The sequence below is a fragment of the Parabacteroides sp. AD58 genome (assembly GCF_023744375.2).
In the GTDB taxonomy this organism is placed as follows: Bacteria; Bacteroidota; Bacteroidia; order Bacteroidales; family Tannerellaceae; genus Parabacteroides; species Parabacteroides absconsus.
Genome location: NZ_CP146284.1, coordinates 2419066 through 2476736, shown reverse-complemented (window position 1 = coordinate 2476736; position 57671 = coordinate 2419066). Strand labels below are relative to the sequence as shown.

The following is a 57671-nucleotide window of genomic DNA, read 5'->3' as shown; positions in this document are numbered from 1 at the left end:
GAATATTATCCATTAATTAGTCGGGAAGAATATCGTACGGCTTTTATGAAAGATGCCGTCAGCAATCTGTTTTCGAATTCCTATAAAGAACTGGTCTCTTTCTTTGCGAAAGAAGAAAAGATTTCTGCGGATGATTTGCGGGATATTATCGAGAAAATCGAAACAGGGAAGGAGTAGCCTATGTTCTCGGTTGATTATCTGATACAGGTGAATGGGGCTCTTGCCCTCTTCTACGGGATTTACCGGTGGATGTTTGCGAAGGATACTTTCTTCCATACCCGTCGTTTTCTCTTGTGGAGTTTCTGGCTGGTGGCGATTTCATTTCCTTTCTGGGATGAATGGCTGTGGATACATGAGCCGGCTCAGGTGATGCGTAATGTATTACCTGTGGACGATTGGGTAACTTTGCCAAATGTTTTGGTGGTTGCAGATCATCCGGCAGCGACTCATGGGCATTTCTCTTGGTGGATGGCATATGGATTGGTGGCATTGCTGCTTTTACTACGCTTCTTTCTTCGAATTGGAAGTCTTGTTTACTTATATATTTGTACAGATCATCAGGCGGTAGGTGGTTTTACAATTTGCCACTTAAAATCGCCCGGTGGACCATTCTCTTTCTTCCGTTGGATTTTCGTTTATCCGCCGTCGCATTCCGAAAGTGAATGGCGGGAAATTCTTATACACGAGCAGACGCATGCGCGTCAATGGCATTCGTTGGATATTCTGTTTGCCGAATGTATGACGTGTTTGCTTTGGTTTAATCCGTTTGTCTGGCTTCTTCAGAAAGAAATACGTGATAACCTGGAATATCTGGCCGACGATTCGGTTCTACACGCCGGATGCGACCGCAAATGTTATCAGTATCATCTGTTGGGGCTTTCTACTTCTCCTCAGGCTGCAGCTCATTTATATAGTAATTTTAATGTATCATCTCTAAAAAACAGAATTCGTATGATGAACAAACAACCTTCAAAAAGAATAGAGCAAGTGAAGCTTCTTGTGTGGCTTCCTTTGATCGCCCTGCTGCTGACGTTCAGTAATTGTAATACACCGTCGGCTAAGCAGACTGATGGAAATGGAACTGTAAAGGTTTCGGCTGTGGTGGTGGATGATGTGGCGCCTATTGTGGGTGCAGCAGTGGTGATTAAAAACACAACTTCGGGATCCATTACTGATTTGGATGGAGAATTTGCTCTGGAAGCTCCGGCTGATGGCACTTTGAGAATTTCGATGCCAGGATTTCAACCCAAGGAGATCGCCGTGAAAGATGTAAAAGACGGTATGAAAATTCGCTTGGAAATAGATCCGAATGGCATGAAAGCTGATGATGCGCAGAGTCAACTTAGTGTGGAAAAGGCGAATGATGATGTGGTAGAAGGACAAATCTTCACGGTTGTAGAAGAACAGCCTTCGTTTCCGGGCGGGGTATCCGCTTTGTTCAAGTATCTGGCTGCTGAAGTCAAATATCCGGTGATTGCCCAGGAAAATGGCATTCAGGGACGTGTTGTGACTAGCTTTGTGGTGGATAAAGAGGGAAATATCAAGCAGGTGAAGGTGGAACGAGGTGTTGATCCGGCTTTGGATGCGGAAGCTCTTCGTGTAGTGAAGGCTATGCCGAAATGGATTCCCGGCAAACAGAAAGGAAAAGCTGTTGCTGTGCGTTACATTCTTCCGGTTCAGTTTAGGTTGCAATAATATGATATGTGTTTTCAGCGCCTCGCGCTGGCGTTTTTGTAGAGTTACAAAAGTCTCCGCGTGAGGCGCTGGTGTTTTTGCAGAGTTACAAAAGTCTCCGCGCGGGCCGCTGGCGTTTTTGCAGAGCTACAAAAGTCTCCGCGTGAGGCGCTGGTGTTTTTGTAGAGTTACAAAAGTCTCCGCGCGGGCCGCTGGACTTTTTGTAGCCCTACAGAAGTCTTACGCCGCCGGTTTCTTAGGCATGAACTTCTTTGTCAGCCATCTTCTGACGGGCTCGTCGTAGCACTTCAGACACAGATAAGCCAGCAGAATACTGCCGATATAAACCATCAAGGCCGTGGGCCATACTTCGCCGAAGGTATAAAGTTTGTTGTCAATCAGCCAGGCATAGAATAAGTACATAAGCGGATAATGCACGGCATAGAGCGGGAACGAAATATCTCCCAGGAATTTGCAGATCTGCGTAGATCGCTTGTCGGTCGTTTTGCCCGAAGCACCAATCCATACCAGAATTGGGAAGATGAAGAGGATACAAACAGCCTCGAACAATCCGTTCAGACTGATCGGTCCGTTGTTTTCGATGTAAGGCACACAGAAGAGAAGGAGCAGGACAACCGAACAGATCCAGAATGCGCCTCGTATCTGCATCGGTCGGAAGTCGCGTGATAGCAGCATTCCCATCGTGAAGGGGAAAAGCATCCGCAGCGATCCGCCCAAGAAGTTCACACTGTCGAGCGTCCAGCCCACACCGATCATGCCGTAGCCTGAGACATCGAACAAGGCAAACCACGCCAGGAAGACACCCAACATGCCGACGAGTACGGCCAGTGCCTTCTTGGATAACCGATGAATGAATAACGCGTATAATATATTTCCGATGTATTCGAAGAATAGCGACCAACTGGGACCGTTGAGCGGAAACATCTCTCCGTTGCCACGTACTTCATAACGCACACCCGGAACCGCTGGTATGAAGAACATGGCGCAAAGCAAAGCCAACATCACCATCGAGGTCGCTATCTTCGTTCCATCCCATTGTACACTTCCTTGAATGCAGAACGTGACGGCACCAATAACGGCTCCCATGACGATCATCGGGTGCAGGCGGATCAAGCGGCGTTTGAAGAAATTCCCGAGAGACATGGTTTTTCCCAGGCGGTCGTCGTAGGCATAGCCGATAACAAAACCGGAAAGGATAAAGAAGAAATCGACCGCTAAATACCCGTGGTTAATGGTCGTGATCAGTGTTCCTCCGGCAGCAAACGAGAGACCTTCGAAGATGTGATAGAATACAACAAGCAGAGCAGCTACGCCTCGCAGCCCATCCAGCAATTCATAATGGGGCTTCGTATCCGCAAAGGCGGCCGCAGAAATTCTAGTTTCTGACATGGACGATTATGTTTGGTTTATATGTAAGGCAAATGTATGATCTATTTTTGGAGAAAAGTTTGTCCTATGTCAAAATCGTTGGCCGGCTTTATCCATTTGCCCGCAGCCGGCTGAGCGTCGAAAGTGTAATACCCAGATAAGAAGCAATAAATCCAAGATTGACGCGCTGGCAGACATCCGGAAACTGTTCCTTGAATGCTTCATACCGCTCTTTTGCCGGAAGCGTAAGGCGTTCCTTGTGGCTGCGGTGCAGACGCCGGTATTCATTCTGATGTATGATTCTTCCCCAGTTGCATAATTCGATATTCGTCTCAAAAAGATGAATCAGGTCAGTCAGTAAGATACGGTAAGCCACGACTTCTTCGAGGGTTTCAACGAATTCCTCACTCACTTTCTGGTAATAGAGTTCGTCCATGCTGAATACGATGCTTCCTTCGCCCGCAAATGATGTGGTAATCTCTTCTCCGTCGACCAGCCAGAAAGAACGGGTCATTCCTTCCTCAATGAAATAAGCATATTTGCAGAATATATTTTCTCTTACCAATAGATATCTTTTTGGAAAATGGCATAACGTCAGACAAGCCTCCAGCGCTTGAATGGAAGCATCAGAAACAGGATAAGCCGAGCGGATGCTTTGGATAATGTTTTTCATAATGTTTCTTCCCGCCAATCAGATGTTCATTTCAACTAACATACAAAGTTAAAAAAATAAATCAAGAGGCTATTCTTTCGGTTCTCACTATTTATTCTTTAATCCACGCCGTGGATTACTTAGTTCTCAGTGTGGATTACTTAGTTCACGCCGTAGATTAAGTAGTTCACGTCGTGAACTAAAGAAATGTTAGGCAGAATATATTTTTTAGATAGGCAGGAATTCTATTTTGGCCTATGGATATTTAGGTAAAATAATACGCTAAGGGACCTTGTTTTATTATATGGATGAATTATATTTGTAGAAATCTGTGAGAAAGTTTGTTGCCGGTAATAATTAATAACAGTGGTATATGAGAATCATATCTTTTTTGAAGCTATATGTAATGGCCTTATTACTGTGGGGCTATAACGGTGAAAGCAAAGCTCAGGTTTTGCCTCAAAGTAAATCATCGGCTATAATAGGAGGAAACGATGGACCTACTGCTATTTATATAGGAGATCGGCCAGATTTTCTTTTGAGGGAAGGCTTAGATATGGTTAGAAACATGTGTACTTTGGCAAATGATACAAACTATATTAAGTACAGTACCAACAATCCAGGTATTATCCGTTTAATAAAAGATATAGGTTCAGGTAATTATCAAACAAATTATCATGTATTTGAAATAGATCATCTTCAAGGCTTTTTAAAACCAATTATGGATTTAAACGCTCATCTTGGCAAAGCTGTCTATGAGAGATTTTATAAAAGCATACCTATGCAGATAAATTCTTCTGCTGGTTCGACAACTGTTGCGGCCACGTCCTTGCTCGTTTGGGATGATGTTTCTCATTATGATAAACTAGAGCAACCTTGCCTCTATCTTTATTGTTTTGAGAATGATATTAACTGTATGGTGTTGTTCTTCCCTAAAAAAGAATATATAGTGCAAACTTATGGAACATTTATTGTTCATCACCGATTTTCTGATCTGAAAACTTCAGATGATGTGAAGGCGGCTCTTAAAGAGGTGTTGCATGTTTCTGATATAAACATAAAAGTGATACAATAAAATCTATGTCAATTGTGTTGCAGAAGTGAAACTACTCTTCAACAATCCATTTCTCGATGCCTCTTATTTCCTGTCTGTAAGTGAGCGTAACAAGGTAATAGAAATTTGGTGAAACCTTCTTCTACTTCCTTATTAGGAAATCCCAAGTAATAAACTTGAAATTCCTTATCATATCCTTTAATGGTTAAATAACCGCTTTGGTACAGAATGGGTATAGGATTAGAATACATGGTGTCTATTCCTCCAAGTGAATCGGCAGAGGTCATTTCTTCGGTCAACCGATGCAAATCATATTCGCTATGTTTAAGGAGTTCAACCAGAAAAGTTGGTGTTCCGGTCTCGAACCAGTAACTACCGAACTTCATCTTTGCAAATGTATTCAGCAGGCTGAATGGGTTATATATATCATCGCCGTATTCCACGAAATGATATCCATCATACATTTCTTTGAGGTAAGCCTTTGTTTCTTCTTCGGTCATGCCATTCTTTTGCCCAAGTTCTACGATGTCATCCTTGAAGTTGCTGAGAAGCTCTTTTTCAGTGATACCGCATATATTGGCAAATCGATTGTCTATGGAAATATCCATCAGGTTATTTAGATCACTGAATACACTGACTTTGCTGAATTTGGTTACTCCAGTAAGCAGGGCAAACTGGATATACTTATCGCAACTCTTCATTACACTGTAAAAAGCTTTCAGTGTATTGCGGTAGTCGTTCAACAACGGTTCGTTCCCAATGGCCTGAAGCATGGGTTTATCATATTCATCAATGAGGATCACTACGGGTCGATTCCATTTCTCGGCTGCACGTTGAATTACTCCTTGGAAACGCAGGGACAGATTGGTTTCACTGGGGCGGCTTCCGTAAAGGCTTTCCCAAATGCACAACGCATTATTCAGTATGCTGTATAAACTTTCAGGCGTATCATACTTTTGGGCATTCAGATCCAAATGTAAAATAGGGTATTCTATCCATTCCTTTTCCAGTTGTTCTATGGCGAGTCCTTCAAATAACTCTTTCTTCCCTTGGAAATAAGCTTCTAAGGTAGATATGAGCAGACTTTTCCCAAATCGTCTGGGACGACTTAAGAAGTAATATTGACCGGACTTTATCAGCTGATAAATCAGATCCGTTTTGTCGATGTAGCAATAATTCCCATTGCGTATCTTTTCAAAGTTTTGTATGCCTACCGGATAGTTCCTTTTCATATCGCCTCAAACTTAAGTTACAATGAATTGTACATGCTTTTACAAATGTAACGAATTTTATTTCTTATACAAAGAATATATGTAATCTTCAGTTCTTTAAAATAATCCTGTCTTTATGTATCAGTCGTTGGGAATAAAGAAATAGTAGATCTGAAATTTACCCGGTATTTTTTGTAGTTTTGGAGTAAAAATAGGAAGTATGAGGCAGTTTTGTTTAGTTTTCATTCTGTTTTGTGGCGTTACTTTGGGATGGGCTGGTGATGATCGTCGCCAGAAAATAATTTTGGATACCGATATGGTAGAGCTTTTTGACGATGGCATCGCCATGATGATGTTAGCAAAAGCTCCAGATATAGAATTATTGGGAGTTACTGTGGTGGCAGGCAATACCTGGGTTTCTGAAGGGACCGCTTACGCTATCCGTCAGTTAGAAGCGATTGGCGTAACAAATGTACCAGTGTTACAAGGAGTTCGTTTGCCATTGGCCCCTAACCGGAAGGAGAGTATAAAGGAAGAAATTCGATTATTTGGTTATGGAGAAGGGTATTTAGGGTCATTTGCTTATGAAGAGCCTGCCTCTTGGAAAGATGTTTATGTTTCCCGCTATAAGCAAGAACCTACTATTGAGCCAGCCGACATGCATGCAGTCAATTTTATGATAGAACAGGTAAAACGATATCCTCATGAGGTAACAATATTGGCTATTGGCCCTTGTTGTAATTTATCGATGGCTATCAGGATGGCTCCCGAGATTATTCCGCTTATCAAGCGGGTTGTTTATATGGGAGGAGCTTTTACAGTGCCGGGAAATACGACTCCAGCTGCCGAATTTAACTGGTGGTATGATCCGGAAGCTGCACAAATCGCCTTGCGTGCGCCTTTTAAGGAACAGATAGTAGTAGGATTAGATGTCTGTGACCGAATTGAACTGCGTAAGGAACGTTATGACCGGATTATTGGACTGTTGAAAAATGATAAGCTTCATTCCATGTCGTATGATAATTTTCTGCAAGCGACATTTCAGGAACGTCCGGATACAGTATGGCATATTTGGGATATTGTAGCTGCCGCATTGTGTATGGATTCTTCCATTCTTAAGCGGGAGATGATATGTCATGTGGATATCAATACGCAGCAAGGACTTTCTTACGGACAGTCTTTGGCCTTTCCATATAATCCGCCCGTTGGTACACAGTCTGTACGGATTGTAATGGAAGTGGATGAGGGACGATTGTGGCGGTTGATTGAAAAATACTGCCGTTTGTTCTGAGTTATGTAGTGAAGAAGTGTTTCTGCTCTTTTCTATATAAAGAGCAAAGGGCAGAACCTTATTATAGGTAAACCTGTCAACCTATGAAAAGAAAAAGGACAAACTCTAAATGATTCGAATTTGTCCTTTTTAGTACCCAGACCCGGTACAAGCCATAGAAATCATAGGAAAATAAAAGAATTTATCTTCCTTATTATCAACTATTTGAATATTTCCTATTTTCTCTATTTTTGCCATATTTTGCCCATTTTCCGTTATTCAGTACACTTTTAGTACACTTTGAAATATCATTTTCTTTTGTACCTTTGCAATATTGGAAAACAAAAGAAAATCAACTATTTAGCGTAATCACCCGGTTATGGTACCTAAATCGGGATAAAACCTCTAAACAATGGCAAAGTTAGAAAATAAAACGAAAGAAAACCCCAAGTTAGAGCAAAATAAGCTCTCGGATGGTAGAATCAGCCTTTACTTAGAGTATTATTTAGGTAGAGAGGAAAAGCCCGTATTAGATGAAAACGGCAATCAAGTGTACTATGATAGTGGAAAGATGCAAGGTAAGCCCAAGTTTGCAGTAAAGCATAACAGGCGAAAAGAAAACCTTAGTCTGTATCTGATAGATAAGCCCCGTACCCCTGCGGAACGCCAGCAGAACAAAGAAACATTGGAGCTTGCCACAAAGATACGTGCGGAGCGTGAGCAGGAATTTAAAGAAAGTATGTTGGGCTATCGGTTGAAAAAAGATAGAACGGTCAATTTCTTAGACTATTTCCAAGCCTATATCAACAGTTATACCAAGAAAGATATTCGCATGGTACAAATTGCGCTTAGCCGTTTTAAGGACTTCTTAAAAGAGCAATACCCCATGAATGAGTTTAGTATCAAACCGGAACTTATCACCAAAGAAATGATGGAGCAGTTTGTAGCCTATTTGCAATCCCGAAGTGTGGGTGAAGGTGCTAAAAGCATTTACCAGCGTTTCAAGAAAGTTATTCGATATGCGATTGACCACGATGTAATGTTGAAAGACCCATGTAAAAGTGTTACCTGTAAAGTGGATAGCCAAATGCTTCGAAAAGATGTTCTTTCTCCCGAAGAAATACAAAAGTTGGCGGCTTGCCATTATGACAACGAGAACCCGAATGTCAGACGGGCTTTTATCTTCTGTTTATACAGTGGTTTGCGTTTCTGTGATGTAAAAGACCTTACCTATAAGAATGTGGATTACGCTAATCGGTTATTGAAATTTGAACAAAGCAAGACAAAGGGACATTCTGCCAGTAGTGGTGTGGTTATTCCCCTGAATGATGGTCTATTGTCTATCATTGGTGAAGCCCCGGCAGATAAAAACTGTTTGATATTCGATTTACCTACTTACGAAAGTTGCTGTAAATCAGTAAAGCGTTGGGTAAAGAGAGCCGGGATAGACAAACATATAAGCTGGCATTGTGCCCGGCATTCGTTTGCCGTGAACATTCTGAACAATGGGGCAAATATCAAAACCGTAGCCAGCCTTTTAGGGCATAGCGGATTGAAGCATACGGAGAAGTACACCCGTGCGGTGGATAAATTGAAAGAGGAAGCAATAAACAGCTTGCCCGAACTAAAGTTTTAACCATAAAAGACTTATCTTTGTAACTATGAACTTTGAAGCATTAGTAAAACATATCAGCACGATACAGAACACGTTGCAGGCACAAGCCGCACATGCTGTAAACCTTGCCCTTACTTCCCGTAACTGGCTTATGGGTTGCTATATTGTAGAATTTGAGCAGAACGGAGAAGACCGTGCCGCCTACGGTGAACAACTGTTGAAGAAGCTGGAACAACGACTGAAAACAAAAGGTCTGAATGAACGTAGATTCAGGGAATTTAGACGGTTGTACCTTGTTTATCCACAACTAAAAGAACCTGTTACACAATACATTGCATCACAAATTCAAATTCGGCAGTCATTGACCGCCGAATTCACTGAACCAATTCGGCGGTTGGTGACCGCCGAATCTGAAAATGGAGTTTGGAAACTATCAACAGAATACCCACAAACCGAAACATGGATGATTCCGGCTGATAGATTATTCAATAGATTATCTTCCACCCATTTAAACACTATATCGGGAATTGAGAACCCGGTAAAACGTGCTTTCTATGAAATGGAAACCATTCGTGGCTGCTGGTCTGTAAAGGAGTTGGAGCGACAAATCGCATCTTTATATTACGAACGTAGCGGACTATCCAAAAACAAAGAAGCCCTCTCCGCTTTAGTCCAGCAACAAGCAACCTTATTACAACCTAAAGATGTTATCAACACCCCTGTTACTTTGGAGTTCTTAGAGTTGAATGAACGTGCATTGGTGACAGAAACTGATTTGGAACAAGCCATTCTTGACAACCTGCAACACTTCCTGTTAGAAATGGGACATGGCTTCTGTTTTGAAGCCCGGCAAAAACGTATCTTGATAGACGAGGATTATTTCTTTGCCGACCTTGTGTTCTATCACCGCATTTTGAAATGCCATGTTATTGTAGAATTGAAGATAGATAAGTTCCGCCATGAGTACGCTTCGCAACTAAATATGTATCTGAACTATTTTAAAGCGGAAGTGATGCAGCCGGATGATAACCCACCTATCGGCATTTTGCTCTGCACCGAAAAGGGAGATACCTTGGTTAAGTATGCCACTGCCGGGTTAGACCCAAATATTTTTGTGCAAAAGTATAGGATAGAACTTCCAACAGAAGAAGAAATAAAAGTATTCATTTCTTCCTCAAACTATGAGAGTTACAAACTTTAAAATTGGCGAAAAGAAAAAAGATTGTTTCTTCTTTCGCCAGCACATATATTTTGCAGGCTACAAAAGTTAGTTTGGTACGTTTTGGATATATATACAAAAGCACAAACTAAACTCACAATAAAGTAGATTAAAAAAAAGAGAAGATGTTTTGATAAAGTCAGGAATCTATTTTCCCTTTTTAAGAGAACAACTCACGAGGTTATTCTATATTTTAATTGCAATTAGTTTATAGTATGGAAGATTTTAACTCACAATATGCCAACCATTCGAAATTAGAACAGCTAAAGCAGTTCATTTTGGAACATGGTACTTATATCGAACTCAAAAAGGGTGAACAATTCACTATTCAAGGCAAAGTGAATCATCGGGGAGCTTATATCGAACACGGCTTATTGAGATATACTCGTGTGGATGAAAAAGGGAATATACATATAGTAGGATATACTTTCTCCGGAGAGTTTACAGGAAGTTTATGCACACTTATAGAGCCTAATCAACCGTCATTAGTAACAATTGAAGCCGTTTGCGATACAAAGATTTGTTATATACCCTATTTAAAAGTAGAGGAATTCTTTGCCACAAATGTAGAAACCATGCAAGTAAAATGTACTCTTATTGAACAATCATACTTATTAATGTATCATAGATTAATAGATATGTACTGCAAGACTACGGCAGAACTGTATCTTGACTTATTGAATAGATGCCCCGATATTCAAGAGTACATTACGTTAAAGGAGATTGCCTCTTTCTTGCAAGTCACACCGGAAACAATCAGTCGCATACGCCGTGGACTGAATAAATAGCTTACGACAATGAAAGATTTTAATTCATACCTCGACAATTTAGACTATTCCCTCGTAAAAGATTTATTTCATGAAAAAGGGAAGCAACGTATATACCACAAAAAAGATTTCTTTATTCGTCAGAATGAAATATCACGTTTTGCCGAATGGGTAGAAAACGGTACATTCCAATATACATATATTGATGGAGAGGGTGAAGAACACATTGTTGGATACGCTTTCACCAACGAGTTTGTATGTGACTATTCTTCTTTAATGAGAAGTGGCTTATCGTTAGTAAATATTCAAGCCATAACAGAGTGTTCTGTATATGAAATATCCCGTCATGACATTATTGAATATTGGGAAACGGATATGAAAACTCAACGATTCGGAAGGCATGTGGCAGAGAGTCTATTTGAAATGGTATATGAACGATTACTTGATTCATATTGTACGCCTGAAATACGATACAGGAACTTGATGGAACGTTGTCCTAACTTGAAAGAAGTAGTTCCTTTGAAAAGCATCGCTTCATTCTTAGGGGTTACACCGGAAACCATTAGCCGCATACGCCGCAAGTTAGAGATATAACTCACCTTTTAACAATTGTTATATTGGGGTCTTGATAATTGTCAAGACCTTTTTCCTCCACCTTTCATTACTTTGCACACATTGATTAAAAACTATTAGTATGATACGGAAATTAATGAAAGAAGAATATAAAAATGCTATAAACTTATCCTATCAAGTATGTATAGAGTGTGGCATTAACGATTTTACGGAAGAAGGGATTGAAACCTTTAAAAGTTTCGTGTATGACACATCGTTGATGAATACGCTTGACATATATGGGGCTTTTGACAATCATTTATTGATAGGAATAATCGGTGTACATCGGGAAAGGCAACATATATCCCTCTTCTTTGTCTTGCCACACTATCATCGGCAAGGAATAGGAAAATCGTTATTTGACTATATGATGAGCAATTGTAATTTTACTTATATAACAGTTAATTCTTCAACCTATGCAGAAACTTTTTATACATCTTTAGGCTTCAAAAAAGTGGGTAAAAAAGAGATTAATAAAGGTATTGTTAGTATCCCTATGAAGAGAAATATATAATTATTGTCAATCACTTAAAATAGAGATAAGATGAAAAAGAAAATTACTTTATGTATGGTGCTTTCCACATTCATTATTTGCGCCATGTTATGTCTGACAAATTGTAGTAACGATGATGCCCCTACTTCTGTCTTCACCCCCGAAGCCCTGAAGCAAACTACTTGGCAAGCGCAAATGACCGTGTACAATATCGAAGATGAGATAGACTACACAAAACAATCCATTCTTCAGTTTACTAACGAATCAGAAGGCATTTATACAAGGACGAACGAAGAAGACGGATATATGTGGAACACAGATTTTACTTATCAAGTAAATGGAAAAATCATCACGTTCGACAACATAGCAGGTCCGTGGACAGTGATGGAATACACAGGAACACATCTCGTAATGGAAGCCTATAATCCCAATAAGATGGTGTGGACGTTGGAGAAGATGTATTAACCTAAAAATAGCGGATATGAAGATTTCAACAATTCTCTTTTTCTGCCTACTAATGACAGCTTGTATGCAGACAAAATCCTTTCACCGGACAAACGGCTGGTACTACGTAACATCACAGACTACAGACAGCCTTTCACAAACACCTTTCCTTACTGTTATGGATTTCGATTCTTTACGTTTGGAAACTGATGCTTTTGGACACTCGGTCATTACCGGTGTCTTCCTCCAAGATAAATTGCCTATATGGAGAGAAGCCACAACAAAGAGTGTAGGAAAGTACATCGCTTTCGTTTTCAATGACACGGTGATAACTGCTCCTCAGGTTAATAGCCCCATAGAAAGCGGATGTTTCCAAATTTCCAATCCGCATGGATATGATTTGGAACGTATCTTTAGGGAACTACAAAAAGAAATTGATATATCAAGGTTTGGAAATTAAATGTTAACTGGAAAATGGGAACATTAGGTTGCATAAATGATATGCTACAACGGGACAAAGAGAACCGTGAGCTTCGCAAGTTGAATAGAGACAGGATGAAAGAACATCACAAATATCTTGTAGGCAAAGGTAAAAATGCTGATTTATCCAATGTTTCCATTGAAAAGATAGAAGAAATCCGTAAAAAAACCATAGAAAAGGAGCAATCAGACCAAATATATATGTTTAGGATATATATATTTCTTACAATATGCCTTTTAGTGCTATTTTTATTGGGATTACTTTGCTATAAACTATTTTTCTAAATTCCCCCAAAACAACAACTTGCGGATTACAATATTATGAATTGAAATAAGCCTTTTCCTAAGTCTCGCTAAGGCTTATTTTTTATATGAATACATACATGAATCTAATTTTAGAACAGCGATTTTTCCGCTTATTGTCGGAATATTCACAACGTAAAGTTTCTGCATCGGAGTTTACAGAAGCTATTGAGGAATTGGCTACGCATGTAGCCGATTTTGGTATCAACGAACAGGATTACAGTATTTTACTTCGCTATTTTTCCTTTGGTTTACACCGTCTTAAATCGTATCGTGTACGGTTTGAGCAAGAAAAAAATGCCCTATTTGCATTTAATTGATGAAGCGATAGGACTTTTGAACACTGAAATACGCCTTATTGAATGGCGCATCAAATACCCGGAACAACTACAGCAACGCATCAATAAACAGCCCCTTTCCCCTCTCTACCTCGCCGACAAAACAACCCTTATCAATATCATGGAAGTGGTAAGCGGCTTATTCCTCTCCAAAGACATCGTTTATCAGAACGGTAAACCTGCCTATTTAGTGGACTTATCCAAAGGTTTTGAATGGTTGTTTAACATTAAGATAAGCGACTGCCACCAAAAACATGAGGACGTGATAAAACGGAAGCCGGGCAAACTCACCGAATTTCTTAATGGACTGGCAAACCTAATCAAAAATGAACATGATAAGAAAGGATATAGATAATCAGCAACTTATGATTTATTTATAGGGGACTCCATTAGTTCTCCTGTAATTTCTTTGTATCCGTTTTTAGAACTTTGCTTCATCAATCGATTGACAAACAAAATGTATAATCTGAAAAATGAAGCAATTATGTATATAGACAATGACGAATTTGGTGGATGGATGCAGAAGCTGTATGCCAAACTGGAAGAACTCTGCAAAGATGTACGGGTACTACGCAATGCAGACAGGGTACTGCCCGAAGATGATAACCTATTGGATAATCAAGACTTGTGCCTGCTGTTCAAAGTAAGCATCAAAACCCTGCAACGCTACCGGGCTATCGGTGCGTTGCCATACTTCACTATCAGCGGAAAAGTGTATTACAAGGCTTCCGATGTCCGGGAGTTCATCAAGGAAAGGTTCAGCGTCACCACGCTACGCCAGTTCGAGAAAGAACACTGTACGAAGAAAAAGAAGTGAATCTGAAAAGCCGGAACGGTGAATGTGCTTCATCCATCCCGGCTTTCCCCGTTTATGGCTTACCCAGCTTATCAGCTTCTTTCTTTAGCTGTTCGGCTTGCTCGTTCAACAGCCTTGCACGTTCCAGTGCTTCCGCCTGCTTTTGGATGCGGTATTCAAAATCCATCACTGAATCGGTCAGACTTCGGATAAAGCCGTTATCCCGTTGCCATTTGAACTTGTTTTCCAGTATATCAAAAGTTTCCCCGTCTGCCTGTCCTTGCATCAGCAAATAGCGGTATTTCATATCGTTGTCCTGTAACTGCTGCATACGTTCAGCCAAACGGATATTCAAGAATATGGAAACGGAACAGATAACCAGCACTGCCGAAAAAAGGAACAATCCCGGACGAATCCAAGAAGCGACCTTGTTGCAAATCCGTTGATAGAGCGGTAAGGGTATAGCTTCCTCTTTATCCGTCTTGCAAGAGCCCAAAGCATCAAGCATTACCTTGAAACAACGGTAGGTTTCCAATACTATTTTCTTGGTGTCCTCGATATGTTTCTGCTGACCTTGCATCCTATTCCTTATCTCGTCAAGCTGGCTTCGGATAGCCTGCAAATCCTTTTCGGGAACAGCCGGGTTACTGTGCAATTCCGACAATGCCTGTTCGATTGCGTTCAGTCTTTCAAGAGTTTCCTCCCGACTGGCTGGCGTTACCTGTGCTTCCTGCTTCTCTTTCAATTCAGTAACCATTGAGAGAAGCCCCTCTAAAATCAAATTTTTCTCCATGTGTTTACAAATTAAGTTGTTTTTTCTTTTTCTTCTTCTTTCTTAAATTCAAGTTTGGTTCTTCATCCGCAGGGGGTGATGAAGCGGTGAACAGACCGAGTGAGCCAGTTATCAACGGACTGTCAGTCTTTCCCTGTGTCGGCAATGGCTCCCGAACGGGTGTAAAAGCTGTCTGCCGTTGATTTCCGACCGTATTCAGTCCTGCATCCCCGAAACATTTATCCAGTTTGGAGAAACTAAAATTGCGGTCTATCTCCGAACCCTTGAACGTGTATTCGCCTTTGGAAAAGGAAACGCCCTGTATCTCGCCCGTCTGCCCCTTGTACTTGAACCGGACAGTAATACCCTTTTCCGCTAACCGCTCCTGTAACTGCCGCCAGTTCTTGAACTTCCCGATTTCGTTCTTTACAGCCGTGTAAATCTCGTATTTCGACTTGTCCGGCTCTTTCAAGCGGTGCTGCTTTACCTGTTCTTTTCCACCAGCAAAATAAAGCCCGTGTTTGGTTTTCAGCTTCTTGCATACCTGCTCGTTACGGTACATATCGTTCCTGTCCGAAATGGTCTTGCCGTTGTTGTCTATGCGGTTGAACACGATATGCACATGTGGGTGTTCCCGGTCTTGATGGCGCACGATGATATACTGCGTATCGGTGATTTTCATTTCACGCATATACTCCTGCGCAAGCTGTACCATCTTCTCGTCTGTCAATTTGGGTGCATCCACTGCCGAATAACTTAACGCAATATGTCCGACAGGCTTCTTCAAATCGGGATTCATCCCGGTCTGCATACAGAAGCTGCGGATTATATCGCCCCGGCTTTCAGTCAGAACCCCGTCCGCATGAAGCAAAACCGCCTGCTCCTTACCAAGCACATAGTTCACACAGCCCTTAAACCCGCTTCCCTTTTTTATTTTTCCAATCATCCGACAACTGATTTATAATTTCGACAATCCTGTTTTTGAGTTTCACCAGTTCCACCGCCACCAGTGCGAAACCTCCGGCATTCGCTCGGTGCGCCAGTTGGTTGATGTTGTTGGCTTCCCCTGCCAGCTTGCGGATGGTGTCCGCATCCTGCCTATTCAGCCGGGGTATGACCTCTGCCGAAACAACCGCCTGCCGGACATACTCACTGACACGCAACCCGGCTTCCCCGGCTCGCTTCCTGATGGCATAATACTGCAACTCGGTCAGCTTCGTGCTGACTACCCGTTGCTGCTTCTCTATCCGTTTCTTTGCCGGACGTCCCCCCGGCTTATCCTTTATATTCGTCATAGGTTTTTACATTTGAATGGTATCTTAAAAATTGCGACCAACGGGAGAAATTTTCTTTGCTGTCAAGCAAAGCAAGGTAGTTTCGGTTTACCGAAACATAACCTTGCTCTCCAAATTAAACCGCCTGTCGCTGGTAATCCTGCCGGACTAAATGCCCCTGCCCCTTTTCTGTCTTGGGGCGGCACGTTGTCCGGTTTCCTGCTTTATCTCCTGCGCTTGGCTGGTGCTGTTCTTCTGTTCCTGCTTCCTGCCGCACAGGTAATCGTTCAAGTCCGAATACCCCCTGTAATTGCCCGAGAAGTCACGCACACGGTAGGAGTATTCCAATTCGATAGCCCGTGTCGCTTCATATCCTGCCTTGTCATTGTCAAGCATACAGTGGATGCGTTCATACGGGTACAGCACGTCAATAGCTTTCGGCACATTGACAGTAGAGTTGAGTATGACATAATCCTGCCTGTCAAGGTCGGGCATGGTCGGGCAGTTCTTCATCCGGAGCGTGAGGAAAGAAAGATAGTCCATAAAACCCTCGAATACCAAACACTTCTCTCTCGGCTCTCCCTGCTGCCGTATATGGGTGATGTCTTTCGGGGCGATGCAGCCTTTGAAAAAGGAATTGCGAACCTCGTAACCTCCTGCTATGTTCGGGAAACCGATAGCAAAGAACGGTCTGCCGTTATTGGTAAAATGGAGTTCCTTACATTCTCTTTTTGCCAGTTCGATATTGATACCCCGTCCCTCCAAGTAACGGAGCAATGCCGGATGGGTCAAGTCACGGACTTCCAAATGTTGGAAACTCGGTTCTGTCCTACGCTGGGGAAAAGAAAAACTGACCGGGCGGACGTGCGGTGTCTGTTCCGCTATCCGGTTTAACAGGTATGGCAGGCTGTCGGAGCAATAGAGTTCCTTTGCCAGTGCGATGATGTTGCCGCCCTTGCCTGCGCCAAAGTCATACCAAAGGTTGCGGTCAGTGTTCACCTTGAAAGACGGTTCGTGTTCCTCCCTTAACGGTGATTTGTACCATAAGCCGTTACCCTGCTGCTTGACAGGAGAGTAACCTAAACTATGCAGATAGTCTGCGATGGGTATTTGTTTCACATCTTCGATGTTCATAACATTTTCTTTTTTGGGGATTAAAAAATAGTTGAAAAGTGCGCCAGTCCTGTTTAGTCCGTTATATATATACCCGTACCATACTAAACCTGCCTGTTCCGATACAGGGAAATAGTAAGTCCGTTCCTCTTATATATACACCCGGACTAAACCAAACTGACTTTTAATAATGGAAATCGGGATTATAGCGGTAGCCCTTGCCCTCTTTCACAATCATGCGCTTGTTCACAAGGAACTTGTTCAAATCCACATGGATATTGCGTCCACGCTTGTAGCCGATACTTGCATAACCCTGTTTCAAGGTCTTTAGGACATTCTCGTAACCATATATGACCTGTTTGCCAAAACCGTTTTCCAAAGCTGTCCTGTGCTGTTGCTCCGTCAGTTCTGCCAGTGGAAAGCCCCTGTCTTGGCTGGGTTGCTTGAATACATAACCGTCCACGGCTTCGGGCAATGCGCTGTCGTTGATACGGAATGCGAACGGGTCAAACTCCCGGTCACGTATGTGCATCGCCTTTACCTCGCTTATGTTGCCGTCCTGCGTACTTTTGGTAATTTGCAGGACGGTTTCAGCCTTATTGTTCAGTTCCGTACCGATATGCCCCCTTGTGTTGTCATCCCCCTTGTTCAAATGCAGTACGGTATGGATATGCAGGTTATATCCGCTTGACCAGCGCATCAAGAGGTTGATTAGGTCAGTCGATTCGCTGGGGCTGTTGATGTCATACATCAAGTCACGGATTCCGTCAATGATGAGCAACCCCACATCGGGCATATTTTCAAGCATATAACCGATAATCTGTTTCCGCTTATCGGGTGTCTGCTCCCTTAGCACGATGAAAACAAAATCGTCCCTGTCCTTGTCGGTAGGCAGTCCGGCAAGCCGCAAAATACGCTCCATGACCTTGTGGCAATGGTATTTGCTCTGCTCGGTATCTACATAGAGGATTTTCCGTTTGTTCGGTGGCAGGTATGCCGAATACTTCAATACCTCGTCATTCTTCAACGCTGCCGCAACGATAGCGGAAATGTTGAATGTCTTTTTGCTCTTGGCTTTACCCGTGGATGCACTGAAATTACCCAACGTGCCAATGGTAGAGCCGTTCACCCAGAGTATTTCGGGCGGCACTTCGTAAGTGTCCGTCACCTTTAGATGAATGGTTTTCCAAAGGGCTGCGAAATCCTCTTTCTGCATGGTGATGTCCTGCCCGGCTTCTGTCGCTTTTCTATTTTCCATAGCCGTTATTTCTTTAGAGGACGGTTAAGGATATACTTCTGCGCTTCCTGCTCTATCTGCGCCTGCGTCTTGACCGGGTTCTGACGCAACCATGCTTCCAACTCCGCTTTCTCAAAATAAAGCATTTTGCCCTGCGGCTTGTAATGGGGTATCAAGTTACCCGAAGTCAGCTTGTACAGGTAACTTTTAGAAAGGTTCAAGAACTTGCTCGCTTCATCGAAGCTAAGCACGTTCTTTGAAAGGAACAACATCTTTTCGAGTTCGGAAACTCTTAACTCTAAATTTTTTTCCATATTGTTTAGGAATTTAGGTGAAACAATATGAAGGTGCGCACCCTCGTTTTTTTGTTAACGGGGGCAAAGTTAAGAGCTTGAAAATGAAGTCTAATTGACCTTTGTTTGAGCGTTCAATCTATGCTCAACCTTTTTGCAGTTGTTTGATGTATTTGTCTATGATTTCATATCCTTTCGGATAGATGTTTTTCGCTTGGTCTGTCGCACTCGACAGGTCAGTACGTGTAAGCGGTTCACCTTTTATCTTCTTCAATATCAGTTTATTGTTTGCTATGACAGACTGCCATTCATAAACGATGTAATTATAACAGCTAAGTTGCATCATAAGATAGGCTAACAGACGGGTATTATTAACTTTCAATACCCCATTCAGTTTGCAGTTGAAAAAATCGGTAAGTATTTTGGCACTGACGGTAGTAGTAAACATATTCGCTTCATTCACACAGTCGGTCAGAAGTTTGATTTCATTAGCTTTCAACGTGGACTTGAAAGGATTGCTTTTGCCCACAATCTTGGTTGGATTAGTATCTGCACTTTCCTCTTTCTCTTTTGGCAAGGCTTGCTCTTGGATGGCAACCGCATCTGTATGGTAATTGCTTTCCTGTTCTTGCAGATAGCGCAAATATTTGGAAAGCACGACAAGATTAACGATAATGGACAAATAAGGAAGCCGCCCATCATAACAGGACGGTTCATGCAAATATGCATCCATATCAAAATCAGAGCAGCGGAAACCGATATACTTTTTTCTTTCATCAGAATTCAAGTCCTCAAAATAACCACTTTCCCACAAAAAATCGGGAATATCCATGTCCAATACAATGTTACGCACGACACGGTATTTTTGTTGGATGGCTACAATATTTTCAGTCACACGGAAAATTTCTTGTCGCAAATAATCCTTTAGCTGGGCTTGCGTCAAATATTCACGTTTTAAAAATAGTGCATCTACTTTAGTTTTATAGTCATGAGCTATACAACTATCTAATATCTTCTGTATTTCTCTGAAATTGGTTTCTATATGATTTTCCATAATCGTGTGCCTTTAAACGTTCTTACTACAAATATAAGGTAAGAATCTCACTTTTCCCGAAAACATCGGCAATAATAAGGAAGAAAAGATAGGATAAGCGTTAAGAAATTATAAAGATATGGGGAAGAAAACTATTAAAGTACACCTTTTCTTTGTATTCGTCATTCAGTACACATTTAGTACGCCCTATAAAAGCAGAAAACCCTGATAATCAGGTGATTATCAGGGTTTATTCGTACCCAGAGCCGGGATCGAACCGGCATGGAAGTGAATCCACTGGTGTTTGAGACCAGCGCGTCTACCAATTCCGCCATCTGGGCATTTTGTCAACCTTTATTTATAACTGAGCAACTTTGTTTCTCAATTGCGTTGCAAAGGTAGGGCTTTTTTTTGAACCTGCAAATATTTCTCCAGTTTTTTTCAACTTTTTTTCTCAGGCCTGTTAAATGAAAGATTATTTCGTTAGATTTGTAGTGTGTATAACTTCTAAGTCTATTAAGCTATGACCAACAATTATTGTGTTATTATGGGCGGTGGTATTGGAAGCCGATTCTGGCCATTTAGTCGGGAAGCTTATCCAAAACAGTTCCTTGATTTTTTTGGAACAGGCCGCACTTTGTTGCAAATGACGTATGATCGTTTTGCCAAGATTATTCCGGCAGAAAATATATATATTGTCACAAATGCATTATATGCAGATCTGATTAAAGAGCAATTACCCCAATTAGATCCTTCTCAGGTTTTGTTGGAACCGACTCGTCGTAATACGGCTCCTTGCATTGCGTATGCTGCTTATCATATACGGGCGCTGAATCCCAATGCGAACATGGTTGTTGCTCCATGTGATCATTTGATATTGAAGGAAGATGAGTTCCTGGAAGATGTAAAGAAAGGTCTTCTGTTCGTTGATGGCCAAGATGCTTTGCTGACGATGGGTATTCGTCCGAGTCGTCCGGAAACCGGTTATGGCTATATCCAAAGCTGTGAAGATGGAGCTGATGGCTTTTCGAAAGTAAAGACTTTTACAGAGAAGCCTAATCTGGATCTGGCCCGGATATTCTATGAAAGCGGAGAGTTCTTTTGGAATTCAGGTATATTTTTATGGAATGTCGATGCTATCATCAATGCTCTCCATAAATATCTGCCTGACGTGACGGCCCGCTTTGATTTAGGATTACCCGAATTCAATACAGCCGAAGAACATGCTTTTATTGCCCAGAACTTTCCATATTGCCCGAATATTTCCATTGACTATGCGGTAATGGAAAAGGCAGAGAATGTATATATGCTTTGTGTAGATTTCGGTTGGGCCGATTTGGGTACATGGGGCTCGTTGTATGATATTGCACCGAAAGATATACATGATAATGCGCCATTAAAAACCCAGACTTTGTTGTACGAAAGTAGTGGTAATGTTATTGCTCTATCTGATCCGGAACGGATGGCAGTTATTCAGGGCTTGAAGGATTATATTGTTGCTGAGTCAGGTAATGTCTTGCTGATTTGTAAGCGGGAGGATGAACATCGGATCAAAGAATTTATGGCAGACGCCCAGATGTTGCACGGGAAGGAATTCAGTTGATCAGAATGGTTTTGTCTGTTCCTGTTGGGATAGAAAATGAAACTATCGAGAATGAAAATTAAAACTAACGGGAATCATTTCCGAAATTGACGAGAATAGTAGAGGGTGTATTTTTTGATATGCACCCTCTTCTTATTAAATACTGATAGCATGAAAACAAGATTAAACTGGATTGGAATATTAATGCTGCTGGTAGCATTACCGGCGTGGAGTGATATTAAAATCTTACACGGGCCTTATTTGCAGAATTTAGGAGAGCGGGAAGCAACAATTGTATGGATTTCAGATAAGCCGTCGGTCGGTTGGTTGGAGATGGCTCCCGATGATGCCAGCCATTTTTATGCGAAAGAGCGAAAGAAAATCTTCGATACAAAGATCGGTATCAAGGAAACTTCTACGGTACATGCCGTGAAGGTATCGGGATTACAACCGGGTACACGGTATCGTTATCGTGTATGTGTGCAGGAAGTTTTGTCTCATGACGGGCATGAAGTGGTTTATGGAAGTATGGCTTCGACGGATGTGTACGGAAAAGAACCCTTGTCGTTTGTTACGAATGATGTGAATAAAAATAGTGTTTCTTTTGCGATGGTCAATGACATTCACGGAAGAAATGAAGTCTTGGAGCAGATGGTCAAACAATGTGACTTGAAGAAGACAGATTTATTCTTGTTTAATGGCGATATGGTGTCGATAGCCAATGATCAGGAACAGCTGTTTGGCGGATTTATGGATAAGTCGGTAGAACTGTTTGCCGGCTCTATTCCGATGTATTATTGCCGTGGCAATCATGAGACACGAGGTCCGATGGCTCCGGATTTCCAACAGTACTTTAATCCGAAAGAAAAAGAATTGTTTTATATGTTTCGGCAAGGCCCGGTTTGCTTTGTCGTTTTAGATTGTGGGGAAGACAAACCTGATTCGGATGTAGAGTATTATGGAATAACAGCTTATGACGAATATCGTACTCAACAGGCGGAATGGCTGAAAACTGCATTAAAATCTGACTTATACACACAGGCTCCCTTTAAAGTGATTGTTTGTCATATGCCTCCTTTTGGTGGCTGGCATGGTGAATTGGATATTGCTGAAAAGTTCATTCCCTTGTTGAATGAAGCCAATCCGGATGTTTATTTATGCGGACATTTGCATCAGACGATTCGGAAGGATGCCGGGGAAGAAGGCATTCGTTTTCCGATTATAGTCAACTCCAATAATTCATTGCTGAAAGCAGATGCGGATCATACACAGATGAATATTCGGATTTATGATTTATCGGGTAAGGAAGTTGATAGCTTGTTGATCCGAAAATAAGATCCTTACAATGAGATGAGGCACAGAATATTCTTTAGGTCGGGAATAAAAGGGTGCCTTATCTTCTCTGTATCCATTTTCTGCCCAAGTATCGGACCGGATACCAGGCAGCCAGAAAACCAATAATCAATACGGTAATGAAGATCATACAGATGTCTCCCGGTAATACATGCACTGGATAGGCATCGATAATGAAGGCTCCTGAGGTGTCTCCTAACTGAATGAATCCGTATTCCTGTTGCAGCAGACAGAGAATCAGACCGGCTAAAATCCCGAAGAGGGCGCCGAAGCCGGAAATCATCCAGCCTTCGAATAGGAAAATCTGTTGGATTTGTGATTCACTGGCTCCTATATTGCGGAGTGTTTGTACATCATCTTTCTTTTCGATCATCAGCATGGATAATGATCCTACAATATTGAAGATGGCAATGGCTAAGATAAAGCATAGGATCAGGAATGTAATCCATTTCTCTACCTGCATCATCTTGAAGGAGGCTTCTTGCTGTTCGAAGCGGTTTTGCACTATATACTGGTCGCCAATGCATGCTTTTATCTGTTTCTCTACGTCTTCAGGAGAAACACCCTCTTTCAGTTTGAGCTCCAAGGCCGATACTTCATTCTCGTAATGCAGTAATGAACGGGCCTGCTCAAGCGGTATCAGCATGTAATAATCATCATATTGCTGCTGATTGATTCGGAAGACCGCTGAAATGAAAGAGTATCCGATGTTGAACGAAGAGGCCGGATTCACCATGTTCACTTTCTGGTCGCGTTTGGGAACGTATATTTCAAGAGGAGAGATGAAGCCTGCATTAATACCCAGATGAGAGGCCAGACCAATTCCGAGAACGGCATAATTCGCCACTTCATCCGATAATTTGAATTCTCCGTCAATCAGTACGGAATCAATATTGACCAGTTGCGAGAAATTGTTGTCAACACCTTTGATTACTCCGACTTCCTGCCGTTCCTTGTATTTAATGAGTGCGTTGTCTTGCAATACTTCACTGGCAATGGCTATTTCCGGCATATTCCGGATTTGTCGGATGGTGTCATTGTCCGGATTGAATACCTTTCCATAGCGGGCTGTTATCTTCAGTTCCGGGTCGAAGTGACTGAACAGGGAAGAAACTAAGTCGTTAAAGCCATTATAAACCGACAGGGCACACACGAGCGCGATGGTGGCGATAACGACACCACATACCGAGATCAATGATATGACATTGATTGCGTTATGAGATTTCTTGGAGAAAAGATATCGCCGGGCTATGTAAAAAGGAAAATTCAACGCCGTAAATTATTTCTTCAACAATTGATCGATATGCTCAATATAGTCCAAAGAGTCGTCGATAAAGAACGTCAGTTCCGGTATAATGCGTAACTGTGTCCGAACCCGTTGCCCTAGATCATAGCGGATCGCTTTGGTATTGGCACGAATGGCATCCATCAGTTCTTTCCCTTTTTCAGACGGGAAGATGCTGAGGTAGGCTTTTGCTACGCTTAAATCCGGACTGATTCGGACAGCACTTACTGATATCAGGACACCGGGCATGCCTTTTGCTTGCTTGAGGAAAATGTCTCCCAGCTCTTTTTGCAGCAGTCTTTCAATTTTGCTTATTCTCGTACTTTCCATATTGTCTGTATTTATCAGAATTTGATTTGTCGGGAGAAAGATAGTCAATTCCCGAAAATATTGATCGTTTGGTAATGAATTATTTTTTCCAGATCATCGTTAGTCCGTCCCGTAAAGGAAGGATTACTTTTTCTACCCGATCATCTGCCTTGATTTTATCGTTGAAGGCAAGAATACCGAGTGTTTGTTTGTCGGCTGCCGGAACATGTTCTTCTGTGACTTTCCCGTCCCAAAGCGTATTGTCAGCAAGGATCAAACCTCCCGGTCGTACCATCGGAAAGACCAAATCATAGTATTTAGAATACAACCGTTTGTTGGCATCGATAAAGACCAGGTCGAAGGTCTCGTTCAACTGCGGGATGATGTCCATGGCATCGCCGTAGTGCACCTTAATTTTATCTTTATGCGGTGACTGGGAAACATATTTCTGGATAAAGTCTTCCATTTCATCATTAATCTCAATGGTGTGAATGAGAGAACCTTCTTCCATACCTTCCGCCATACATAGAGTAGCGTATGCCGTGTAGGTTCCAATCTCTAGAGCCCGTTTCGGCCGTAGCATCCGACAGAACATTTTCAGGATTCTTCCTTGTAAATGGCCTGACAGCATACGAGGACGAAGGAGGTTTACATTGGCATCACGGTTCAGTGCTGCCAGTAAATCTCCTTCATCATCAGAGTGCGACAGGATATAATCGTTGATATCGACTTTTTCCATGTCTCTGTCTTTATCCTTTATTCTTGGAATGTAGGCAATGTATAGCTGCTGCTTGCATCCAGAACCCTGCCAACATTATTGATTTCGAGGAAGGTTGTTCCACCACCTTCTCCAAAGCTTCCGCTCAGGTAGGCAACCATATTGTCGCGGGTGATACGTCCGCTCTTGATCAGCTGATACAGGGCATCGTAGAAATAACCCCGACGGCTGTCGTTCCACGGCTGATGAACGGCCCAAACACCATACGAAAGAGACAGCATGCGCATTACTCTTTCACGGTAACAGATGGCAAATACGGTAGCCGGACCGCGGAATGCTGCCAGATAGCGAGCTGTACGTCCGGTATGGCTGTCGGTGATAATTGCCTTAACATTCAGCTTTGAGGATGATTTAACAGCCTGTTTAGCCAAGAAAGAAGTGACATCCAAGTCATTCCCTTCAATAGGCACGCGAATGTCGTTGGCTGCCAATTTGGTTTTCTCAGCTTCGCGGGCAACTTTCGTCATAGTCTGAACGGCTTCTACCGGATATTTACCGTAGGCTGTTTCTCCACTCAGCATCAGTGCGTCTGTCCGATAATAAATGGCATTGGCGATATCCGTTACTTCAGCACGGGTCGGACGCGGATTATTGATCATAGAATGCAGCATCTGGGTGGCAACTATTACCGGCTTCTTGACTTCTACACATTTACGGATCAGAATGCGCTGAATACCCGGGATTTTCTCGGCTGCTACTTCGATGCCCAAATCTCCACGGGCAATCATGATACCATAGGCAGCTTCCAGGATTTCATCAATATTATCTACTCCTTCCTGGTTTTCTATCTTGGCAATGATCTTGATCGGACTATTGTATTCGTCCAGAATATGCTGGATGTCCAATACGTCTTGTTTGCTCCGGACAAAAGAGTGGGCGATGAAGTCTAAGTCGTTCTGGATAGCCCATAAGATATTTTTTCTGTCTTTGTCAGTCAGTGAAGGCAGATTGATACGAACACCCGGTACATTGACACTTTTGCGGTTTCCCATAGTGGCTTCGTTTTGCGCTTCGCAAAGCAGATAATCTTCATGCTTTTCGATAACCTTTAATTCCAGGTCGCCGTCATCGATCAGGATCGTACTGCCGACAGACAGGTCATGCACAAAACGGGGATAAGAAACATAGATATGTTCATGCGTAGTCACTCCATTGGGATCTCCGGAGATCTTTACCAGATCACCAGTTACAAAAGGTATGGAAACATTATTTTCAGTAGGAGTCGTTCTTACTTCCGGACCTTTTGTATCCATCAGAATTCCGATCCGGTTAGAAACGGCACGAACATTATTAACAACACGCGATAAACCTTCTTCATCCATGTGTGCTGTATTCAGGCGGACAACATTCATGCCGGCCTTATACAGGGCGTCGATAAATTCGACATCACACCGCTGGTCTGAAACAGTAGCAACAATCTTTGTATGCTTTAACATATAATTAATGAGTTTGAATTATTTACATTCGGGTTATTTACCGATAAACGACTCTAATGCCAATCGGTAGGATTCCAAGCCAAATCCTATCACGACACCTTTACAGGCAGCTGAAATCATAGATACGTGGCGGAATGGCTCGCGGGCATGTACATTGGAAATATGGACTTCTATTACGGGTGTCGTTACTGCCTTAATTGCATCGTGCAGGGCGATCGATGTATGGGTATAAGCGCCTGCATTTAAAATGATCCCGTCATAAGTGAAGCCTACTTCATGAATCTTGTTAATCAATTCCCCTTCGATATTGCTTTGATAATAGGATATTTCGCATTGAGGGTATTTTTCTCGTAGCTGTTCTAAATAATCTTCGAAAGTGTTATTACCATATATGGTCGGTTCTCTCTTTCCCAGCAAATTTAAATTCGGGCCATTGATGATTAAGATTTTCTTCATACGCATTGAATTTTGCTGTAATGTTTAGTATAAGGAAACATTACGGCACAAAGATAGTGATTTTTCTTGGATTTATTGTTAAGTTTTGGCTAAACAGTTTGATCATGCGTTGAAGAATACATGAGCCTTCCAGGGCTTGGATGTTGCTTATCCATTCCTGAAAGGCTCTATCATAAGACAGGTTTTTGTCTGGTATTTGTTTAGAATGCGGCCTGAATCATTACTGGGAAATGATCAGACGGGAAATGTCCGTATTGCATGTCGTTCAGTACGGCATATTTCTTGACGGATATTTGTTTTGTAACCCAGATATAGTCGATCCGGTTTTGCATCGGGGCATCCAGTTGAAAACTGCTGAATGTGCCTTCTGTACCATATCGGGGCGTTTCTGAACGGGTATATGAATCCAGTAATAATCCGTCGGCAGCCAATGTAACGATCGGTTCGTCGGTCGGAACGGCATTGAAGTCGCCGGTAGCAAAGACAATAGCCTTTTCTCCGGCTATCTCGCGGATTTTCTTTAGCAGCAGGAGGGAAGATTCCCGGCGTGCTACTTTCCCTTGATGATCGTAATGAGAATTAAAGAAGAAAAAGACCTGACCACTTACTTTATCCTTGAATTTCCCCCAAGAACAGATACGATTGCAGCAAACAGCATCCCATCCTTTTCCGGGAACGTTTGGTGTTTCAGAAAACCAGAAGTTTCCTTTATCCAATACCTCAAAACGATCTTTCTTGTAAAAGATGGCAGAGTGTTCACCGGCTTCTTTTCCGTCATCTCGTCCGGCTCCGATATAGGCATAATTTCCTAATTCCAGGATATTATCTAATTGATGCTTGAATCCTTCCTGTGTTCCGAAAATGTCGAAGTCGTGAAAACGGATTAAACCTTTGACCATTTCTTTACGGTTAGGCCATGCGTTATCTCCATCTTTCGGTGTATCCATTCGCAAGTTGAAAGTAGCGACATTGAGGGTGCACGATGATTTCTCTGCTTGTTGCGCAGCGGCTGCCGGCAAGGTAGTCAGCCATGCCAGCGCAGCGCATAAATATAAAACGATTCTTTTCATATCTTTTACTTGATTTATTCCCAACCTGGGTTTTGTTTCAGATTTCCATTTAAGTTAATAGCCGATTTTGGTATCGGATAATAATATTGGCGTCCGTCTTCATACCAAACTCGTGAAGGGTCGTTGTCGTACCATGTCAGATTACCAGAATTGCTACCTGTGAGGCCTTGACGTGTTACGTCTCCTCCATCAACTGCAATCGGCGTACAAGATGATGGCAGTCCGGTTGGTGTTTCTCCTTTATAGAAGATCACATCAGTTGTCCCGTCATGATCCAGGTCCATTTGTACATTCAACTTCGGAACATAAATTCCGGTCCATCGCATCGTCATCAGATCTCCACGTTTCCAGCGCAGTAAATCCGTAAAGCGGAAGCCTTCCAAGGCTAACTCAATAGAGCGTTCACGTCGAACTTCCAGAATGGTTGGATCAGATATTTCCGGGAAATAGGTTTCCTGGATGTATTTGTCGACTTTCGTCGGTTTTGCATTTAGTCCACCTGTGATTCCGGCACGTGCCCGTAATACACCAATCGTATTGGCCCAGTCGGCATCAGTCAGTGTTCCCATTTCAGCTTTTGCCTCGGCATAATTTAATAATACTTCAGCATAGCGGAACAGCGGAATGGCGTTGGTGTTCAGTGCTCCGGCATCGTAGTATGAATCATCCAACGTATATTTGATTGGCTGGTAACCGGTGTAAGAATATCCGTTGAAATTCGGTGCAGCCGGTTTTCCGTCACGCATATAACCCGGCGTACGGATCGTTTGAGCCAGACGTTTATCACGGTTCTGACATTCATCGTAGAACTCGATTTGTTCGTGATTGGGCTTATCGGTAAATGGTGTACCATCTGTCATCAGAAACAGATTGATAAAGGAGCGGATCATGCTGAAACGTGAACCGTATGTACCGGAAGTCCACCACCAGTTGGCTGAACCCAAGACTCCTAATCCTTCGTCGGCAACACTTGCCAGCATGACTTCGGAAGTAACCGGAGAATTACTGATAAACAAAGTACGGAATGAGGCGTCTTCACCAGCTCCAGTATAAATAGAATATCCACTTTCATTCATGACGGTTTCGGCTGCATTCGCTGCTTCCTGTAGCCATTTGTCTGCTGTATCGGTCAATCCTAATTCAGTATGGTATTTACGGAAAGTTCCTTCAAACAGACAGATTCTGGATTTGAGTGCATAGGCAACCCATTTGGTAACAAGTGAACCTGTTTCATCGCTGGTCCGTGTAATATGTTCGCAGGCAAAATCCAGGTCTTCCAAGACATGATCCATGACAACGGTACGTGAATCACGTGGCGCGTAAAGTAATTCGTCGTCGACGGTCAAAGTCCGGTCAATCCAGGGCACATCTCCGAAACGAACGACTTTCTCATAATAGAAGTAAGCTCGGAAGAAACGGGCTAAGCCGATGTAATTGTTACGGACGGATTCTTCTACTGCTTCATTTGTACAGTTCTCAATGAAATAATTGATGTTGCGAAGATCTGTCCAGTCCCAGCCTGTACTGACTTCCGGAGAATAGGCTCCGGCACGGATAAAGTCGTCATAATTGGTTACAGCTCCATAGTCACACATGGCATCCTGGTTATAACCGTTGGTTACAGATGGCAGCATGTCGTAGAAAGAATAGGAATATGTTTCCAGACCTTTCTCATTGCTGAATACCGTTTCTTTATCAACTGACGCCTGTGGAACTTCATCCATGGAACAAGCAGAAAGGAACAAACAGGCGGAAACAAAAGGTACTATAATATTTTTCATTTTTGTCTATTCAATTAAAAAGTTACAGAAACACCTAAACTAATACTTTGCATCTGCGGATAGCTTTGTCCATCACCGCTGCCTCCGTCGGTCAGATCCGGATCGGAACCGTAAATATTCGTTACGTCCAGATCTCGTGTATGCTTATACAGTGGTGACCAGCACCAGAGGTTTTCTGCGGAAATGTAGATACGCGCGTTCTGCATCTTGGCTTTTGCTACAATTTCCTGCGGCAATGTATAACCGAACTGCAGATTCTTCAGTCGGATGTAAGCTACATTCTGTAAGTAGCGAGTCTGCGTCGTTTCTTTCAGAGAAGAGTTATAACCTGCATAACGGGGCAGATAAGCATCCGGATTATCTTCTGTCCAATAGTTTCCTAAGTGCCATGTCGGCAGGTTGTTGTACGGACGGTTGTATTGTCCCCAGAAGATACATTCGCTACTCGGATACCAGTCTTGTTTTCCGACACCTTGGAAGAAGGCTGAGACGAAGAAGCTGTTCCAGTCGCCGCTCAGGTTCAAGCTGTAGGAGAAGCGAGGCAGACTATTACCGATAATGGTTTTATCACCATGGTCGGTCAGAGTATTGTTTCCATAATCAATGACACCATCACCATTCAAGTCTTTGATCTTGACGTCGCCCGGATAAGTGACGTGCTGTGAAGATGACTGAATCAGGGTCTGGTCGGCATGATTGTCGATTTCTTCCTGGCTTTGGAACAAACCTTCGGTTACATATCCCCAGATTTCACCTACGCGTTGTCCGGCATAGTAATCTGAAAGTTTTCCGTCTTTATTATTGTAACGGTCGATGGTTGAGATATAGTCGGATAAAGTACCACGGATTTCGTAGTTGAAAGGCTTGCTGGCCAACTGGAACTGGTCGCGCCAGGTCAGGGTTATTTCCCAACCGCGAGTAGTCATATCGGCATAGTTTCCTTTAGGAGAGCTGGCACCGAATACATCCGGTAGTGTTTCTCCCACGGTGTACATGTCGGTTGTCTTACGGATATAATAGTCTCCCGAGAAACGGAGGCGTCCGTTCAGTGAACCGAAATCTGCTCCCACATCCGTTGTCGTGGCTGTTTCCCAAGTCAGTCCGTCGGGCATAACAGCCGGAGCACTGGTATATTTGTTTTTCAACCCGTTCAATACGCGTCCGGAAGTGTTGATGCTGAGGAGTTCAAGATAGCTGTACGGATCTACGTTACCATTTCCCAATGAACCATAGGAAGCACGGATCTTGACATCCGAAAGGATTTCCGGTTTTACATTCCAGAATTCTTCTTCCGACAAACGCCAACCACCGGAGATTGACGGGAAGAAAGCCCATTGCTGGTTTGTCGGGAATTTGGAAGACCCGTCGTAACGGCCGTTCACTTCTACCAGATAACGGTCTTTGTATCCATAGTTCAAACGGAAGAAGCCACCGGCAATACGCCATCTGTTGTATTCACCTGATGTCGTGATAGCATCACCCAAGGCCATGTTGATGTTTTCGGAATCCTCGAGCAACAATCCGTTTCGTAAAACCTTCAGTCCGTCATAAGTCGATTGTTCGTAGTTATAACCGATCATGCCTTTGAAGTAGTGAGCTTCGTTGAATGTATTTTCATAATCGGCGTAGATGTTGGTCGCAATGTAATTGGTGCGTGTCTTGTATTCCTGTATATCGTTGTATTGTGTACTCAGTTCACGGATTTCACCGTCGTATGTACTATAAGGAACCGGCACACGGCGTTGCGTCTGTCCGTAATCGGTGTTGCGGAAGGTAAAGTCGCCGCGGACATGCAGTTTGTTCTCAAGGAATGAGGCTGTAAAACCTGTCGTATTTCTCAGTACCCGGTTGTTGGTGTCCAATCCGTTTTTACCATAGATGAAATCTCCGATTGTATAGGCTGCCGAGAAGGTAAGCGAACCATCCGGATTAAAGATCGGAGAACTCGGGTGTCCTTCATCGGCAATGTTACGCCAGATTGATCCGCCTTCGCCCACATTGATCGGGTTGTGATAGTCCATGTTCGAGAATTCCATATTGTTCTCGATCTTCAACCAGTCGAATACCTGTATAGAACCTTTGGCTCTCAGGTTCATTGTTTTATATTCGTCGGTATTATGTTTGAACAGACCATCGTAACCGTAGAAACGTCCGGAAACATAGTAGTTCAGTTTTCCGTTGTTTCCGCTGACTGACAGGTTATGATCCTGTGCAAATGTATGTTTTTTGTACAGCGCATCATAGTAATCTTCGTTACCATAATAAATATATTTACCGGTCGGATCGATTTCCCATTCCTGGGTGATGCCTTGTTCTTTCCGCTGGCGGAAGTTCTCCAGCCATGACAATGAGAACTCCTGTGTCTTGTTGATGTTCTTCGGGTCAGCAGAATAGTTGTTCCAGGCATGATATGCTTCATAGAAATGGCTGGCATACTCATAACCGTCTGTTACAAAATCAGGGACGGTTGTAGGCTGCTGCATCGAGAAGTTGCCTGAATAAGTGATCGAAGTCTTGTCTTTGTTCGGCTCTTTGGTCGTGATCAAAACGACACCAAAGGTACCGCGTGCTCCGTAAATGGCTGCAGAAGCAGCATCCTTCAAAACGGATACACTGGCAATATCATTGGGATTCAGGGTTGAGGGATCGCCTTCTACGCCATCAATTAAAACCAAAGCATCGCCACCTTGTCCGATAGAAGTAGTACCACGCACATTGTAACTGGCCGTACGTGTCGGCTTACCATCGGTAATCTGAATATTTAAGTTAGGGATAGAACCTTGCAAGGCTTGTGTTACGTTTGGTACCGAACGATTGTCGAATACTTCACTTGTGACCTGTTCTACAGCGCCTGTCAAATTTACTTTTTTCTGTGTACCATAACCTACAACAACCAGTTCGTCTAACGACTGTGAATCTTCTTTTAAGACAATACGAAGTGTCTGAGCTCCGTTTACGGCTATTTCCTGGTCTGAATACCCGATATAAGAGACAACGAGTGTTGAATGCTTGCTGATCTGGATAGAGAAATTACCGTCAAAGTCAGTGACAGCACCGTTTGTCGTTCCTTTTTCAATGATGTTGGCCCCAATGACTGGAACACCGGCTTCATCAATGACTGTACCTGTCAACATGTAAACATCGCTTTGCTGGGCAATGCTGGGGATCATGTTGGGAACAGATGCGAACAAGGAAGGAATTCCCTGTAAAGTACTTGCAACACAAAGCAGTCCGGTTAATCGAACCATTTTACTTGAAAGCTCCATTTTTGATAATTTAGTTTAAAAATCTTTTTCGTTTGACGTTGCAAAGGAAAGTTAATCATGTGAAGACATTATTGCTAATTTATTACATTTGTTTGTCATTTTGCGCTTGGCGCTTATATAAAGAAAGCCGGAATCGGCTAAAACAGATTGTGTGATACAGTAAAACAGAGACGGAAAATGCCGGCCCAGGAAGATATATATAATCGGTATAAGACGTATTTGCGATTGGAAAAGGCTCTTTCTGCGAATACCATTGAAGCTTATCTGACAGACTTGGACAAGCTGGTCCGTTTTGTGGAATCGGAAGACAAAGACATTCGAAAGATTACTTACGATGACTTGCAGCAGTTCGTGGCACAATTGCATGATATCGGCATTCAGGCTCGTTCGCAGGCCCGGATTATCTCAGGCATCAAGTCGTTCTATAAATTTCTCTTGCTGGATGGTTATATCGAATCAGACCCCACCGAACTGTTGGAAATACCGAAGATCGGCATGAAACTGCCTGATGTCCTTTCAGTGCAGGAGATTGACCGGATATTAGATACCATCGACTTGTCTACTCCCGAAGGTCAGCGGAACCGGGCCATGCTGGAAGTGCTTTACAGTTGCGGACTGCGTGTTTCTGAACTGGTAGGCTTGCGTATCTCTGACGTTTATCCGGAAGAAGGTTTTATCCGCGTAGAAGGAAAGGGCTCCAAACAACGCTTGGTCCCGATCTCGCAAACGGCTTTGCGGGAAATTAAGAATTATCTGTATTATCGCGGTATGATGGTTGTTAAAAAGGGAGCGGAAGATATTCTGTTCCTGAACCGCCGGGGCGCGCCGCTTACCCGCGTGATGGTTTTTTATGTCATCAAGCAACATGCTGAGTTGGCCGGAATACATAAGACGGTCAGTCCGCATACTTTTCGCCATTCTTTTGCCACCCATCTCTTGGAAGGCGGAGCCAATCTGCGTGCCATCCAGGAAATGTTAGGGCATGAAAGTATAACTACGACTGAAATCTATACGCACATCGACCGGGAGTCGCTGCGGAAAGAAATCTTAGAACATCATCCCCGTAACCGGGAAAGGAATTAAGTATCCGATTCTCTGCCAATCTGTCGGGTAGAAACCCCTTTATTTTTCGCGTATTCGGACCGCTGTCCGGGCATACTGACTTTTATTGCCTGTATAGCGAGTTGAGGTTTTTCAGTTTGATAGCTGAGGCTGGTGAAATGGAGTTATTTGTCGGGGAATAAAGTACAAGCCGGGCAAGAAAAACAGGGGCATGTCAGCCGTTGGTGAAATTATGGAGCAAAAAGATAGTTGGGTAAAGTAGCTTTTTCCGATCAATAAAAGGAGGGAAAATAGCTCTCTCAGTCTCTTTTCTCAAAAAAGTAAGGCCTTTTTTGAATTTCCCGGCGTGTTTTGAGTAAAATATGCCGGCTTTTCATCCATTTCCTACGAGGTTTTCCTTTAAAATTCGTGGGTTTTGAGTCCAGATTCAGGCAGGAAAAAGGATAAAATCAGGACTTTTGGGCCTTGTTTTGATCTGCATTTTCAAAAAACAAACCAAAACAAGGTAAAAAATGGATGAATTTCCTCTTTTTCTCGCGTGCAGAAAAAGAGTATTTTGTCAAAATGTCAGTCGGTTGAGGCTTGGATAACGGCTTTCTGGATGCTTTCCCGGATCGGAAGATACAGTCCGCTTTCCGTCTTTTTGATACGGGTTGAAGCTGTATAGGCGTCGTGGCAGAAAACGATCCGTTGTTGTTCCCGGACGGCTTGTTCCAGCAACCTGCATTTTCCCTCGTATGAAGTCAATGGCATGATATCGTAGGCCGAAATCCATTCCGGCGAGATGCTGGCAAAAAGCGGAATGACATCACCTGCAAAAACAACTGTCTCGCTGGCTGTCCGGATATAAGGAACGATCTGCCCTGCCGTATGTCCATCGAAGAGCCGTAAGGTGACATCCGGCGTAAGAATAAGATCTTCAGAAAGCAACTGCAATTGTCTGGATTCTTCTACCGCTTGCATATCTTCTTTGAAATAAGATTCTTTTTCCAGCGCATTGGGGTGCAGCAGATTATGCCATTGGCGCAGGCTGACCCAATGCTTGGCATTCGGAAATGTCATTCGCACCTTTCCATTTTCCTCTTGGGTACAGAAACCACAGTGGTCGAAATGCAGGTGTGTCAATATAACGTCTGTAATGTCATCCGGTCGCAAGTTCCGTGCGGAAAGCTCGTCTTCCAGGTTATGCAGGCCGAAGAACCGGTAATAACTCAGCGAGCGTAAATGTTTGAATCCGGCACCCGTATCAATCAGGATCCGGCGTTGGTTGGCAGTCGTGATCAGCAGGCTGCGCATGGCTAAAATACAGCCGTTGTTTTCGTCGGACGGATATTTCCTGTGCCAGGCTGTTTTGGGTATAGCCCCGAACATGGCACCGCCGTCGGCATAGAAATAGCCTGTGTCTATCATGTCAATTGTAGCCATAAGACGTATATTTTAGGTGAAAATATGCAATTAACGCCCGAAAGTTATGAAAAATAAGGCAGAAAGCAATTCGGATTTTTGCAGATTTAGCGGAAAGTCGTAATTTTGCATCATCTATTCATGTAGCAAATAATTATAACATAAAGAAAACAAATATGATTAACTCACAAGACATTAAGAAAGGTACTTGTATCCGTCTCGACGGTAAACTTTATTTTTGTATAGATTTCTTGCATGTAAAGCCGGGTAAAGGTAATACAATCATGCGTACAACACTGAAAGATGTAGTGAAAGGTGGTGTTATCGAACGCCGCTTCAACATCGGTGAAAAACTGGAAGATGTACGTGTAGAACGTCGCCCTTATCAATATACATATCGGGAAGGTGAACACTATCATTTCATGAACCAGGAAACTTTCGAAGATGTAATCATCGACAAGGAGCTGATCAACGGTGTTGATTTCATGAAAGAAGGAGAAATTGTTGATGTCGTATCAGACGCTTCTACTGAAACAGTGCTGTATGCTGATATGCCTGTTAAGGTTCAGTTGGCTGTTACTTACACCGAACCGGGTATCAAAGGTGATACAGCTACTAACACATTGAAACCGGCTACTGTTGAAACAGGTGCAGAAGTACGTGTTCCGTTGTTCATCAACGAAGGCGAGATCATCGAAATCAATACACAAGACGGATCATACGTAGGTCGTGTCCGTTAATTTGTAAAGGATATCAGGAAACGCCGGAGTGTAGTTGCTGGAGCAATTGCCCAACGGCGTTTCTTTTTTCATGAAACATAATCTACCTGGCTATGAAAAATCTGACCATTAAAGAGTGGGCGGAAGACGACCGTCCGCGGGAGAAAGTCCTTCTCCGGGGAATAACTTCCTTAAGCAATGCCGAGTTGTTGGCTATTCTGATTGGTTCCGGTTCGAAAGATGAATCGGCTATCCAGCTTTCCCAGCGTATTTTGAATACCGTCAATAATAATTTATATATGTTAGGCAAACTGTCGTTGAACGATTTGACTTCAGGTTTCCGGGGCATTGGTGTGGCCAAAGGTGTAACGATCCTGGCGGCTCTGGAATTAGGACGCCGGCGCCGGGAAGCCGAACCGGTTGTCCGTCCGCAAATCAGTTGCAGCCGTGACGTTTATAATCTGTTCTTTCCATTGTTGGCTGATTTATCTCACGAAGAGTTCTGGGTAGCTTATCTGAACCGTTCCAATCGGGTGATCGACAAGGTGAAATTAAGTCAGGGCGGTGTTTCGGAAACAGTGGCCGATATCAAACTGCTTTTGAAAGGAGCCTTGAATGTACTGGCTTCCGGAATTATACTCTGCCATAACCATCCTTCAGGAGCTTTGCGCCCCAGTTCGGCCGACGAACAGCTGACCCGCCGTATCCAACAGGCTGCCAAGCTGCTGGATATGCAGGTACTGGATCATGTGATCATCGCTGATACCCGTTATTTCAGCTTTGCCGATGAAGGGCGACTTCATTGACGCGGAGCCTTGTTCCTGCGTAAAGGCAGTTTGGGAAACAACTTTCGGAAACGGATCAGATGCTGGGAAATGTTATTTCCGGCAATGATCAGTGTGACGGCTATCAGAATCAGTGCGATACCGCAACCTAATTGGACGGTCAGTGTTTCACCGAACAGCAAGATTCCGAAGAATAAGGCCGTCAGCGGTTCCAAGGCACCAAGGATAGCTGTTGGCGTGGAACCGATGTATTGGATGGCCTGTGTCGTACAGAGAAAGGAAAGGGCTGTCGGCAAAGCTGCTAAGGCAATCAGATTTCCCCACAGATACCATTTGTCGGGAACAATCACCGACTGGCCGAAATCAACGCGGAAGACAAAGAGAGAGACACCGAAGAGCAATACGTAGAAAGTCAGTTTTACCGTCGGTATTTCTTTCAGGGTAGAACGGTTGACGCCTACAATATAAATGGCATAAGAGAGAGCCGAAACCATAACCAGCAGGATACCTTGCAGACTGATGGGCTGTCCGTTGTCTCCCTGATATAGCAGGGCAATGCCTGACAAGGCCAGGAAGATGCAGAAGATAGTAAGCGGCTTGAGGGCTTCCTTGAATACGCAGCTCATAATCAATGCGACCATGATCGGATAGACGAAGAGCAGGGTAGAAGCAATGCCGGCTTCCATATAGTTATAGCTGAGGAACAGCGCTAAAGAAGAAAGAGATAGCAGCAGGCCCATGATGATTAAAGGCAGTATTTCCTTTCTCTGAAGTCTGAAACTTCTTCTTCTGGATTTGATCATCACGGCCATGATCGGAATGGCGAATAGGTAGCGGAAGAAAAGAACCGAATCCGGATTCATTCCATCTTTATAAAGCGGCAGGGCAAATAACGGGTTCATTCCATAAGTAGCTGCCGCTATGGCGCCTAAAATATATCCTTTGGCTTTAACATTCATAGAATTTGGAAATTAGTGATGTTATTCGGCTTCGAACTGGTCCATATAAAGGTACTCACCGTCCCAGACGATGTAGGAGAAATGCTGCATCCAGTCTCCGGCAATCAACAGGCGACTGGTTCGTGAAAGCATCAGGTCGAGCATGATGTGCCGATGACCGAAGATAAAGAAATTGATATCCGGATGCGTTTGCAGATACTGTTTGGCAAATACAACCAGGTATTCCGAGCTTTCACCTTGGTAGGAAACTTCTTCTTCCTTCTTCAAACCTTTCTTCCGACTGCTGAGAGACCAGCCTAAAGCAAAGCCGAAAGTCCAGCGAGGATGAATCGCGCTATATAGGATTTGGCAGAAACGGTTGCGGAAAATCTGACGGATGATACGGAAAGCCCGGCTGCGGTAATCAACCTCGTCGCCATGAGCTAAGAAGAATCGTTTTCCTAGCAGGTCGATCGTCAATGGTTCGCGGTGAATGATAGCTCCAATCTCTTGCGGCAGATAGTCGAACATCCAGATGTCGTGGTTGCCGATAAAGATATGGATCTCGATACCGCTGTCAGACAATTCGGCCAGTTTTCCCAAGAAGCGGGTAAATCCTTTTGGAACGACATATTTATATTCATACCAATAGTCGAACATATCGCCCAAAAACCATACAGCTAATGCATCCTGTTTGATACTGTCGAGCCAGCGAACCAGTTTCTTTTCGACAGCTCTCGGGTCGGCATGAAAACGGGCGCCCAGATGTGCGTCTGAGGCAAAGTATATTTTTGTACGGGATGTTTCCATTACATGAAACCCAATTCAAGTTTGGCTTCTTCCGACATCATGTCTTTGTTCCACTCCGGTTCAAATACTAGGTTGACATCTACATTCTTGACGTCATCGATGGAAGCAATTTTCATACGGATATCTTCAATCAGAAAATCAGCAGCCGGACAGTTGGGCGCCGTCAGTGTCATATCAATCCGTACGTTCTTTTGTTCATCCACGTCTACTTTATAGATAAGTCCCAAGTCGTATACGTTTACCGGAATTTCCGGGTCGTATACGGTTTTCAACATAGCCACAATTGCTTCTTCAGTCTGGAGAAATTCGTTCTTCATCGTTTTTATGTTTCTAATTATTCACGCTACAAAGATACAATAAGCGGCGATTGTCTGAAAGAGTTCGGGGTTTTATCCGGTAATAATTTCTGTTTATATTCTTGCTTTTACAAGTTGAAAATGTATCTTTCATATCTCGCTATTGGGACAAAACATTATAAACAACCTTTTATTGAGATGCCTTTAATCAAGAAGACTGAATCGGGATGTGATAACAAAAAGAAGAGGCAGCCTCAAATCCGAAGACTGCCTCTTAGATAATTAACTCATTTAAGTAAGTTAACACTCACAGGTTTGACAAAAGCCAGTTGCCTGTCAAACGAATGAGTGACATTCGTATTAATAATAGTGTTGTAATATAAAGTTTATGTTCTACTTCCCGAAAAAGTAGTTTCTGATTATAAAAGATCTATCAGTGTTTCCAGCGCCATGCTGTGTGAACCCTTCAACAAAATATGAAATCCGTTGAGCGGATGCGCCTGCAGATACTCTTTCAAAGCGGCCGTTGTTGGGAAAGTCTGGAAGCCATTCCCGGTACGGCTGAAATGTTCGCCACATAAAAAAACCTGATCAAATCCGATTTCCCGAAGCTGTTGAACAACTTCCTGGTGCAACTCGTCACTGGTTGGTCCGAGTTCGCGCATGTCGCCGAGGATAACGGCTTTAGGAGTTACATCCATCTGGGCAAAATTCTCTAAAGCGAGTTTCATGCTGCTCGGATTGGCATTATAGGCATCAATGATGAGGTGATTCTTTTCTGTTTCCTTCCACTGCGAGCGGTTGTTGGTGGGCTCATAGGTCGCAATGGCCCGGCTGATACGTTCGGCTGGAATCTTGAAATAACGTCCGACAGCAATGGCTGCCAAGATATTATCCAGGTTGTAAGCGCCGATAAGGTGTGTATCAACAACATGAACTTTTCCTTGCTGCTTCCAGTCGAAAGTCAGGAACGGATTGCAACTGACTACGTGACCTACGGTAAAGTCTCCTTCTTCCTGTCCGTATGAAATTTGCTCCAGTCCTTTAGCGATCTGCTGCAATATTTTATTCTCATGCTGGATGAATATCTTTCCTTTGGTATGCCGTAAATAATCATACAGCTCACCTTTGGTCTGGATGACACCTTCCAGTGAACCGAATCCTTCCAAATGCGCACAGCCGATATTGGTAATGATTCCGTAATTGGGCGCAACGATTTCAACCAGTTCCTTAATGTCTCCCGGATGATTGGCTCCCATTTCGATAACGGCCATTTCGTGATCGTTGTCAAGACGAAGCAATGTCAGTGGAACACCAATCTGGTTGTTCAAGTTTCCTTCTGTATATAATATATTGTATTTAGTAGAAAGGACAGCGGCGATCAGTTCCTTGGTGGTCGTTTTCCCGTTTGTTCCGGTGATACCGATAATTGGAATACCCAACATTTTGCGGTGACGGTGAGCCAGTTGTTGTAAAGTCTTTAATACATCGTCTACCAGAATGGTACGGTCATTAACCTGATATTCCGGATTATCGATGATGGCATAAGCTGCTCCGGCGTCCAAGGCTTTGGCGGCAAATTGATTACCATCGAAATTTTCTCCTTTCAGCGCAAAGAATAAAGAACCGAACGGACAATTCCGACTGTCCGTAGATATTTTACGATGATGTACGAATAATTCGTATAGCTCCGTTGTATTCATAGAATAACCTCATTTAAAGTTGGGGCAAAAGTAAGAATAAAAGAAGAATAATATTGTATCTTTGCCCTCATAAAATAGTTGGATAATGATGAGTAAGACAATAAATATCAAAGGACAGCTTCTTTCGTTGGACGAACCGTTGGTAATGGGTATTCTGAATGTTACACCCGATTCCTTTTATGCTGGAAGTCGGAAGCAGACAGAATGTGCTATTGTTGACCGGATAGAGACGATATTGCACGAAGGTGCTACGATCATTGATGTCGGAGGTTATTCTTCTCGTCCGGATGCGACCGAAGTATCTGAGACAGAAGAAAAGCAACGGTTGGAAACAGCATTGCGCCAGCTTCATGAACATTATCCTGAGGCTATAGTTTCGGTCGATACCTTTCGTTCTTCTGTTGCCCGCTGGTGTGTAGAAGAGTTTGGGGTTGCTATGATTAATGATATTTCCGGAGGTGAACTGGATGAACAGATGTTTGAAACAGTGGCCAGGTTGCGTATACCTTATATAATGATGCATATGCGCGGAACTCCGCAGACAATGCAACAGCAAACTCATTATGATAATGTGACGGCTGATTTACTGAAATACTTTTCTCTAAAGCTGGAACGCTTGTTCCGGTTGGGTTTGAACGATGTTATTCTTGATCCGGGATTCGGATTCAGCAAGACATTGGAACAGAATTATGAACTGATGCGTCATTTGTCTGATTTTAGGATATTCGGTTTGCCTCTGTTGGTCGGTGTCTCCCGAAAAAGTATGATCTATAAATTATTGGGAATAACTCCGGAAGAAAGTTTGAACGGATCGACAGTCTTGCATACGTATGCACTGTTACAGGGAGCAGATATTTTGCGGGTACACGATGTCCGTGCGGCAAGAGAAGCAATTCAGATCGTTCAACAATTGAAAGGATAAAAACGGAAGGAGGTTTTATATGTGGATGCATTTTGGAATAAAAGATCTGATCGATGTTCTGCTGGTAGCCGTCTTTCTGTATCAGACGTATAAAATCATGAAGAGTTCGGGCACATTAGCTATCTTTAGCGGTGTTGTCTCGTTCGTTATTGTGTGGATTCTGGTTTCCCAGATTTTAGAGATGCGTTTGCTGGGAGCTATTTTGGATAAGGTAATCAGTGTAGGTGTTATCGTCCTGATTATTCTGTTCCAAGATGAAATCCGTCGCTTCTTGTTGGCTTTAGGTTCTCATAAAGGGTGGAAGTTCTTGAGTAAACTCTTTGGAAAACATCGGGAAAACGGAGAAAATGAACCCAGCTTTGTGGCACCTGTTGTATTGGCCTGTATGAATATGGCCAAGAAGAAAACGGGAGCTTTAATCTGCATTGAGCAGGATGTTGATTTGACGGTTTATGAGCATACCGGAGAAATGTTCAATGCCGATGTCAATGCCCGTCTGATAGAAAACATATTCTTTAAGAACAGTCCGCTGCACGATGGCGCGATGATTATTGCCAAGAACCGGATTCGTGCGGCTGGTTGTATTCTTCCGGTCGCCCAAACAGCCAATTTGCCGAAAGAAATGGGCTTGCGTCACCGATCTGGTTTGGGTATGTCGTTTGAGACAGACGCGATTGTCATTATCGTTTCCGAAGAACGAGGTAAAATATCCGTAGCTCATAATGGAAACTTGAGTGTAAATATTTCCGGAGAAGAATTGCAACAAATCTTGTGTGGCGAACGACAGGTGACAAATTACTGTTAAAAGATTTGAAAGCGGTCCGATCTTCTTAAAAATATCAATTGATTTTGCTAACTCTATATGGCATTTTGCCTACTTTTGTGAAGTCAAAGAAAGACAATTATTAAATAACTATAAAATCATCTACGATGGACTTAATGCAAGGAATTATTGCGCGTGCTAAAGCAAATAAGCAGCGCATCGTTCTTCCTGAAGGAACTGAAGAAAGAACATTGAAAGCTGCCGACCGTTTATTGGCCGACGAGGTTGCTGATATTATTTTGATTGGCGATCCTTCTGAAATTAATAAATTGGCTGCTGAATTCGGATTGACTCATATTCAAGAGGCAAAGATCGTAGATCCGAAGAACCATGAAAAGAAAGCTGCTTATGCAGATTTATTGTTCCAGTTGCGCCAGAAGAAAGGAATGACTCCGGAAAAGGCTGCAGTCTTGGTTGAAGATCCTTTGTTCCTGGGATGTTTGATGATTAAAGCGGGCGATGCTGACGGTGAAATTGCTGGAGCTCAGAATACAACAGGAAATGTATTACGTCCGGCCTTGCAGATTATCAAGACTGCTCCGGGCATGAGTTGTGTTTCGGGCGCCTTCTTGATGTTTACAAAGACTCCTCAATACGGAGAAAACGGCTTATTCGTATTTGCTGATTGTGCTGTTATGCCGAATCCGAATGCTCAGGAATTAGCCAGTATTGCTGTAGCTACTGCTCAGACGGCTCGTCATATTGCCGATATCGAACCTCGTGTAGCTATGTTGAGTTTCTCAACAAAGGGTAGTGCTTCACACGAAATGGTTGATAAGGTTGTTGAAGCCACTCGTTTAGCGAAGGAAATGGCTCCTGATTTGAAGATCGACGGAGAATTACAGGCTGATGCTGCTCTGGTAGAAAAGGTAGCTGCACAGAAAGCTCCGGGAAGTGATATCGCAGGTAAGGCGAATGTGCTGGTATTCCCGACTTTGGAAGTTGGTAATATTGCTTACAAGCTGGTTCAGCGTCTGGGTGGAGCGGAAGCTATTGGCCCGATTCTGCAAGGAATGGCTGCTCCGGTTAATGACTTGTCTCGTGGTTGTTCAGTAGATGACGTCTATAAGATGGTCGCTATCGCATGTAATCAATCTATTGCTCTGAAGGCTTCAAAGTAATTTATTAACTCCATAAAAACACAAATAGGTATGAAGATATTAGTATTGAATTGCGGTAGTAGCTCTATCAAGTATAAATTGTTTGATATGACTTCGGGCAATGTAATGGCTCAAGGTGGTATCGAAAAGATCGGTTTGCCGGGAGCTTTCCTGAAACTGACAGACAAGAATGGTAAAAAGGTGATCCTGGAAAAGGACATTCCGGAACACCAGGCTGGTATTCAGTTTATCTTGAGTGTATTGACCGATGATACGTATGGCTGTATCAAAGATTATAAGGAAATTGATGCGGTAGGTCATCGTGTGGTACATGGTGGTGAGAAATTCGCTTCCAGCGTTCTGCTGACAAAAGAAGTATTGGATAAGGTCGTTGAATGTTCTGAATTGGCTCCGTTGCATAACCCGGCTAACCTGAAAGGTATTGCAGCCATGGAAGCATTGATTCCGGGTATTCCTCAGGTTGGTGTATTCGATACGGCTTTCCATCAGACAATGCCGGCTAAGGCTTATATGTACGGTTTGCCTTACGAGTTGTATCAGAAATATGGTATCCGTCGTTATGGTTTCCACGGAACAAGTCATCGATATGTTTCCAAACGTGCTTGTGAAATCTTAGGTGTAAAATATGAAGACCAGAAGATTATTACAGCTCACGTAGGTAATGGTGGTTCTATTGCTGCCATTATGAATGGTAAATGTATTGATACTTCTATGGGATTGACTCCTACAGAAGGTTTGTTGATGGGTACTCGTTGTGGTGATGTTGATCCGGGAGCTATTCCTTTCATTATGGAAAAGGAAGGATTGGATGCAGCCGGTTTATCTGATTTGATCAATAAGAAGAGCGGTGTTGCCGGACTGGTTGGTGGTTCTTCGGATATGCGTGATCTGGAAGCTGCTGTAGAGAAAGGCGACGAACGGGCAATCATGACACTGGATGTCTATAATTATCGTATCAAGAAATACATCGGTGCTTATGCAGCAGCCATGAATGGTTGCGATATCTTGGTTTGGACAGGTGGAGTAGGTGAGAACCAGTGGGAAACTCGCCGTGTTGTTTGCCAGGATATGGAATACATGGGCATGAAGATTGATGTAGAAAAGAACAAAGGTATGCGTGGTGAAGAAATGGTTATCAGCACACCGGATAGTAAAGTGACCGTAATGGTGGTTCCGACGGATGAAGAGTATATGATTGCTTCGGATACGTTGGAAATCTTAAGTAACAAATAATTCATCAACCCTCACAGCTTACAGAAAACATAAGTGAGTGTTTTGGCTGCCCCGACACCGGTTGGGGCAGCCTTTTTTATGGGAATCATTTGTATCTTCTGTTATTTCCCGGTCTGCATGATACCTGAATCTGAATCCTGATTACTTACTTTCTTACTGCCTGACTTGTAGTGGCGGCCGAAAGAGAAGTTATAACTCAGTGTGATAAATGCCATGTGTGAACTTTCTTGCAGGTGATTGGACTTACGGCTCGATGCATATTGGTTCCAGTTTTCACTGATGGTCTTGTAATCGTTGGTAAACGGGTTGAATACACCGGCTCCGATACGCAGGTCTTTCCATTTGTAGTTCAACATTAGGATTTGTGCATTTTCATCTCCTGAGACTGTTTCTCCTACAAGACGGTTCTGGTTGGTCATAATCTGATATATGAAGGTGAAATTCTTCCAGTTGGCTGATATGCTGGCGTCCATCCACCAGTTTGAATACCGGTGCTTGTAAGTATTGCCATTACTGATGTAATGATTCAATCCGCCACTGACAGAGAATTGAAGAATATTGGCTACCGGACCGACACGCAGCTGTACCATTGGTGTAAGGCTTTGCCAGTTCTTCTGATTGTCCCATGTCTGGATGATCTTGTTCCCTTCTACATACTTTTCGTCCATGATAGCGTTGGGCTTATAATTATAACTCATGCTGAAGTAGGTGTGGAAGATTCCTTTCGACCATTCACCGTCCAGACTTGTCCGATAATATAAATAAGATTCCAGATTTGGGTTACCACGTTGGATTTGCAGGGAATCAATCACCTGGTCGATAGCACTCAAGTTTCCTAACGAAGGCATTTCATTACTGATGGACGAACGCAGGCGTAGATATGCCCGATCGTTGAAGGTATATTTCAGTGTTAGTCGCGGATTGAAGGTATAATATTGGTATAAATCTACACTTCCTTCCTGACGATAGAACGAACGTGTTCCGCCAATACCCAGCATATAATCTAACTTCTTCGCCTTTCCCCGGAATTCTCCATACAGATAGGTCGAACCTTGTTGCATTTCCGTCCGGTATGTATGTCCGTTGATATAATCGTTGTTGGAAAAGGAATGCGTATGACGCAGACCAGCTCCCCAGCGGTTTCCATTGGCCAGTTTCTTTTCGTAGATTCCTTCGCCGATGATGGAATATTTCTTTCCATAGACCTTGTTCCGGATATTGGTCAGCATATTGTTTTCCCGGCTTTCCTGATAAAGGCGATCGGAAAATTCTTTGTTATAGGTTCCTACCACATCGAAGATCAAGACCTGGTCTTTCTTCAGGTTGCGTTGATAATAGATGTCGAGCGAAGGACGGTGGTAATGACTGCTGGTCTCGTCGAGCATATCTACATAGTCCGTTTCATTCGTCCGATTGATCAATTGTCCTTTGAAACGCTGGACAGGTACATTGTTCCCGGAATAATTGAGGGATACGTTGAATTGGTATTTATTATTGTCCTGCAGGTTGTAAGCTACGTTCAGCCATTGCTGCATCAGCTTCCAGTGTGAAGGAACTCCTTTTTCATATCGATGCAGTTCCGTTCCGTTTCCCAGATTGAAGTCTTCCTGATTATCCCGATAAGCGCCGTAGAAGTCGCGTGGTCCGCCCCAGTAATTGGCCGAGAATTCCGACTTCTTATGGTTGATCTTCATGCTGGCCTGGTAATTTCCCCAAGCGACATGCGGTGACTGCATGATGTCAATACCGAAGTTCCCGCCTGTTTCCGGTCGGCGGACGATGTAATCTATTACAATTTCGGCATTCCCGTAACGCAATCCGGGATTGTCATGATATTCCACCCGGACGATTTCATCCGGACGCAAGGCTCGGATTTCCTGGTTGGTTACTTTCACACCGTTGATTCGCAACTGTACTTCACCGTCACCCGGAATCTGAATGGTATTGTTTACCGGATCAACCTGAAGACGCGGGAGCATTAGTTGTTGCAGCAAATCAACGCCGTTGGCCGAGGCCTTTTGCTGGCGTTCGGATGGATAGACAATTTTCCGGTCTATTTCGCTTCGTTGTGCCGAAGCAGTTACCGTGACGTTGTCGAGAGCAAAGGCTTCTTCTGCTAGATAAATCTCACCTAAGTTACGGGACTGGTTCAAGTCGGTCAGCCAGATTTCCTGTGTCTGATAACCGACACTTGAGATGACTAGCCGGTACGTTCCGGCACTGATGTTCATTAATTCGAAATGCCCTTTAGCATCCGAAGAAGCGCCGGTGACCATACTTGAATCGCGTGTCTGTAAAACGATATTGGCAAATTCAATGGCCTGTTTATCTTCGTTCTTGATGATTCCTTTCAGTTGTATGGATTGTCCTAAACAACCCAAGCTCATACACAGTAATAATGCTGTAAAGAATGTTCTCATGATTTCCGTTTTTAATCTTATTTGTCCATAAGACGACGGTAATCGGGTTTGCGTTACAGAAATAATCTCTTTTTTTGTCTGCATATCATTTGCCTCCTTTTGGTGGAAGTCCGATATGCTTCTAAAATGGTTTTAATGAGTATTGATTTACAGCGTATTAGGAGAGCTGAAAATAGCCGGCGTATTTTGATGAATAGCCGGCGTCTTTTACTCAAAAGCCGGCGTATATTAGAGAAAAGGTAGGCAGGTTTTTGTGAAAAGGTAAAGGACTTGAAAAACAAAACCAACGAATATTGAAAATGAAACTCACGAGAATCATTTTGGATATTCGTTGGTTTTCTTTTTTATTGTGCCAGCGAGAACCGGAGACTGATTCCGTAATTGGAATTGGAAGTCGGATAGGACTCGCTTGATACTAACGGCTTGTTGATTTGTAAGTCGTAGAAGGCTCGCAGCGTCAAGGCTCGGCTCAACCCGTAATCGGCAGAGAACTGAATGGTCTTGGCAATGTTACCACTGGTTGCCTGCGTGAACTGTTCTTCAATCTTACGAATCAGCGACTGCGTCTTCCGGTATGAGAAGTCGAGACTTACGGTCAAGTCGTTGCTGAAGTTCTGGGTTTTCTTCATCTTCAAGACTTTGTTGAACTCAACAAACTTATATCCTAAACCGATGACAAACTCGTTGGAGTTGGATTCTACCAGCTGATATGACGAGATGTTCAGGTTTAAGTTCCGAGTTGTACGATATTCTACTTTACCGGTGATATTATTCAGCGCCGTGGCATCTACACCCAACAGCGGACTGAAGCCGTCGGTGATGCTGACTGCCGAGATATCATAAGGCGAAGAAGGAGTCGGATTCCCTGTCAATACACTACGAACATAACCCAATCCGTCTTGTCCGGCATCTACCCAGTTGAGGAAGGATGAGAATGAACCTACACTATACGATGCCTTGTACTGATGACTCAAGGTGATATCCTTGAAATACCGCTGTAAAAGCGGAATCTTGGTAAGGCCGTTATAAGTAATTCTCCAGTTCGGAAGCAGACTGCGGATCGACGGGAAAGCCGAGAGTTCTACCTTCGACGGGTCTTTTCCGGTATAAGCTGCCAAGAAGGCCGGAATCAAAACATCTGCCGAATTAAGACTGACGTTACCATTGTCCGGATTATACGGACGGTTTGCCAAAGCCGTTCCTTCAATGAATCCGGAATTCGGATAGGAAGTCCGTGCGTAGGCATTTTCCATTCGGGAAGCGATGATCTCCCGATAAGCCAAGAAATTATCGAATCTCTTGGACGCATAATTATTATCTGCGCTTCCGCCGCCTCCTAACGAGCCGCCCAATGCAATGGTTGTCATTGTGAAGTTACCACTATATGTTTCGGGCATGCCCGCATACATGAACTGAACCTCTGTATTTCGGGTGTCAACCCGGTTGGCATTCAAGTCGATCTTCAACCCAGGAATCGGTTCCAAAGTTGCATTGATATTCAAATTACGGGCATTGCTGATCATTGCCGGTGTGATGTTCGTCGAATCATTGGTGATCAGCCAGCCACGGTCGTTGGCATAGTCGATATAACTGCGATTTACACCTCCGAAAGCAAAGCCCAGTCCAGGAGCCATGCCGATGCTGGAGCGCGACTGTCCGAACATGTCGCCTACTTCCGGCAAGAAGCCCGGCAGCATCATACCGTCGCTGGTTGTATATTGAATGTTGATACGTCTTAACATCATGGCGAAGCGGGTCGCATATTCAATAGATTTGTTCCACATTTCCTCACTACCCGAAGGACCTGGCTTGATAGTCAGTTTCAGATGTGCCGTATCTTTGTTGAGAATCATCACCTGTGCATAATTAATCGGCTTGAATTTGATGGCATATACTTTACCGTCGGCTCCACGCGCCGTAATACGCAGTTTCTTGGTAAACATACCGTGCTGTACGATGGTTCCACTATCCGGATTCAGGACGATGTCTTTCTCCAGCTTTACCTCTTTCTTCACTTTCTTCTTCTGGTTGTTATTGCGTGAAGACGTATTGAACTTCTGGTTGATCTTCTTCAGATACTTGTTCTTGTTATACAGGCTCTGCAAGTTCAGGTTCATTTGTCCGTTAATCTGACGCTGATTCTTGACTACATTACCAATCGGATCGTCTCCTTCAATTTCAGCGCTTCGTTCCCAGTTGTAGGTAGCGTCATAAGTAACCGAACTGTTCACCCAGTCGAGTACCGGAATATATTGCAGTGGAAGATTCCAGGTTACTGTAAACTGCTGGTCGTATTTCAGCGGCGTACCCAGATCTTTGATACTTTGCATCACCGAGTCTTTCCACACTTTATATCCGTCCGGATTCAATTGCTTGTTGACTTGTACATACGGTTCCTCGATACGGGCATTCGTTCCTGACGTGAAATTAACCGACAGGTTATTGGTAAAGTCCCAGCGTAAGCTGAAAGCCCGGTCCCAATAAAACTCCTGACTGAATGAAACCGGAATATTATTCTTTCCTCCGGTATATTGCTGGCTGGTCAGATCGCGCAGCTGTAATTCGTAATAATTACGCATCAATGTTGTCTGGAAACTGATGTTCGAAGGCAGATAATTCAACGAGAACTGTTTGAGATATTTGGTATATCCGTTGTTCTGCTTCAGTTTCTGGAAAGGACGGAATGGTTTCGCATACGGTGTATAGGTATAAGCAAAGCTACCATTCCAGTCTTTAGTCCGTTCATATTCCGTTTCCGGATTCTGTTTACTATTCTCGCTATAAGAATAGCTGAGCGAGAAGTTAGCCGGATCATACGGCATCGGATTCTTGCTCTGCACATCTACGTGGACATTATTAAATGACACGCTCTTGATAGTCGTCCGGTCAATCGAATAATTCTTGATAGAATCTTTTTCAGCCTGTGTCTCTACGTTATCCAAAGCATCCTTCATCTTGATATCCTGATTTAACGGATCATACTTCGGAGTCGTTGTCTCCTTAGAATAAGCATAATAGAAAGGAATGCTTACCTTGGCTTTTTCGGGGAAGAATTTACCTAACTCCAACGAAGTAGAAACACTGTATTGAGAGTAGTCGTCCAATCGTCTTTCATTGACCGATTGATCCAACGCTCCGAAACCTGCCGTTTCGACGCGTCCGGCAAAGTTGACTGTACCCAGATCTGATAAGGCAACATTCAAAGAAGCATTAGCAGCCCAGCCGCCTTCTTCGTTGAAGTCGGTCAGACGTAATTCGTTTACCCAGATTTCAGCATTCTTGGCCTCACGCGAATTATTCCGGACACCGATCATGATCACTTTCACTTCAGCCAGACTTGGGTTACCCACGATGCTGATTTTATTACGGGTATTGTTCGGATCATATTCCGAATAAACCGTCTGATAAGTTACTCCGCTCTGGCCTTGTCGTTTGGCCCGGTTCCGGTTCAGCTTTAAGTTGGTCAGTGTCTCTAATTGAATGTCCAATAAGTTCTGAGACGGCCATACGGTTTCCGAACCATCGCTATACGTACCTGCAGGAGTCAGTTTCAGAGGAACTTCATATTCGTAGTAATTGTTCTTATAGTCTGAACCCAAACGCAAGAAGACGGATAGTTCACCATCGGCTAATGCTGTTGCATCATTGATGAATGCTTCGGCGTGGCTGAATAATTGCATCCGTTTGTATTGACGCAAATCGTAACTGGTACTCTTATAAACGGCCAATGCATCCTGAGAAGCTAAGTTAGTAACCTTTAATGACAAAGACTGCTCATTCTCTTGTCGGATCTGCGGTTGACTTGGGTCGCGCATACGAGATACGCCCGGCGGCAATACATAGTTGACCGGAGTTCTCTTGCTGTTCTCTTCAATGTTTACCGTAGAGACCTCTAAGGTTCCATCGGCTACAGGTACATTTGAATTAGAAAGATCACCTTCGTACGTACGCCATTCACCTCGAACCAGTTCAAAAGTACCAAAACGGAGAATGGTTGATTCCTTGAAGTTGGTCATATACATACGCATAAAGCGGATTGTCTTGAAGTCTTCGATGGAGCCGACCTTACGTTGGTATTGCTTAATAGGCACTTTAAACTGATACCAGTTAATATTTTCGGTTGTTCCGTTTGCTAAAGGAACTGATACCGGTTGGATATTGACGATATAATTCGATCCAACCTGCATATCTTTCGGACGAAGCGAGATCTTGTATTCAAAATACTTCTCGTTTGTATTTAATGTATTGTCCTGATTCAGGTCTTCTACATCAGGCGTTGTCCGGGAAGCCGTGTTGTATGCTTCCGTTGATTCTTCCGAGTTTCCTTCCGTACCATTATATCGTTTGTATCGGCTCAGGATGTCCAGTTGCTGTGCATCATAGTCTGAACCACGGAAATAATGGAACTTATCTCCAGATGGGTTATTCAGGACAGACAGCGGATCGCTTGTCATTTTCTCCAGTGTTTCAGCAGAAAGCCGGGGTGTCAGTTCCGACAAGAATTGCTGATAAGTCGGGAAGTTCAATTCTTCTTCAGATGACAGACCGTTTAATCCGACATCCTGCAAGCTTCTGGCGCCAGACGTATTATCGAAAGCATACACAGTACTTTGCTGTTTCGGAACTTTACCCCAGACGGTGGTGTCAACCTGACTCATATCTCCGTCTACCGGAAGACCGTTCTCGAAGAACTTCTTTTCATCTTTCAGGATATCTTCGGAAATATCTCCCAAGTTGAAATACAAATCACCTCCTTGCGCTGTATTGGCATTATAGATGAAAGGATCCATTAACCAGAATTCGATGTATTCGATATTCGCTGTCTCGAAATCAACCTGATCGATCTTTCTCATAATACCGCCCCAGCGTTTTTCGGGGTTTGTCAATGTACCGTCCGAATTAACACCTTGTGCATCTAGGTTATACGGACCGCGTTCATTGGGATAATAAGCGACGTTCAATACAGACAACTGATTGTCTTCATTGATACTGATATCCCGGTTCGGGAACAATTCGGTTGTCTGGACAGCTCGTACATAGTGATTCGACAAGTCATCTTTCGTAATATGACTCGGCAATGAACGGGAGTTTTTACGGGTAAAGATTCCATCTACATAATACCAGGCCATCAACGCACGATTCTTTCCGTATTCCACATCGTTGATTCTGCTGGCTTCCGGGAAGAGAGCCGTGGCCGCATCATCATACGGCGTACTTGCTAAGTTCCAGGGATAAGGATTCAGCAAATCGATTGTACTCTGGGTTGATTCGAAATCATCCAGATAAGAATACTGGCCTGTATAATCATTCTCGTAATGACCGGCAATTAACTGGGCAAATTCAGCATTAAAGGCAATCTGACTGGGCTTCGTTAAAGTGAGCAACGGCAACTTGTCCAGCATATTTGTCAGCCATTGACTTTCTCCTTTATACGAAGCATTTAATCCCCATAACGTATTCTTCACCGATTCGTCTCCCATAACCGTTTTAGTCGTCAGCGGCATTTCTGACATATGCATCAGGGTGGCTCCTAAACTGAAATCAGGAGTAAACTGATAGTTCAGGTCAACACCCATCATTGTCTTTCGTTGCATATTGTAAGTCGATTGGTTTTCAAGACTTACACTGACAGGAGTACCACTTGATATAATATTTTCATTCAGAATGGTAACGATACCTGAAGCATAATCGACTGTATAATCTACATTTTCCGTCAGCACAGCTCCTCCGGCTGTTACTTTTACCGAACCTCTTGCCACATTGGTTGCTTCGAGTTGTATTTCTGCTCCTGATGAGGCCTTGTATTCACCTTGCAGGATAAACTTGTTCTTTTCAGCAATCTGGCGGGCAGCAGTCAGGGTAGAATCATACAATTCCTGGAAGACATACTTATCAGCTATGGCATCATTCCCGATTTTCTTGCGGAGATGTGAGCCGAAAGGTTCCACCACCGGGAAGACGATCTTACCTTTATCCGCCATGATGGTATAACCGTCTACAAAGTCGAAGAAACCATCCGAGTGAGCTTCTTCTTGTGAATTCAAACGGTCCAAGTTCATGACTTTCAACAGAATCTGATCTTTGATAGCTCCTTCCGATATATAATTGACGGCAGTACCTACAGTATCGTTCTGATATAAGATGTTTAACTGGAATTTCTCTTTCTGGACCGAATAGGCATTCAGAGAATAGACGTTTTTCATCATCAAGTCCCAGAAAGGCATTTTCGGTGACATGTTGGAGCCTTTCAATAACTTCAGGTACAGACAGGTGGTTGTATTGTTGGTATTATCACTCGAAAATTCTCCCACCTGATATACTTTTCCGCCGCTGGTATATTCGTAGGCAATGGCCAAAATATCGTCCGGCTGTAGCTGGGTGTTTAAAGAAATGTATCCAAGCTGTTTGTTAATGGTATATTCAGACTCATTCAATAAGCGGGCACTTTCTATTTTCTCGTAATCACGTCCGCCTTCCAGCACACCATTGAAAGTCTGGGTTACTTTACTGATCTCACGGGCATCCGGATAGCTGTTAACAATCGTCTGATATAAAGTATTTGACTCGTTACTCGGTAATTCAGAACTTCCTTGCGGAGAAAACTGAGGATTACTGATGTGTCTGTTTTCTCCTAAATCGGAAAAGGCGACAATGTTGCGGGCCTGATCATAATTCCCCTGTTTATTGGTTACCCAGACTTCCACACGGTTGATAGTAACGGCTGAATTGACACGGGGCAATTTCTCCAGTGCCTGGTCATACCGGTCGCGGAAATATTGGGCAATGAAGAAGTGACGGTTCTCATCGTAGTTGTCGATCGTAATTTCAAATGGTTTCGTCTGTACGCCACCTTTGGAATTGACCGTTTTGGATTCGGATTCCTGTTGGGCGAGTAAAGCGTTAACACGTAACTTCCCGAATTGCAGATCTGCCTTCATACCGAACAACGCTGCTCCACCATTGATCAGCGAATTACTGGTTGTCATACTGACATTTCCGGCTTCGATCGACTTGATAATCTCATCTTCTTCTCCCGTATAAGCCAGTTTTAACTGCTTAGAGTCGAAGTCGAAAGAGGTTTCAGTATTGTAGTTCATACCGAAATTTACCTTACTTCCGACAGATGCCTGAACATTCAGCTGCACATCTTCGTCGAAATTGAATGATGTTTGTTTACGCGAACGGATCGGGAGTGACGGGTTGTCCGTCTTGTTGGTTTTCAGTCCGATAGACAACTGGGCAGAACCTTGTGTCTTTACTCGTACGCCTCCTTTACCGAAGATACGTTCAGCCGGTCCTAAGTCGAACTGCATATCGGTGATATTGAACTTCTTGTTGACTTCCTTCTCGAACTCTTCCGCATTCTTTTCACGGAAATAGGATTGCAAAGACTGCTGCATGCTATAGTCCTGATACTCTTCGGGGGTTAATGTCATTGGAGTACCCAATTCCATATCTCCTAACTTGGTGCGGACAATATAAGTACCGGTCTTGATATCATATTCAATGGTTGTCTTGATGTTTTCCGGGTCTTTCAGGTCGGCTGGCGACTTTTTCAGCAGATCCTGGTATTCTTCCGTTGTTGTTTTGGATACGGGGAACCGGGGAGGAATCGTATCCGGAACCTGGGGCGCAGGAGCTTCCAACTCAAATTCCGGCAAGAATCGGGATGATGCCAGGAAATCTGCGTTCAAGGCCCATAAGCTACTTATCAAGATAAACGAACAGACCAGTATGATATATTTGCTATTTCGTTTCATTAAAGCATTTTAAGTGCCGACTTGATTACCTGTTCGACAGGAGAAGCCGGATCATTTTTGAGGATTGACGTAACCACTTTCTGGGAAGCCGCTTTCTGGAATCCCAACATGACAAGGGCTGCTACTGCTTCTTCGGCTACTTCTGTTTGAGGAACAGCTCTTGTATTTGAGGTTGCTGCCGGGGCTAATGCCTCCATCGATTTCACTTTGTTTTTCAGATCAACCAAAATACGTTGGGCTGTTTTTAGTCCGATACCTTTGACGGAAGTAAGGGCTGTTTCATCCTTTGATGCGATGACCTGAATCAGTTCGGTCGGCTGAAAAGAAGATAATATCATACGTGCTGTATTCGGACCGACACCCGAGACGGACGTAAGCAACAGGAACAATTCCCGTTCAAGAACTGTCGCGAATCCATACAACAGGTGAACATCTTCGCGAATCACCTCATAGACAAAGATTTTTCCCTCCTTTTTCCCCTGATAGGCCGTAAAGGTGGTTAATGAAATGTTTATTTCGTAGCCTATGCCGTAGCATTCCATTACCATACGTGCTGGCGCTAAATCGGCAATTTCGCCTTTTATATAGTCAATCATTCTTTATTCCAGTTGTTTAGTCTTTCGCCCGAGTTCTCTTTATCCGTTAGGTTTTCCTTGCATTCATTTAAAGCAGGATGCCGACGAGCGATGGTTATATTTATGATTCTATCGTATAGTATATAACGGCAGAATCATTCAAAACGTATATCTTATACCAAAAAAATCAGTCGTTTTTCTGTCTTTTCCAAAATAAACGAGAATCGATTTGGAAATTCACGTATTTTGCTATCGGTTCTCGTTTATCTTGTATGTCAGATTCGTTGTTGCCAGGGACAAGGATTGTTATTGCTTCCAGAATCCAGGTAACAGGATGGTCAGTACCGTGAATATTTCCAGACGTCCGGTCATCATCACAAACGACAAAACCCACTTGCTTAAATCTGAATAACTGGAAAAGTTCCCGACAGGACCGTAAATACCAAGACCTGGTCCGGTATTGCTGACTGCCGAAGTAGCTGTTCCTACCGCTTCTTCAAATCCGGCTCCATCGAGCATCAGAAAGAATGCCGTGGCAAAGATTAAGGAAATATAGATGAAAGCAAATGCCAGTACCCGATTGACAATGTCGGTAGAAATAACATGTCCGTTTACACGTACGGGAAGTACTGCGTGCGGATGAGTTTGTTTCTTGAAGGCATTTACTACATTTTTCGCCAGAATCACAACTCGTCCCATCTTGAATCCTCCACAAGTTGATCCGGCACAACCGCAGACAACCATCAGCATCAGCGCAACCATCCAGAAGAACGGTCCCCAAGGGATAAAGTCGACAGTTGCATAACCACAGGTCGAAATCAAGGTTGTCACCTGGAAGAAAGATTCACGGAATGCTTCTTCCGGATCCGTAATAATACCTTTGAAATAAACCCACGCCATGACGATGAGCGTAGAAATAACTACGATGGAATAGAACCAGCGGGTTTCTTCATCCTTCAGTAATTTCCTGAATTTACCATTCATGAAAAAGTAGATCAAAGTCATGTTGGTTGATCCAATACACATGAAGATGGCAATAATATATTCAACATAGGCCGAATTCCAATAAGCAATGCTGGCATTCTTGGTGGAATATCCTCCGGTGGCCATACAGGTCATGGCATGATTAATCGCATCATATAAGTTCATCGGTCCGATCCAGAGAAGGCCGGTCAGCAAGAAGGTAAAGAATAAATAAATACCCCATAAGCGTTTGGCAACCTGGGTAATTCGGGGACGAAACCGTTCGTGAGTAATACCGGGAGTTTCCGCATCGAACATCTGACTGGCTCCACCGCCGAAGATAGGCATCAGGGCTACGGTAAAGACAATCATACCCATGCCTCCTTGCCATTGTGTCAGGCTGCGCCAGAAAAGTACGCCTTTGGGTAAGGCTTCAATATCGGTGAGGATTGTAGAACCCGTGGTTGTAAAACCAGACATGGTTTCGAAATAGGCATCTGCAATGCTGTCGACATAACCTCCTAAATAGAAAGGCAACATCCCGAAAAGGGAAAGCAGTGTCCAGGTGAGTGTTACAATGAGCATTCCTTCCCGGCGTCCGGCCGAATGTTCGTTGGCCCGTATTCCAAACAGGTAGAAAAGTACACCGAATCCGAACAGAATGCCACTTGAAAGGGCTAATGGTTCTACATCATCTCCTTGATAAATAAACGCGACGGCAAGAGCCATCAGCATGAATAAAGTCTCGAGGATAAACATCAACCCGAGCATCTTGAATATGA

At 43.3% G+C, this 57671-nt stretch carries 50 protein-coding genes, 1 tRNA gene and 1 pseudogene (2 of these 52 only partly in view); 24 read left to right on the top strand and 28 right to left on the bottom strand.

All coding sequences use genetic code 11. The annotated features are described in order from the left end of the window. Both NEE14_RS10725 and NEE14_RS10720 read left to right on the top strand, forming a co-directional pair. Positions 1 to 177, top strand: partial view of a BlaI/MecI/CopY family transcriptional regulator gene (locus NEE14_RS10725; protein WP_251967874.1) — the 3' end only. 186 nt of this gene lie to the left of the window's left edge; 177 of the gene's 363 nt are visible here — the last part of the coding sequence; its start codon lies off the left edge, out of view; the stop codon is at positions 175 to 177. Between the two features lie 3 nt (positions 178 to 180). Beyond that, a complete protein-coding gene (locus NEE14_RS10720; RefSeq protein WP_251967875.1) occupies positions 181 to 1695 on the top strand; it encodes a TonB family protein in 1515 nt (504 codons plus the stop codon). A 219-nt stretch (positions 1696 to 1914) separates the two neighbouring features. Here NEE14_RS10720 and NEE14_RS10715 read toward each other — a convergent pair whose 3' ends face one another. Together NEE14_RS10715 and NEE14_RS10710 are read right to left on the bottom strand one after the other, a co-directional pair. Then, positions 1915 to 3084 (bottom strand): acyltransferase family protein, encoded by a 1170-nt coding sequence (locus NEE14_RS10715; protein ID WP_251967876.1) that lies wholly within the window; start codon positions 3082 to 3084, stop codon positions 1915 to 1917. Positions 3085 to 3172: 88 nt separating this feature from the next. Then, the gene (locus tag NEE14_RS10710) at positions 3173 to 3736 is read right to left on the bottom strand and encodes a Crp/Fnr family transcriptional regulator (RefSeq protein ID WP_251967877.1); all 564 of its coding nucleotides are present in this window, start codon (positions 3734 to 3736) and stop codon (positions 3173 to 3175) included. Between the two features lie 385 nt (positions 3737 to 4121). Here NEE14_RS10710 and NEE14_RS10705 point away from each other — a divergent pair, with 385 nt between their 5' ends. Then, positions 4122 to 4790: a hypothetical protein gene (locus NEE14_RS10705; RefSeq protein WP_338578727.1), complete on the top strand. Its 669-nt coding sequence runs from the start codon at positions 4122 to 4124 to the stop codon at positions 4788 to 4790. A gap of 77 nt (positions 4791 to 4867) precedes the next feature. Here NEE14_RS10705 and NEE14_RS10700 read toward each other — a convergent pair. Then, positions 4868 to 6001, bottom strand: a pseudogene (locus tag NEE14_RS10700) (AAA family ATPase); the annotation flags it as partial. 199 nt (positions 6002 to 6200) lie between these two features. Here NEE14_RS10700 and NEE14_RS10695 point away from each other — a divergent pair. The 12 genes from NEE14_RS10695 to NEE14_RS10640 all read left to right on the top strand — a co-directional run bounded on the left by NEE14_RS10695 (position 6201) and on the right by NEE14_RS10640 (position 14338). Beyond that, positions 6201 to 7271, top strand: coding sequence for a nucleoside hydrolase (locus NEE14_RS10695; RefSeq protein WP_251967879.1), 1071 nt, complete (start codon positions 6201 to 6203; stop codon positions 7269 to 7271). A 391-nt stretch (positions 7272 to 7662) separates the two neighbouring features. Continuing rightward, complete coding sequence (locus NEE14_RS10690) at positions 7663 to 8886, top strand: site-specific integrase (RefSeq protein ID WP_005944350.1); 1224 nt, start codon at positions 7663 to 7665, stop codon at positions 8884 to 8886. Positions 8887 to 8911: 25 nt separating this feature from the next. Continuing rightward, positions 8912 to 10066, top strand: coding sequence for a PDDEXK nuclease domain-containing protein (locus NEE14_RS10685; RefSeq protein WP_005944347.1), 1155 nt, complete (start codon positions 8912 to 8914; stop codon positions 10064 to 10066). A gap of 233 nt (positions 10067 to 10299) precedes the next feature. Then, on the top strand, positions 10300 to 10872 hold the full coding sequence (locus NEE14_RS10680) for a Crp/Fnr family transcriptional regulator (protein ID WP_005944344.1): 573 nt from the start codon (positions 10300 to 10302) through the stop codon (positions 10870 to 10872). Between the two features lie 9 nt (positions 10873 to 10881). After that, a complete protein-coding gene (locus NEE14_RS10675; RefSeq protein ID WP_005944341.1) occupies positions 10882 to 11445 on the top strand; it encodes a Crp/Fnr family transcriptional regulator in 564 nt (187 codons plus the stop codon). 100 nt (positions 11446 to 11545) lie between these two features. Then, a complete protein-coding gene (locus NEE14_RS10670; RefSeq protein ID WP_005944338.1) occupies positions 11546 to 11977 on the top strand; it encodes a GNAT family N-acetyltransferase in 432 nt (143 codons plus the stop codon). A gap of 30 nt (positions 11978 to 12007) precedes the next feature. Then, positions 12008 to 12421, top strand: a complete 414-nt coding sequence (locus NEE14_RS10665; protein ID WP_005944336.1) for a hypothetical protein — start codon at positions 12008 to 12010, stop codon at positions 12419 to 12421. Positions 12422 to 12437: 16 nt separating this feature from the next. Then, positions 12438 to 12860 carry a SecDF P1 head subdomain-containing protein gene (locus tag NEE14_RS10660; protein ID WP_005944333.1) on the top strand — a complete coding sequence of 141 codons (423 nt, stop codon included), beginning with the start codon at positions 12438 to 12440 and terminating at the stop codon, positions 12858 to 12860. Between the two features lie 14 nt (positions 12861 to 12874). After that, the gene (locus NEE14_RS10655) at positions 12875 to 13165 is read left to right on the top strand and encodes a hypothetical protein (protein WP_004323652.1); all 291 of its coding nucleotides are present in this window, start codon (positions 12875 to 12877) and stop codon (positions 13163 to 13165) included. Between the two features lie 98 nt (positions 13166 to 13263). After that, positions 13264 to 13503 (top strand): hypothetical protein, encoded by a 240-nt coding sequence (locus tag NEE14_RS10650; protein ID WP_080720260.1) that lies wholly within the window; start codon positions 13264 to 13266, stop codon positions 13501 to 13503. Continuing rightward, positions 13457 to 13876: a hypothetical protein gene (locus tag NEE14_RS10645; protein ID WP_004323654.1), complete on the top strand. Its 420-nt coding sequence runs from the start codon at positions 13457 to 13459 to the stop codon at positions 13874 to 13876. Before NEE14_RS10650 ends, NEE14_RS10645 begins: the two co-directional genes overlap by 47 nt. 129 nt (positions 13877 to 14005) lie before the next feature. Then, entirely contained in the window at positions 14006 to 14338 is a 333-nt protein-coding gene (locus NEE14_RS10640) for a helix-turn-helix domain-containing protein (RefSeq protein ID WP_004323655.1), read from the top strand. 52 nt (positions 14339 to 14390) lie between these two features. Here the strand turns inward: NEE14_RS10640 and NEE14_RS10635 are convergent, their stop codons facing one another. From NEE14_RS10635 to NEE14_RS10600, 8 genes are all read right to left on the bottom strand, one after another. After that, positions 14391 to 15110: a hypothetical protein gene (locus tag NEE14_RS10635; protein ID WP_005944331.1), complete on the bottom strand. Its 720-nt coding sequence runs from the start codon at positions 15108 to 15110 to the stop codon at positions 14391 to 14393. A 4-nt stretch (positions 15111 to 15114) separates the two neighbouring features. Further along, on the bottom strand, positions 15115 to 16035 hold the full coding sequence (locus NEE14_RS10630) for a relaxase/mobilization nuclease domain-containing protein (RefSeq protein WP_008642636.1): 921 nt from the start codon (positions 16033 to 16035) through the stop codon (positions 15115 to 15117). After that, on the bottom strand, positions 16001 to 16384 hold the full coding sequence (locus NEE14_RS10625; protein WP_004310825.1) for a MobC family plasmid mobilization relaxosome protein: 384 nt from the start codon (positions 16382 to 16384) through the stop codon (positions 16001 to 16003). Before NEE14_RS10625 ends, NEE14_RS10630 begins: the two co-directional genes overlap by 35 nt. A gap of 147 nt (positions 16385 to 16531) precedes the next feature. Beyond that, positions 16532 to 17497 carry a toprim domain-containing protein gene (locus NEE14_RS10620; protein WP_005944329.1) on the bottom strand — a complete coding sequence of 322 codons (966 nt, stop codon included), beginning with the start codon at positions 17495 to 17497 and terminating at the stop codon, positions 16532 to 16534. Positions 17498 to 17660: 163 nt separating this feature from the next. Next, positions 17661 to 18734, bottom strand: coding sequence for an AAA family ATPase (locus tag NEE14_RS10615; RefSeq protein WP_004323659.1), 1074 nt, complete (start codon positions 18732 to 18734; stop codon positions 17661 to 17663). Positions 18735 to 18739: 5 nt separating this feature from the next. After that, positions 18740 to 19027, bottom strand: a complete 288-nt coding sequence (locus NEE14_RS10610; RefSeq protein WP_005944327.1) for a helix-turn-helix domain-containing protein — start codon at positions 19025 to 19027, stop codon at positions 18740 to 18742. Between the two features lie 124 nt (positions 19028 to 19151). After that, positions 19152 to 20060 (bottom strand): hypothetical protein, encoded by a 909-nt coding sequence (locus tag NEE14_RS10605; RefSeq protein WP_007479974.1) that lies wholly within the window; start codon positions 20058 to 20060, stop codon positions 19152 to 19154. 236 nt (positions 20061 to 20296) lie between these two features. Then, positions 20297 to 20380, bottom strand: a tRNA-Leu gene (locus tag NEE14_RS10600). A gap of 182 nt (positions 20381 to 20562) precedes the next feature. On the opposite strand from NEE14_RS10600, the gene NEE14_RS10595 reads away from it, so the two are divergent. Together NEE14_RS10595 and NEE14_RS10590 are read left to right on the top strand one after the other, a co-directional pair. Continuing rightward, positions 20563 to 21642: a mannose-1-phosphate guanylyltransferase gene (locus NEE14_RS10595; RefSeq protein WP_251967880.1), complete on the top strand. Its 1080-nt coding sequence runs from the start codon at positions 20563 to 20565 to the stop codon at positions 21640 to 21642. A 150-nt stretch (positions 21643 to 21792) separates the two neighbouring features. After that, positions 21793 to 22956, top strand: a complete 1164-nt coding sequence (locus tag NEE14_RS10590) for a purple acid phosphatase family protein (protein ID WP_251967881.1) — start codon at positions 21793 to 21795, stop codon at positions 22954 to 22956. A gap of 58 nt (positions 22957 to 23014) precedes the next feature. Here NEE14_RS10590 and NEE14_RS10585 read toward each other — a convergent pair whose 3' ends face one another. From NEE14_RS10585 to NEE14_RS10550, 8 genes are all read right to left on the bottom strand, one after another. Continuing rightward, positions 23015 to 24244 carry an FtsX-like permease family protein gene (locus NEE14_RS10585; RefSeq protein WP_251967882.1) on the bottom strand — a complete coding sequence of 410 codons (1230 nt, stop codon included), beginning with the start codon at positions 24242 to 24244 and terminating at the stop codon, positions 23015 to 23017. Positions 24245 to 24253: 9 nt separating this feature from the next. After that, a complete protein-coding gene (gene rbfA / locus NEE14_RS10580; RefSeq protein WP_251967883.1) occupies positions 24254 to 24589 on the bottom strand; it encodes a 30S ribosome-binding factor RbfA in 336 nt (111 codons plus the stop codon). A gap of 79 nt (positions 24590 to 24668) precedes the next feature. Continuing rightward, complete coding sequence (locus NEE14_RS10575) at positions 24669 to 25307, bottom strand: O-methyltransferase (protein WP_251967884.1); 639 nt, start codon at positions 25305 to 25307, stop codon at positions 24669 to 24671. Positions 25308 to 25324: 17 nt separating this feature from the next. Further along, positions 25325 to 26782, bottom strand: a complete 1458-nt coding sequence (gene pyk / locus NEE14_RS10570) for a pyruvate kinase (protein WP_251967885.1) — start codon at positions 26780 to 26782, stop codon at positions 25325 to 25327. Positions 26783 to 26815: 33 nt separating this feature from the next. Continuing rightward, positions 26816 to 27238, bottom strand: a complete 423-nt coding sequence (aroQ, locus tag NEE14_RS10565; RefSeq protein ID WP_251967886.1) for a type II 3-dehydroquinate dehydratase — start codon at positions 27236 to 27238, stop codon at positions 26816 to 26818. Positions 27239 to 27438: 200 nt separating this feature from the next. Continuing rightward, positions 27439 to 28308 carry an endonuclease/exonuclease/phosphatase family protein gene (locus tag NEE14_RS10560; RefSeq protein ID WP_251967887.1) on the bottom strand — a complete coding sequence of 290 codons (870 nt, stop codon included), beginning with the start codon at positions 28306 to 28308 and terminating at the stop codon, positions 27439 to 27441. Positions 28309 to 28322: 14 nt separating this feature from the next. After that, entirely contained in the window at positions 28323 to 30089 is a 1767-nt protein-coding gene (locus tag NEE14_RS10555) for a RagB/SusD family nutrient uptake outer membrane protein (RefSeq protein WP_251967888.1), read from the bottom strand. Positions 30090 to 30103: 14 nt separating this feature from the next. Next, entirely contained in the window at positions 30104 to 33355 is a 3252-nt protein-coding gene (locus NEE14_RS10550) for a SusC/RagA family TonB-linked outer membrane protein (protein ID WP_251967889.1), read from the bottom strand. Between the two features lie 177 nt (positions 33356 to 33532). Here NEE14_RS10550 and xerD point away from each other — a divergent pair, with 177 nt between their 5' ends. Next, positions 33533 to 34438, top strand: coding sequence for a site-specific tyrosine recombinase XerD (gene xerD, locus NEE14_RS10545; protein WP_251967934.1), 906 nt, complete (start codon positions 33533 to 33535; stop codon positions 34436 to 34438). 546 nt (positions 34439 to 34984) lie between these two features. Here xerD and NEE14_RS10540 read toward each other — a convergent pair. Next, the gene (locus NEE14_RS10540) at positions 34985 to 35842 is read right to left on the bottom strand and encodes an MBL fold metallo-hydrolase (RefSeq protein WP_251967890.1); all 858 of its coding nucleotides are present in this window, start codon (positions 35840 to 35842) and stop codon (positions 34985 to 34987) included. A 155-nt stretch (positions 35843 to 35997) separates the two neighbouring features. Here NEE14_RS10540 and efp point away from each other — a divergent pair, with 155 nt between their 5' ends. Both efp and radC read left to right on the top strand, forming a co-directional pair. Then, entirely contained in the window at positions 35998 to 36561 is a 564-nt protein-coding gene (efp, locus tag NEE14_RS10535) for an elongation factor P (protein WP_251967891.1), read from the top strand. Between the two features lie 92 nt (positions 36562 to 36653). Then, positions 36654 to 37346: a RadC family protein gene (gene radC / locus NEE14_RS10530; protein WP_251967892.1), complete on the top strand. Its 693-nt coding sequence runs from the start codon at positions 36654 to 36656 to the stop codon at positions 37344 to 37346. On the opposite strand, the gene NEE14_RS10525 is transcribed toward radC, so the two are convergent. The 4 genes from NEE14_RS10525 to NEE14_RS10510 all read right to left on the bottom strand — a co-directional run bounded on the left by NEE14_RS10525 (position 37340) and on the right by NEE14_RS10510 (position 41072). Next, a complete protein-coding gene (locus NEE14_RS10525; RefSeq protein WP_251967893.1) occupies positions 37340 to 38284 on the bottom strand; it encodes a DMT family transporter in 945 nt (314 codons plus the stop codon). The two genes, radC and NEE14_RS10525, sit on opposite strands and share 7 nt — an antisense overlap. A 21-nt stretch (positions 38285 to 38305) precedes the next feature. Next, positions 38306 to 39073 (bottom strand): UDP-2,3-diacylglucosamine diphosphatase, encoded by a 768-nt coding sequence (locus tag NEE14_RS10520; RefSeq protein ID WP_251967894.1) that lies wholly within the window; start codon positions 39071 to 39073, stop codon positions 38306 to 38308. Next, positions 39073 to 39390: a metal-sulfur cluster assembly factor gene (locus NEE14_RS10515; protein WP_251967895.1), complete on the bottom strand. Its 318-nt coding sequence runs from the start codon at positions 39388 to 39390 to the stop codon at positions 39073 to 39075. Before NEE14_RS10515 ends, NEE14_RS10520 begins: the two co-directional genes overlap by 1 nt. A gap of 398 nt (positions 39391 to 39788) precedes the next feature. Beyond that, the gene (locus NEE14_RS10510) at positions 39789 to 41072 is read right to left on the bottom strand and encodes a UDP-N-acetylmuramoyl-tripeptide--D-alanyl-D-alanine ligase (protein ID WP_251967896.1); all 1284 of its coding nucleotides are present in this window, start codon (positions 41070 to 41072) and stop codon (positions 39789 to 39791) included. A gap of 85 nt (positions 41073 to 41157) precedes the next feature. Between NEE14_RS10510 and folP the strand changes: the two genes are divergently transcribed. The 4 genes from folP to NEE14_RS10490 all read left to right on the top strand — a co-directional run bounded on the left by folP (position 41158) and on the right by NEE14_RS10490 (position 45171). Continuing rightward, positions 41158 to 41994, top strand: coding sequence for a dihydropteroate synthase (gene folP, locus NEE14_RS10505; protein WP_251967897.1), 837 nt, complete (start codon positions 41158 to 41160; stop codon positions 41992 to 41994). 19 nt (positions 41995 to 42013) lie between these two features. Continuing rightward, positions 42014 to 42799, top strand: a complete 786-nt coding sequence (gene cdaA / locus NEE14_RS10500) for a diadenylate cyclase CdaA (RefSeq protein WP_251967898.1) — start codon at positions 42014 to 42016, stop codon at positions 42797 to 42799. Between the two features lie 125 nt (positions 42800 to 42924). After that, entirely contained in the window at positions 42925 to 43938 is a 1014-nt protein-coding gene (gene pta, locus NEE14_RS10495) for a phosphate acetyltransferase (protein WP_251967899.1), read from the top strand. A 30-nt stretch (positions 43939 to 43968) separates the two neighbouring features. Continuing rightward, the gene (locus NEE14_RS10490; RefSeq protein WP_251967900.1) at positions 43969 to 45171 is read left to right on the top strand and encodes an acetate kinase; all 1203 of its coding nucleotides are present in this window, start codon (positions 43969 to 43971) and stop codon (positions 45169 to 45171) included. Positions 45172 to 45272: 101 nt separating this feature from the next. On the opposite strand, the gene NEE14_RS10485 is transcribed toward NEE14_RS10490, so the two are convergent. The 4 genes from NEE14_RS10485 to NEE14_RS10470 form a co-directional block, all read right to left on the bottom strand. Then, the gene (locus NEE14_RS10485) at positions 45273 to 47591 is read right to left on the bottom strand and encodes a TonB-dependent receptor (RefSeq protein WP_251967901.1); all 2319 of its coding nucleotides are present in this window, start codon (positions 47589 to 47591) and stop codon (positions 45273 to 45275) included. A gap of 344 nt (positions 47592 to 47935) precedes the next feature. Continuing rightward, complete coding sequence (gene sprA, locus NEE14_RS10480; protein WP_251967902.1) at positions 47936 to 55351, bottom strand: cell surface protein SprA; 7416 nt, start codon at positions 55349 to 55351, stop codon at positions 47936 to 47938. Continuing rightward, positions 55351 to 55947 (bottom strand): Holliday junction branch migration protein RuvA, encoded by a 597-nt coding sequence (gene ruvA / locus NEE14_RS10475; RefSeq protein WP_251967903.1) that lies wholly within the window; start codon positions 55945 to 55947, stop codon positions 55351 to 55353. Before ruvA ends, sprA begins: the two co-directional genes overlap by 1 nt. A gap of 285 nt (positions 55948 to 56232) precedes the next feature. Further along, positions 56233 to 57671, bottom strand: partial view of a TrkH family potassium uptake protein gene (locus NEE14_RS10470; protein WP_251967904.1) — the 3' portion only. It continues 16 nt past the right edge of the window; the window shows 1439 of its 1455 coding nt (coding positions 17–1455); the start codon falls outside the window, past its right edge; its stop codon occupies positions 56233 to 56235.

Bases quoted from the DNA above. Each gene is read 5' to 3' on its own strand.
- NEE14_RS10650 (WP_080720260.1), top strand. From the start codon at position 13,264: ATGAATCTAATTTTAGAACAGCGATTTTTCCGCTTATTGTCGGAATAT.
- xerD (WP_251967934.1), top strand. From the start codon at position 33,533: ATGCCGGCCCAGGAAGATATATATAATCGGTATAAGACGTATTTGCGA.
- NEE14_RS10550 (WP_251967889.1), bottom strand. From the start codon at position 33,355: ATGGAGCTTTCAAGTAAAATGGTTCGATTAACCGGACTGCTTTGTGTT.
- NEE14_RS10575 (WP_251967884.1), bottom strand. From the start codon at position 25,307: ATGGAAAAAGTCGATATCAACGATTATATCCTGTCGCACTCTGATGAT.
- NEE14_RS10525 (WP_251967893.1), bottom strand. From the start codon at position 38,284: ATGAATGTTAAAGCCAAAGGATATATTTTAGGCGCCATAGCGGCAGCT.
- NEE14_RS10665 (WP_005944336.1), top strand. From the start codon at position 12,008: ATGAAAAAGAAAATTACTTTATGTATGGTGCTTTCCACATTCATTATT.
- NEE14_RS10705 (WP_338578727.1), top strand. From the start codon at position 4,122: ATGGCCTTATTACTGTGGGGCTATAACGGTGAAAGCAAAGCTCAGGTT.
- NEE14_RS10520 (WP_251967894.1), bottom strand. From the start codon at position 39,073: ATGGAAACATCCCGTACAAAAATATACTTTGCCTCAGACGCACATCTG.
- NEE14_RS10695 (WP_251967879.1), top strand. From the start codon at position 6,201: ATGAGGCAGTTTTGTTTAGTTTTCATTCTGTTTTGTGGCGTTACTTTG.
- NEE14_RS10710 (WP_251967877.1), bottom strand. From the start codon at position 3,736: ATGAAAAACATTATCCAAAGCATCCGCTCGGCTTATCCTGTTTCTGAT.
- NEE14_RS10515 (WP_251967895.1), bottom strand. From the start codon at position 39,390: ATGAAGAACGAATTTCTCCAGACTGAAGAAGCAATTGTGGCTATGTTG.
- rbfA (WP_251967883.1), bottom strand. From the start codon at position 24,589: ATGGAAAGTACGAGAATAAGCAAAATTGAAAGACTGCTGCAAAAAGAG.
- cdaA (WP_251967898.1), top strand. From the start codon at position 42,014: ATGTGGATGCATTTTGGAATAAAAGATCTGATCGATGTTCTGCTGGTA.
- NEE14_RS10690 (WP_005944350.1), top strand. From the start codon at position 7,663: ATGGCAAAGTTAGAAAATAAAACGAAAGAAAACCCCAAGTTAGAGCAA.
- NEE14_RS10560 (WP_251967887.1), bottom strand. From the start codon at position 28,308: ATGAAAAGAATCGTTTTATATTTATGCGCTGCGCTGGCATGGCTGACT.
- NEE14_RS10615 (WP_004323659.1), bottom strand. From the start codon at position 18,734: ATGGAAAATAGAAAAGCGACAGAAGCCGGGCAGGACATCACCATGCAG.
- NEE14_RS10610 (WP_005944327.1), bottom strand. From the start codon at position 19,027: ATGGAAAAAAATTTAGAGTTAAGAGTTTCCGAACTCGAAAAGATGTTG.
- NEE14_RS10595 (WP_251967880.1), top strand. From the start codon at position 20,563: ATGACCAACAATTATTGTGTTATTATGGGCGGTGGTATTGGAAGCCGA.
- NEE14_RS10490 (WP_251967900.1), top strand. From the start codon at position 43,969: ATGAAGATATTAGTATTGAATTGCGGTAGTAGCTCTATCAAGTATAAA.
- pta (WP_251967899.1), top strand. From the start codon at position 42,925: ATGGACTTAATGCAAGGAATTATTGCGCGTGCTAAAGCAAATAAGCAG.
- NEE14_RS10485 (WP_251967901.1), bottom strand. From the start codon at position 47,591: ATGAGAACATTCTTTACAGCATTATTACTGTGTATGAGCTTGGGTTGT.
- NEE14_RS10675 (WP_005944341.1), top strand. From the start codon at position 10,882: ATGAAAGATTTTAATTCATACCTCGACAATTTAGACTATTCCCTCGTA.
- aroQ (WP_251967886.1), bottom strand. From the start codon at position 27,238: ATGAAGAAAATCTTAATCATCAATGGCCCGAATTTAAATTTGCTGGGA.
- folP (WP_251967897.1), top strand. From the start codon at position 41,158: ATGATGAGTAAGACAATAAATATCAAAGGACAGCTTCTTTCGTTGGAC.
- NEE14_RS10605 (WP_007479974.1), bottom strand. From the start codon at position 20,060: ATGGAAAATCATATAGAAACCAATTTCAGAGAAATACAGAAGATATTA.
- NEE14_RS10510 (WP_251967896.1), bottom strand. From the start codon at position 41,072: ATGAATACAACGGAGCTATACGAATTATTCGTACATCATCGTAAAATA.
- efp (WP_251967891.1), top strand. From the start codon at position 35,998: ATGATTAACTCACAAGACATTAAGAAAGGTACTTGTATCCGTCTCGAC.
- NEE14_RS10635 (WP_005944331.1), bottom strand. From the start codon at position 15,110: ATGGAGAAAAATTTGATTTTAGAGGGGCTTCTCTCAATGGTTACTGAA.
- NEE14_RS10670 (WP_005944338.1), top strand. From the start codon at position 11,546: ATGATACGGAAATTAATGAAAGAAGAATATAAAAATGCTATAAACTTA.
- radC (WP_251967892.1), top strand. From the start codon at position 36,654: ATGAAAAATCTGACCATTAAAGAGTGGGCGGAAGACGACCGTCCGCGG.
- NEE14_RS10655 (WP_004323652.1), top strand. From the start codon at position 12,875: ATGGGAACATTAGGTTGCATAAATGATATGCTACAACGGGACAAAGAG.
- NEE14_RS10720 (WP_251967875.1), top strand. From the start codon at position 181: ATGTTCTCGGTTGATTATCTGATACAGGTGAATGGGGCTCTTGCCCTC.
- NEE14_RS10625 (WP_004310825.1), bottom strand. From the start codon at position 16,384: ATGACGAATATAAAGGATAAGCCGGGGGGACGTCCGGCAAAGAAACGG.
- ruvA (WP_251967903.1), bottom strand. From the start codon at position 55,947: ATGATTGACTATATAAAAGGCGAAATTGCCGATTTAGCGCCAGCACGT.
- NEE14_RS10680 (WP_005944344.1), top strand. From the start codon at position 10,300: ATGGAAGATTTTAACTCACAATATGCCAACCATTCGAAATTAGAACAG.
- NEE14_RS10590 (WP_251967881.1), top strand. From the start codon at position 21,793: ATGAAAACAAGATTAAACTGGATTGGAATATTAATGCTGCTGGTAGCA.
- NEE14_RS10540 (WP_251967890.1), bottom strand. From the start codon at position 35,842: ATGGCTACAATTGACATGATAGACACAGGCTATTTCTATGCCGACGGC.
- NEE14_RS10715 (WP_251967876.1), bottom strand. From the start codon at position 3,084: ATGTCAGAAACTAGAATTTCTGCGGCCGCCTTTGCGGATACGAAGCCC.
- NEE14_RS10640 (WP_004323655.1), top strand. From the start codon at position 14,006: ATGTATATAGACAATGACGAATTTGGTGGATGGATGCAGAAGCTGTAT.
- NEE14_RS10555 (WP_251967888.1), bottom strand. From the start codon at position 30,089: ATGAAAAATATTATAGTACCTTTTGTTTCCGCCTGTTTGTTCCTTTCT.
- pyk (WP_251967885.1), bottom strand. From the start codon at position 26,782: ATGTTAAAGCATACAAAGATTGTTGCTACTGTTTCAGACCAGCGGTGT.
- NEE14_RS10630 (WP_008642636.1), bottom strand. From the start codon at position 16,035: ATGATTGGAAAAATAAAAAAGGGAAGCGGGTTTAAGGGCTGTGTGAAC.
- NEE14_RS10685 (WP_005944347.1), top strand. From the start codon at position 8,912: ATGAACTTTGAAGCATTAGTAAAACATATCAGCACGATACAGAACACG.
- NEE14_RS10620 (WP_005944329.1), bottom strand. From the start codon at position 17,497: ATGAACATCGAAGATGTGAAACAAATACCCATCGCAGACTATCTGCAT.
- NEE14_RS10660 (WP_005944333.1), top strand. From the start codon at position 12,438: ATGAAGATTTCAACAATTCTCTTTTTCTGCCTACTAATGACAGCTTGT.
- sprA (WP_251967902.1), bottom strand. From the start codon at position 55,351: ATGAAACGAAATAGCAAATATATCATACTGGTCTGTTCGTTTATCTTG.